Annotated in this window: 58 protein-coding genes and 5 tRNA genes (1 of these 63 running past the window's edge); 14 read left to right on the forward strand and 49 right to left on the reverse strand. The window is 28.8% G+C overall.

The features are described from left to right. The 5 genes from tmk to rarD all read right to left on the reverse strand — a co-directional run. The coding region (gene tmk / locus ACTTBM_RS03975; protein WP_440634816.1) for a dTMP kinase at positions 1-391 on the reverse strand (391 nt) is incomplete at its 3' end. After that, positions 384-1535 (reverse strand): D-alanyl-D-alanine carboxypeptidase family protein, encoded by a 1152-nt coding sequence (locus ACTTBM_RS03980; RefSeq protein ID WP_440634817.1) that lies wholly within the window; start codon positions 1533-1535, stop codon positions 384-386. The genes ACTTBM_RS03980 and tmk, both read right to left, overlap by 8 nt. Next, a complete protein-coding gene (locus tag ACTTBM_RS03985; RefSeq protein WP_440634818.1) occupies positions 1528-2367 on the reverse strand; it encodes an SPOR domain-containing protein in 840 nt (279 codons plus the stop codon). Before ACTTBM_RS03985 ends, ACTTBM_RS03980 begins: the two co-directional genes overlap by 8 nt. Further along, positions 2357-3358 carry a lytic murein transglycosylase gene (locus tag ACTTBM_RS03990; protein WP_440634819.1) on the reverse strand — a complete coding sequence of 334 codons (1002 nt, stop codon included), beginning with the start codon at positions 3356-3358 and terminating at the stop codon, positions 2357-2359. The genes ACTTBM_RS03985 and ACTTBM_RS03990 overlap by 11 nt, the downstream gene beginning before the upstream one ends. Further along, positions 3345-4223, reverse strand: coding sequence for an EamA family transporter RarD (gene rarD / locus ACTTBM_RS03995; protein ID WP_440634820.1), 879 nt, complete (start codon positions 4221-4223; stop codon positions 3345-3347). Before rarD ends, ACTTBM_RS03990 begins: the two co-directional genes overlap by 14 nt. A gap of 85 nt (positions 4224-4308) precedes the next feature. On the opposite strand from rarD, the gene ACTTBM_RS04000 reads away from it, so the two are divergent. Next, positions 4309-4398, forward strand: a tRNA-Ser gene (locus ACTTBM_RS04000). Positions 4399-4403: 5 nt separating this feature from the next. Here ACTTBM_RS04000 and ACTTBM_RS04005 read toward each other — a convergent pair. Next, complete coding sequence (locus tag ACTTBM_RS04005) at positions 4404-4661, reverse strand: succinate dehydrogenase assembly factor 2 (protein ID WP_440614375.1); 258 nt, start codon at positions 4659-4661, stop codon at positions 4404-4406. Between the two features lie 23 nt (positions 4662-4684). On the opposite strand from ACTTBM_RS04005, the gene recG reads away from it, so the two are divergent. Continuing rightward, entirely contained in the window at positions 4685-6736 is a 2052-nt protein-coding gene (gene recG / locus ACTTBM_RS04010) for an ATP-dependent DNA helicase RecG (protein ID WP_440634821.1), read from the forward strand. On the opposite strand, the gene ACTTBM_RS04015 is transcribed toward recG, so the two are convergent. After that, positions 6733-7389, reverse strand: coding sequence for a DUF502 domain-containing protein (locus ACTTBM_RS04015; protein ID WP_440634822.1), 657 nt, complete (start codon positions 7387-7389; stop codon positions 6733-6735). The two genes, recG and ACTTBM_RS04015, sit on opposite strands and share 4 nt — an antisense overlap. Before the next feature lie 112 nt (positions 7390-7501). Between ACTTBM_RS04015 and ACTTBM_RS04020 the strand changes: the two genes are divergently transcribed. Further along, the gene (locus ACTTBM_RS04020) at positions 7502-8329 is read left to right on the forward strand and encodes a M48 family metallopeptidase (protein WP_440634823.1); all 828 of its coding nucleotides are present in this window, start codon (positions 7502-7504) and stop codon (positions 8327-8329) included. A gap of 10 nt (positions 8330-8339) precedes the next feature. Here the strand turns inward: ACTTBM_RS04020 and ACTTBM_RS04025 are convergent. From ACTTBM_RS04025 to ssb, 6 genes are all read right to left on the reverse strand, one after another. Further along, positions 8340-8415: transfer RNA gene (locus ACTTBM_RS04025), tRNA-Lys, on the reverse strand. A gap of 152 nt (positions 8416-8567) precedes the next feature. Then, complete coding sequence (gene tgt / locus ACTTBM_RS04030; protein ID WP_440634824.1) at positions 8568-9680, reverse strand: tRNA guanosine(34) transglycosylase Tgt; 1113 nt, start codon at positions 9678-9680, stop codon at positions 8568-8570. 8 nt (positions 9681-9688) lie between these two features. Beyond that, the gene (locus ACTTBM_RS04035; protein WP_440634825.1) at positions 9689-10249 is read right to left on the reverse strand and encodes a peptidylprolyl isomerase; all 561 of its coding nucleotides are present in this window, start codon (positions 10247-10249) and stop codon (positions 9689-9691) included. After that, entirely contained in the window at positions 10242-10736 is a 495-nt protein-coding gene (gene coaD, locus ACTTBM_RS04040) for a pantetheine-phosphate adenylyltransferase (RefSeq protein ID WP_440634826.1), read from the reverse strand. The genes ACTTBM_RS04035 and coaD overlap by 8 nt, the downstream gene beginning before the upstream one ends. Next, positions 10736-13315 (reverse strand): DNA gyrase subunit A, encoded by a 2580-nt coding sequence (gyrA, locus tag ACTTBM_RS04045; RefSeq protein WP_440634141.1) that lies wholly within the window; start codon positions 13313-13315, stop codon positions 10736-10738. The genes coaD and gyrA overlap by 1 nt, the downstream gene beginning before the upstream one ends. Positions 13316-13320: 5 nt before the next feature. Next, positions 13321-13773: a single-stranded DNA-binding protein gene (gene ssb, locus ACTTBM_RS04050; RefSeq protein ID WP_440634827.1), complete on the reverse strand. Its 453-nt coding sequence runs from the start codon at positions 13771-13773 to the stop codon at positions 13321-13323. A gap of 89 nt (positions 13774-13862) precedes the next feature. Between ssb and uvrA the strand changes: the two genes are divergently transcribed. Together uvrA and ACTTBM_RS04060 are read left to right on the forward strand one after the other, a co-directional pair. After that, positions 13863-16715 carry an excinuclease ABC subunit UvrA gene (gene uvrA, locus ACTTBM_RS04055; RefSeq protein ID WP_262589215.1) on the forward strand — a complete coding sequence of 951 codons (2853 nt, stop codon included), beginning with the start codon at positions 13863-13865 and terminating at the stop codon, positions 16713-16715. Positions 16716-16765: 50 nt separating this feature from the next. Beyond that, positions 16766-17368, forward strand: coding sequence for a urate hydroxylase PuuD (locus ACTTBM_RS04060; protein ID WP_262589216.1), 603 nt, complete (start codon positions 16766-16768; stop codon positions 17366-17368). Here ACTTBM_RS04060 and secF read toward each other — a convergent pair. From secF to ACTTBM_RS04125, 13 genes are read right to left on the reverse strand one after another with little or no spacing between them, the layout of a single operon-like run. After that, positions 17365-18261 carry a protein translocase subunit SecF gene (gene secF, locus ACTTBM_RS04065; protein WP_262589217.1) on the reverse strand — a complete coding sequence of 299 codons (897 nt, stop codon included), beginning with the start codon at positions 18259-18261 and terminating at the stop codon, positions 17365-17367. The genes ACTTBM_RS04060 and secF overlap by 4 nt on opposite strands. Next, entirely contained in the window at positions 18261-19814 is a 1554-nt protein-coding gene (secD, locus tag ACTTBM_RS04070) for a protein translocase subunit SecD (protein ID WP_262589218.1), read from the reverse strand. Before secD ends, secF begins: the two co-directional genes overlap by 1 nt. A 13-nt stretch (positions 19815-19827) precedes the next feature. Next, positions 19828-20118 carry a preprotein translocase subunit YajC gene (gene yajC / locus ACTTBM_RS04075; protein WP_262589219.1) on the reverse strand — a complete coding sequence of 97 codons (291 nt, stop codon included), beginning with the start codon at positions 20116-20118 and terminating at the stop codon, positions 19828-19830. Positions 20119-20171: 53 nt separating this feature from the next. Then, positions 20172-21431 (reverse strand): serine--tRNA ligase, encoded by a 1260-nt coding sequence (gene serS, locus ACTTBM_RS04080; RefSeq protein ID WP_440634828.1) that lies wholly within the window; start codon positions 21429-21431, stop codon positions 20172-20174. After that, positions 21424-22194 carry a twin-arginine translocase subunit TatC gene (gene tatC / locus ACTTBM_RS04085; RefSeq protein WP_440614387.1) on the reverse strand — a complete coding sequence of 257 codons (771 nt, stop codon included), beginning with the start codon at positions 22192-22194 and terminating at the stop codon, positions 21424-21426. The genes serS and tatC overlap by 8 nt, the downstream gene beginning before the upstream one ends. Further along, positions 22187-22405: a Sec-independent protein translocase protein TatB gene (tatB, locus tag ACTTBM_RS04090; protein ID WP_262589222.1), complete on the reverse strand. Its 219-nt coding sequence runs from the start codon at positions 22403-22405 to the stop codon at positions 22187-22189. Before tatB ends, tatC begins: the two co-directional genes overlap by 8 nt. A 5-nt stretch (positions 22406-22410) precedes the next feature. Continuing rightward, positions 22411-22611 carry a twin-arginine translocase TatA/TatE family subunit gene (tatA, locus tag ACTTBM_RS04095; protein WP_262589223.1) on the reverse strand — a complete coding sequence of 67 codons (201 nt, stop codon included), beginning with the start codon at positions 22609-22611 and terminating at the stop codon, positions 22411-22413. A gap of 47 nt (positions 22612-22658) precedes the next feature. Continuing rightward, positions 22659-23360: an SMC-Scp complex subunit ScpB gene (gene scpB / locus ACTTBM_RS04100; protein WP_440634829.1), complete on the reverse strand. Its 702-nt coding sequence runs from the start codon at positions 23358-23360 to the stop codon at positions 22659-22661. Further along, a complete protein-coding gene (locus ACTTBM_RS04105) occupies positions 23353-24096 on the reverse strand; it encodes a segregation and condensation protein A (protein WP_440634830.1) in 744 nt (247 codons plus the stop codon). Before ACTTBM_RS04105 ends, scpB begins: the two co-directional genes overlap by 8 nt. Before the next feature lie 9 nt (positions 24097-24105). Continuing rightward, positions 24106-25056: a glycoside hydrolase family 3 N-terminal domain-containing protein gene (locus ACTTBM_RS04110; RefSeq protein WP_440634831.1), complete on the reverse strand. Its 951-nt coding sequence runs from the start codon at positions 25054-25056 to the stop codon at positions 24106-24108. Continuing rightward, complete coding sequence (locus tag ACTTBM_RS04115; RefSeq protein WP_440634832.1) at positions 25046-25309, reverse strand: hypothetical protein; 264 nt, start codon at positions 25307-25309, stop codon at positions 25046-25048. Before ACTTBM_RS04115 ends, ACTTBM_RS04110 begins: the two co-directional genes overlap by 11 nt. Further along, the gene (argS, locus tag ACTTBM_RS04120; RefSeq protein WP_440634833.1) at positions 25309-27042 is read right to left on the reverse strand and encodes an arginine--tRNA ligase; all 1734 of its coding nucleotides are present in this window, start codon (positions 27040-27042) and stop codon (positions 25309-25311) included. The genes ACTTBM_RS04115 and argS overlap by 1 nt, the downstream gene beginning before the upstream one ends. Continuing rightward, entirely contained in the window at positions 27039-28157 is a 1119-nt protein-coding gene (locus tag ACTTBM_RS04125; protein ID WP_440634834.1) for a deoxyguanosinetriphosphate triphosphohydrolase, read from the reverse strand. Before ACTTBM_RS04125 ends, argS begins: the two co-directional genes overlap by 4 nt. 50 nt (positions 28158-28207) lie before the next feature. On the opposite strand from ACTTBM_RS04125, the gene ACTTBM_RS04130 reads away from it, so the two are divergent. Together ACTTBM_RS04130 and xth are read left to right on the forward strand one after the other, a co-directional pair. Continuing rightward, on the forward strand, positions 28208-28525 hold the full coding sequence (locus ACTTBM_RS04130; protein WP_440614393.1) for a HesB/IscA family protein: 318 nt from the start codon (positions 28208-28210) through the stop codon (positions 28523-28525). Then, a complete protein-coding gene (gene xth, locus ACTTBM_RS04135) occupies positions 28525-29301 on the forward strand; it encodes an exodeoxyribonuclease III (RefSeq protein ID WP_440634835.1) in 777 nt (258 codons plus the stop codon). The genes ACTTBM_RS04130 and xth overlap by 1 nt, the downstream gene beginning before the upstream one ends. On the opposite strand, the gene ACTTBM_RS04140 is transcribed toward xth, so the two are convergent. From ACTTBM_RS04140 to ACTTBM_RS04155, 4 genes are read right to left on the reverse strand one after another with little or no spacing between them, the layout of a single operon-like run. After that, positions 29293-30291: an Ldh family oxidoreductase gene (locus ACTTBM_RS04140; RefSeq protein WP_440634836.1), complete on the reverse strand. Its 999-nt coding sequence runs from the start codon at positions 30289-30291 to the stop codon at positions 29293-29295. The genes xth and ACTTBM_RS04140 overlap by 9 nt on opposite strands. Further along, complete coding sequence (locus ACTTBM_RS04145) at positions 30291-30689, reverse strand: Fur family transcriptional regulator (RefSeq protein ID WP_440634837.1); 399 nt, start codon at positions 30687-30689, stop codon at positions 30291-30293. The genes ACTTBM_RS04140 and ACTTBM_RS04145 overlap by 1 nt, the downstream gene beginning before the upstream one ends. A gap of 24 nt (positions 30690-30713) precedes the next feature. Continuing rightward, on the reverse strand, positions 30714-31517 hold the full coding sequence (locus tag ACTTBM_RS04150) for a metal ABC transporter permease (RefSeq protein WP_440634838.1): 804 nt from the start codon (positions 31515-31517) through the stop codon (positions 30714-30716). A 1-nt stretch (position 31518) separates the two neighbouring features. Further along, positions 31519-32265, reverse strand: a complete 747-nt coding sequence (locus ACTTBM_RS04155) for an ATP-binding cassette domain-containing protein (RefSeq protein WP_440634839.1) — start codon at positions 32263-32265, stop codon at positions 31519-31521. A 71-nt stretch (positions 32266-32336) separates the two neighbouring features. Between ACTTBM_RS04155 and ACTTBM_RS04160 the strand changes: the two genes are divergently transcribed. From ACTTBM_RS04160 to ACTTBM_RS04180, 5 genes are all read left to right on the forward strand, one after another. Next, positions 32337-33443 carry a zinc ABC transporter substrate-binding protein gene (locus tag ACTTBM_RS04160; RefSeq protein ID WP_440634840.1) on the forward strand — a complete coding sequence of 369 codons (1107 nt, stop codon included), beginning with the start codon at positions 32337-32339 and terminating at the stop codon, positions 33441-33443. 132 nt (positions 33444-33575) lie between these two features. Further along, entirely contained in the window at positions 33576-34457 is an 882-nt protein-coding gene (locus tag ACTTBM_RS04165) for a phytanoyl-CoA dioxygenase family protein (protein ID WP_262589237.1), read from the forward strand. A 56-nt stretch (positions 34458-34513) separates the two neighbouring features. Next, a complete protein-coding gene (locus ACTTBM_RS04170) occupies positions 34514-34738 on the forward strand; it encodes a DUF6552 family protein (protein ID WP_440634841.1) in 225 nt (74 codons plus the stop codon). After that, positions 34738-35169: an arsenate reductase ArsC gene (locus ACTTBM_RS04175; protein WP_440634842.1), complete on the forward strand. Its 432-nt coding sequence runs from the start codon at positions 34738-34740 to the stop codon at positions 35167-35169. Before ACTTBM_RS04170 ends, ACTTBM_RS04175 begins: the two co-directional genes overlap by 1 nt. After that, positions 35159-35815, forward strand: coding sequence for an MIP/aquaporin family protein (locus tag ACTTBM_RS04180; RefSeq protein ID WP_440634843.1), 657 nt, complete (start codon positions 35159-35161; stop codon positions 35813-35815). Before ACTTBM_RS04175 ends, ACTTBM_RS04180 begins: the two co-directional genes overlap by 11 nt. Here ACTTBM_RS04180 and phoB read toward each other — a convergent pair. The 10 genes from phoB to ACTTBM_RS04230 all read right to left on the reverse strand — a co-directional run bounded on the left by phoB (position 35804) and on the right by ACTTBM_RS04230 (position 48546). Continuing rightward, positions 35804-36484: a phosphate regulon transcriptional regulator PhoB gene (gene phoB / locus ACTTBM_RS04185; protein WP_440634844.1), complete on the reverse strand. Its 681-nt coding sequence runs from the start codon at positions 36482-36484 to the stop codon at positions 35804-35806. The two genes, ACTTBM_RS04180 and phoB, sit on opposite strands and share 12 nt — an antisense overlap. 2 nt (positions 36485-36486) lie before the next feature. Further along, positions 36487-37179 carry a phosphate signaling complex protein PhoU gene (gene phoU / locus ACTTBM_RS04190; RefSeq protein WP_262589241.1) on the reverse strand — a complete coding sequence of 231 codons (693 nt, stop codon included), beginning with the start codon at positions 37177-37179 and terminating at the stop codon, positions 36487-36489. Positions 37180-37182: 3 nt separating this feature from the next. Then, positions 37183-37944 (reverse strand): phosphate ABC transporter ATP-binding protein PstB, encoded by a 762-nt coding sequence (gene pstB, locus ACTTBM_RS04195; protein WP_316963572.1) that lies wholly within the window; start codon positions 37942-37944, stop codon positions 37183-37185. Next, on the reverse strand, positions 37944-39206 hold the full coding sequence (gene pstA / locus ACTTBM_RS04200) for a phosphate ABC transporter permease PstA (RefSeq protein ID WP_262589243.1): 1263 nt from the start codon (positions 39204-39206) through the stop codon (positions 37944-37946). Before pstA ends, pstB begins: the two co-directional genes overlap by 1 nt. Next, entirely contained in the window at positions 39199-40602 is a 1404-nt protein-coding gene (gene pstC / locus ACTTBM_RS04205; RefSeq protein WP_440634845.1) for a phosphate ABC transporter permease subunit PstC, read from the reverse strand. The genes pstA and pstC overlap by 8 nt, the downstream gene beginning before the upstream one ends. 110 nt (positions 40603-40712) lie before the next feature. Beyond that, positions 40713-41732: a substrate-binding domain-containing protein gene (locus ACTTBM_RS04210; protein WP_440634846.1), complete on the reverse strand. Its 1020-nt coding sequence runs from the start codon at positions 41730-41732 to the stop codon at positions 40713-40715. Positions 41733-41838: 106 nt separating this feature from the next. Then, on the reverse strand, positions 41839-42996 hold the full coding sequence (locus ACTTBM_RS04215) for an ATP-binding protein (RefSeq protein WP_440634847.1): 1158 nt from the start codon (positions 42994-42996) through the stop codon (positions 41839-41841). Next, positions 42996-44201: a sugar phosphate nucleotidyltransferase gene (locus tag ACTTBM_RS04220; protein ID WP_440634848.1), complete on the reverse strand. Its 1206-nt coding sequence runs from the start codon at positions 44199-44201 to the stop codon at positions 42996-42998. The genes ACTTBM_RS04215 and ACTTBM_RS04220 overlap by 1 nt, the downstream gene beginning before the upstream one ends. Then, on the reverse strand, positions 44201-45919 hold the full coding sequence (ilvD, locus tag ACTTBM_RS04225; RefSeq protein ID WP_440618459.1) for a dihydroxy-acid dehydratase: 1719 nt from the start codon (positions 45917-45919) through the stop codon (positions 44201-44203). The genes ACTTBM_RS04220 and ilvD overlap by 1 nt, the downstream gene beginning before the upstream one ends. Then, a complete protein-coding gene (locus tag ACTTBM_RS04230; protein ID WP_440634849.1) occupies positions 45919-48546 on the reverse strand; it encodes a valine--tRNA ligase in 2628 nt (875 codons plus the stop codon). Before ACTTBM_RS04230 ends, ilvD begins: the two co-directional genes overlap by 1 nt. Before the next feature lie 122 nt (positions 48547-48668). Here ACTTBM_RS04230 and ACTTBM_RS04235 point away from each other — a divergent pair. Continuing rightward, positions 48669-48742: transfer RNA gene (locus ACTTBM_RS04235), tRNA-Cys, on the forward strand. Positions 48743-48792: 50 nt separating this feature from the next. Further along, positions 48793-48868: transfer RNA gene (locus tag ACTTBM_RS04240), tRNA-Asn, on the forward strand. A 65-nt stretch (positions 48869-48933) separates the two neighbouring features. On the opposite strand, the gene ACTTBM_RS04245 is transcribed toward ACTTBM_RS04240, so the two are convergent. The 9 genes from ACTTBM_RS04245 to ACTTBM_RS04285 all read right to left on the reverse strand — a co-directional run. After that, a complete protein-coding gene (locus ACTTBM_RS04245) occupies positions 48934-49305 on the reverse strand; it encodes a helix-turn-helix domain-containing protein (RefSeq protein ID WP_440634850.1) in 372 nt (123 codons plus the stop codon). A 146-nt stretch (positions 49306-49451) separates the two neighbouring features. Then, positions 49452-50186 (reverse strand): amino acid ABC transporter ATP-binding protein, encoded by a 735-nt coding sequence (locus ACTTBM_RS04250; protein WP_316963573.1) that lies wholly within the window; start codon positions 50184-50186, stop codon positions 49452-49454. 2 nt (positions 50187-50188) lie between these two features. Beyond that, a complete protein-coding gene (locus ACTTBM_RS04255; RefSeq protein WP_440634851.1) occupies positions 50189-51631 on the reverse strand; it encodes an amino acid ABC transporter permease in 1443 nt (480 codons plus the stop codon). After that, positions 51632-52783 (reverse strand): amino acid ABC transporter permease, encoded by a 1152-nt coding sequence (locus ACTTBM_RS04260; RefSeq protein ID WP_440634852.1) that lies wholly within the window; start codon positions 52781-52783, stop codon positions 51632-51634. A gap of 63 nt (positions 52784-52846) precedes the next feature. Continuing rightward, positions 52847-53887, reverse strand: a complete 1041-nt coding sequence (locus ACTTBM_RS04265; protein WP_440634109.1) for an amino acid ABC transporter substrate-binding protein — start codon at positions 53885-53887, stop codon at positions 52847-52849. 124 nt (positions 53888-54011) lie between these two features. Then, positions 54012-54088: transfer RNA gene (locus ACTTBM_RS04270), tRNA-Arg, on the reverse strand. Between the two features lie 29 nt (positions 54089-54117). Next, the gene (locus ACTTBM_RS04275; protein ID WP_440634853.1) at positions 54118-55368 is read right to left on the reverse strand and encodes a TrkH family potassium uptake protein; all 1251 of its coding nucleotides are present in this window, start codon (positions 55366-55368) and stop codon (positions 54118-54120) included. Between the two features lie 157 nt (positions 55369-55525). Further along, positions 55526-56917 carry a Trk system potassium transporter TrkA gene (trkA, locus tag ACTTBM_RS04280; protein ID WP_440634854.1) on the reverse strand — a complete coding sequence of 464 codons (1392 nt, stop codon included), beginning with the start codon at positions 56915-56917 and terminating at the stop codon, positions 55526-55528. After that, on the reverse strand, positions 56918-57671 hold the 3' portion of the coding sequence (locus tag ACTTBM_RS04285; protein WP_440634855.1) for a sigma-54-dependent transcriptional regulator. 602 nt of this gene lie beyond the right edge of the window; only the last 754 of its 1356 coding nucleotides appear in the window; its start codon lies beyond the right edge, outside the window; it ends in the stop codon at positions 56918-56920. It abuts the gene before it with no gap.

Below are 57671 nucleotides of genomic sequence, written 5' to 3' on the forward strand. Positions count from 1 at the left end.
ATGTAAAATTAACCTTAATATTTTTTAATAAATATTTATTAATTAAATTTATAATTTTAATATCAACACCCATGCCATAATGCTGATAAGCGATTGTAGAGTCTATAAATCTATCAATTAAAATAACTCTTTTTTTATAATATTTTTTAATAAGATTAATATTTTCACTTCTGGCAGCTAGATATAAAAGTAAATCAGTTTTTACATTAAAATTGGATTTCTTATTTAATATTAATTTTCTAATTTTTTCAGAATTTAAACTCCCTCCAGGTTCTCTAATTTTTAAATATTTAACTTTATTTTTGTCGAAATATCTTGAAACAATTTTAATATGATGACTCTTGCCACTGCCTTCTATACCTTCAAAAACAATTATTGGCTTCTTAGACATCGCCCCAAATTAAGTAGTTCAATGATTTAAGCAATCTAGAAAAGAAATTTACTTTTTTAATTTCTTTTAAAGCAAGCAAATCATACTCACCTACTAATTCTTGGTCATAAACTACTTTTAATGTTGCAACTTTTTGATCTCTGTTTATTGGTGCTTCTACAGGACCATCATAATTTACAGAAACCTTTAATAATTTTTTTTTGGCCTTTTTAATAGTTTTGTAAATATCTTCATTTGTATAAACATCAACTGTATCTTCTTTTCCCAACCATACGTCAATTTTTTGAAAAGGTTTATTAGCTTCAGTAATTTTAACTAAATCAAAATTTGTAAGTCCATAAGTTAACATTTTAGTACTTTCTTTTGATCTGGCGTTTTTTGAATTAAAACCACTGCCAACAGCAATTAATCTTCTTCCATTTCTCTCTATAGACGAAGCTAATGAATATTTTTCTACAGCTAAATAACCAGTTTTGATACCATCTGCTCCAAGATTTTTATACAACAAAGGATTTCTATTACCTTGTGTTATTGGATCTCCTCCTGTTCTATCCCAAGTAAATTCTTTTTCAGCAAACATTTTATAAAATTCTGGATGTTCTTTAATTAAGTATCTAGACATGATCATTATGTCTCTAACTGTTGAATTATTATCAGGGTGATTAATTCCTGATGAATTAGAAAAGTTTGTATTGTCCATTCCTAACTCTTTAGCTTTTGCTGTCATTAAGATTGCAAACTCTTCTTCAGTACCCGCTATACCTTCTGCTAATGCAATACAAGCATCATTACCAGATGCTATGATTATACCTTTTAGTAAATTTTCGACAGAAACCTCATCACCTACCATAACAAACATTGAGGAATAACCTGATGTAGATAATCGCCAAGCTTTTTCTGAAATGATAAATTTTTCATCCATACTTAAATCTCCTGACTTAATTAAGTCAAAGGCAATGATTGAGGTCATGATTTTCGTCATGGATGCAGGATAAATTGATAAGTCCGCTTCTTTTTCAAAAAGAATTTCACCAGAATGATAATCTTGAATTATTGCAGTTTTTGCTTTCACATCAAAATTAGCAAATGATTTAGATGCAAATAAAATGAATATTAAAATAATTAAATTTAATTTTTTAAACATCTTTAATAATTTTTAGGTTTTCAAAATTTAGTTTTTCTATTTCGTCAAATGACTCTTGAATTTTTTTTATATCATTAAATGGACCTAATAATACCCTATATTTTGTTTGAGATAATTTTTTTATAACAGGATTTGTTATCTTTGTTTCATCCTTAATTCTTTGGATCATATTTTCAGCTGAATCTTTATAATAAAAATCTGCAATTTTAATTGAATATAGAAAATTACTTTGAGAAGTCTTAGGCAATTCCTTTTTCTCTAAAGTTCCTAAATTATCTATGGTTATTCCATCCACAGGAGCCTTTTGAGCTACTTTTTTTTCCTCATCAAACGTTTTAGCTTTTTTTGCTACAAAAGTTGATTCATTAGAAATTAGAGATAATTCAACATAGGGTTCATTTTCATCAAGCAATAATTCATCAACAATTCTTTTGGTGATTACTGAATTATAAAAATTTGAAAAAATTGCTTTATTAGATATCACTTGCGCAATAACAGTTTTTGTATTTTCAGGGTTAGTAATTTTCACAAAAGAATTTTTTCTAATTTTGGTATGAAAAATAAACAAACCTCTGTTATCGAGTTTTTTTGAAATACTTTTTTTATTAAAAAGATTTTCGTCGTAAATTAATGCAAAGCCTTGGTTGGTATACTCTCTATCAAAAATATATTTAGAACTATCTTCTTCATCTTCATCTGAAGATTTTAAAGTTGTTTCTGCTGTAGATGTATCTGGTTCTGTCTTAATAGTTTTTTTTTGAGTTGTTTCTAATTGTTTGCATCCAATAAAAATAATAAACAACAATAATTGCAATATTATTTTAAAGTTCATCTTTGAATTTATCCTTCAATGTGCAGACGGCTAAAGCAAATCTTAAAGATCTATTCCATTGTAATATTATTTCATAATTATTAAATACCACATAAGCTGGATTTAATGTTTCCGCATCAGGAATTATATCTTTATCTGGTGTTATTATTGCAACTTCTAATTCATCATAATTATTTGAAATAATTGAATTGTTCTGAATGTATTGTCTAAAAAACTTTAATTGTTTCTTATCATGTAATTTTTTTGCAGAAATATTTAAATATTTTTTTGGAATATCATTGTTTAAATCAATTCTATAAAAACATGGTTCATTAGATTTCCAACCTATTTTCTTTAAATAATTACTCGCTGAAGCATACGCATCAGGGTTACTTTTTAAATTTATTGAACCATTGCCATCATAATCTGTTGCATAATTTTTCATAGTAGAAGGCATAAATTGGAAGTAACCAAAAGCACCCGCCCAAGATCCATATAATGTTTTATAATCAATTTGATTTTTCTCAATTAAATTTAAAAGTATTAAAAGTTCTTTGGTAAAAAATTCTGATCTTCTTTTGTCAAAACTTAATGTAGCTAGTGAAGAAAGAATGTCCATTTTACCAACATAAGTTCCAAAATTTGTTTCTATACCCATTAATGATAAGAGAAGTTCTTTTTCTATGTTAAATTCATTTTCAACAGTGGTAATTAAATTTAAATTATCTATATAAAGTTTTTTTCCTTTTTTTACTTTTTGGTCAGAGGTTCTTTTTGATATGTAAGTTTTTGTATCTTCATAAAATTCTGGTTGATATCTATCATATTTAATTACATCGGGTAAAAACTTAGTATTAGACATAACTAGATCAAATGTTGCTTCAGAAATATTATTTTCTAGAGCAATTTTTTTGAAATTATTTTTCCATTTTTCGAATTCTATATTGATATCTGCTAAAGTGTTTGAATGAAAAAAAAGAGATAAAATCAGTATAAGTTTAATTAGTTTCATATAAATCTCTCAAATATATTATTACAGCAATCCAGATTAAAATGAAACTTACTAGTTTATTAAATGAGAAAACTTCATCGTAATAAAAAAAACCTAGTAAAAATTGAAGAGTTGGTGTGATATAGAAAATCATCCCAGTCGGACCTAATCCACATAATTCAACTCCTCTTACATATAAAAATAAAGGTATTACCGTCATTGGACCTGCCAACAATATTATTAACATCATTGAAGGGTTGGATAACGAGAAATCATTGTAACCATTAACTGCAATAAGATAGAATGCAAGAATTGCAATTGGTAATATAAACAAACTTTCTATTAAAAGTCCAATATCTGTATCAACATTAACCTTTTTTCTTACTAAATTATAAAAGCCCCAACTTAGCGCTACAAGTATACCAACCCAAGGAAGTGATTTTAGACTTACAAAAATTAAATATAAAATTGATAAAATAACTAAAGTAATTGAAAAAATTCTTTTATTATTTAATTTTTCTTTAAAAAAAATATAACCAAGAAGAACACTTAATATAGGCATTATAAAATAACCAAAACTCGCATCTATTATTCTGTTGGTAGCGATCGCATAAATCCACACACCCCAATTCATAAAAATCAAAAAACCTGACATAAAAAGATAAACAAGATTTTGTTTACTTTTAATTATCTTAAAAAAAATATCCCACTTTGAAAAAAAGAAAGTTGTTAATATTAAGGTCAAAGTTGTCCATAAACATCTGTGCACTACTAGTTCAATATAACCAATAAAAGTAATATATTTAAAATATAAAACCCCAAAAAAACCCCACCAAAAAGATCCAAATCCAGCAAGCAAAAGACCTTTATTAAATTCTTTGTTCATGTAGCTTTAATATTAGTCGTTAATGAGTTTTTTTCGACTATTTTATGGTTGAATTAAATAATTATAATTATAAAACCTTGCTCACGGAGAGATGGCTGAGCGGTTGAAAGCACCGGTCTTGAAAACCGGCAAAGGGGCAACTCTTTCCTGGGTTCGAATCCCAGTCTCTCCGCCATCAACTTAATATTTAAAATTTTTAAACAATAAGCTTATATTGTTTTTTTCTATTTCAAATTCAGTATCAAAACCATTATAGAAATTATACAAATTTGTGTCATCAATATTAAGAAATTTATCTAGATCAATTAAATCCTCTTTTTGCAAATCATTAATGTATTTTTTTACAAATTTACCTAAGAGCTTATCCATCTCCTTGGTACCTCGATAATTAGAACGGTAAATAATTTTTTTTTTTAATTCATCTATATTGAGGCTCATTATTAGAATATAATTAATTTATCATGGATAATAAAACTAATTTTGAATATTTATTATCTGATCTAACAGCTTTAAATGGCGTTGGTGTAAAAACAACAAATTTACTTAAGAAAAAGAATATAAATAATATTTTTGATTTACTTTGGAAACTTCCAAAGGCTTATACAGATAGAAGTTTGTCAACAAAAGTAAAAGATTTAAAGATCGGTGAAAATCAAACTGTTACTGTTGTAGCAAATAAATATTTGTTTCCAAGAATTAGAAAATTACCAAATAGAGTTAAGTGTTCCGATGAAACAGGTGAGCTAGATTGTGTTTTTTTTAATAGTTATGAGGGATATATTAAAAAAATATTACCTTTAGGAAAAGAAATAACTGTAAGTGGGAAAATTGGCTACTTTAAAAATAAATATCAAATAACCAATCCTAAGTATGTATCTGAGGACTCAAGTTTAATTAAACAAGTTCATAATAAATATTCGTTAACTGAGGGAATATCTGAGAAAATTTATAATAAAATCATAAAACAAATAATAGATAAATTACCTAACTTAAAAGAATGGCACTCAAGTAAAATTTTAAATAAATTCAATAATATCAATTGGAATGATGCAATTAAAGAATTACACAAGCATGAGAATATAGGAAAATACAAAGATCATTTTTATCAAAGACTTGCCTTTGATGAAATATTTGCAACATTTTTAGTTAATTCAGAAATAAGAAAAAAAATTAAGAAAGTTAAGAAAAAAAATAAAATTATTAATTTAAATAAACAAAAACAACTTATTAATAAATTAGATTTTGAATTAACTGATGATCAAATTAAATCAATTAATGAAATTAATGAGGATTTATCATCCTCAACTAAAATGTTTAGATTATTACAAGGAGATGTTGGAAGTGGAAAAACAATTGTTTCATTATTAGCTGCATTTAATACTATCAATTCTGGTTTCCAAGTAGCTGTTATGGCTCCTACCGAAATACTAGCAAGACAACATTATAATTTAGCAAAAAAAATTTTTCCATCAAACATATCAACAGAGTTAATTTCTGGTAAGTCTAGCTACAAAGAAAAAAAATTAATCCTCAATGAACTAATAAATAATAAGATTAATATAATTTTTGGTACACATGCTATTTTTCAAAAAACAGTTAAATTTAAAAAATTAGGATTAATTATTATTGACGAACAACATAAGTTTGGTGTTAATCAAAGAAAAAGATTATCTGACAAAGGTGGGAATGATTGTGATGTGTTATTGATGACTGCCACACCTATTCCACGAACTTTAACAATGACAATTTATGGCGATATGGATTTGTCAATTATTAGAGAAAAACCAAAAAACCGTAAAATGATAAAAACTTACAGTAAATTAGAAAGTAAAATTGATGATGTAATTAAATTTATAAAAAAAGAAATTAATTCAGGAAATCAAATATTTTGGGTCTGTCCATTAATTGAAGAGTCTAAAAAATTAGATCATACTTCTGCAATTCAAAAATTTGAATATTTAAAAAAATTATTCCCAAAACAAGTCTCTATACTTCATGGAAAAACAGATATAAATGAAAAAGATGATATTTTAAAAAAATTTTTAAATAAAGAATTTAAAATATTAGTATCTACAACTATTATTGAGGTTGGAATAGATTTTCCAAATGCCAATGTAATTGTAATTGAAAATGCAAATAAGTTTGGCCTATCTCAGCTCCACCAATTAAGAGGTAGAGTTGGTCGTGGAGAGAAAGAAGCAACTTGTATTCTGATGTTTAAGTCAAATTTGAGTGAAAATGCTAAAAAAAGAATAAACATATTAAAAGAGACCAATGATGGATTTGTTATTTCCGAGGAAGATATGAAGATCAGGGGTTTTGGTGATATATTGGGTTTTAAACAAAGTGGTGTTAAAAATTTCAAGTTAGCAGACCCAATACAGAATAGTGACTTATTTGAATTAGCTGAAAAAGAAATAAAAAGAATTGAACTTGAAAATGAAAATTTAAGTAAGTTTAAACCTTTAATTAAATTGTACGATAGAGCAGATATAATTAACGATATTGCTTAATTTTTTTCTGTTGTTGTTGTTCCAGCTGATACAATAAATTTAGAAGCTTCTTCAAAAGTCATGTTTAAAAATATAACTTCGTCTTTAGGGAACATTAGCAAAAAACCACTTGTTGGATTTGGAGTTGTTGGAACAAATACGTTTATTAATTTTTGATTTGTTTTTTCAGCAATTTCTCCAGAATTTTCTTTAGTAGCAAAACCTACAGCCCATACACCTTTTCTTGGATATTCAACAAGAACAACACTCTTACTTTTACTGCCACTTTCTTTAAATGATTGTGACATTTGTTTAATTGCAGACCAAAAAGTTCCTAGTAGTGGTATTTTTTTGAATAAACTGTCTATTAACTGAAGAAATTTTTTTCCTAAATAAGATAAAGATATGAAACCAATGATTGTTATGAAAATAATTGAAATAATTATCTCTAGGCCAGGTATATTAAATGGCAAATAATAATTTGGATTTATTTGAGACGGTAAAATTTTTGAAGACGTATTTATTAAAAATTTACTTAAATAAATAGTTAGTCCTATTGGTATTAAAACGACAACACCTGTAAAAAAATAATTCCTAATTTTTAAAGATAAAATATAAAACCATAGACCTATAATTTCTCTTTTTTTTATAGGTTTCTTTTTGGTTTCTTTCATTTATTAACTATAACTAGAATATGTAACAAAAATTATTGCAATGATAAATAATACAACTAAAATTTTATTATTAAGATTCATAATTATAAATTATTACCAATTTTAGAATGAAATGAATAGAAGAAAATTTTTAACATATGTTGGATGTGGTTGTGGAAGCTTACTTCTACCTTCGTGCACAAGTGCTCCGATTACTGACAGAAAACAATTAAAATTAATACCTGAAGCTAAATTAAATGCTCAAGCTGCTCAAATTTATGAGAAAGTTAAAGAAAAAGAGAAAATGAGTGATGACACAAAAACTTTAAATGAAATAAAAGAAATTGGAAAAAAAATGGAAGATTCAATTAGTGAATATTTCTATAGATCTAATTTAAATGATCCAACTGCTAACTTTGATTGGGAATATATATTAATTGATAATAAAAAAGTTAGAAATGCTTGGTGTATGCCTGGAGGGAAAATTGCAGTTTATACAGGTATACTTGATGTAACAAAAAATACTAATGGTCTGGCTGCAGTAATGGGACATGAAGTTGCTCATGCTGTTGCCAAACATTCTGTTGAAAGAGCAAGTAGAGGAGTTTTACTTAACACAGGTACCAGAATTATTGATATTGCAAGTGGAGGTATATTATCAGATATCAACAGAACAACTGGAATGGATACAGTTGGCCTACTATCTCAAATTGGATTAATGAATCCATTTAACAGAAAACAAGAAAGCGAAGCTGATTATCTTGGTATGATTTTTTCATCTTTATCAGGATATGATATTAGAGAGACAGTTAAAATTTGGGAAAGAATGAAAGAATTTAATAAAGGAAAAGAACCTCCACAATTTATGAGTACTCACCCTTCATCTGACACTAGAATTAAACAGTTAAATAATTGGATGAATGAGGTAATTCTTGATTATCCACCAATTGAAATAAGTTAAATTCAAAAAGTGGTGAGCCGTGATGGACTCGAACCATCGACCCATTCCTTAAAAGGGAATTGCTCTACCAACTGAGCTAACGGCCCACAAAGATTCATTTTTATGAAAATGAATATGGTTTGTATACAGATAAATTTTAATATTTCAATTCGTTCAATGTAATTTTTACAAAAAGAATTCGTTATAAATGAGGGGTTTTCATTACAAAGTTGTACACATAATAGCACAGTTAATAAAACTACAACTTATCAATGTATTTATCGTGAAATTCATCGAAGGTATTATTCATAATATTTTTTCTGATTTCAGACATTAATTCTTGATAAAAATTTATATTATGAAGTGTTAATAACATTGATGCTAATATTTCATTGGTATTAAACAAATGATTTAAATAATTTTTTGAATATTTATTTAAATTTAAATTTTCACAATTAGGATCTAACGGCGTGTTGTCATTTTGATATTTGTTATTTTTAATATTTACCCTTCCATTCCAAGTAAAAGCAAGACCTGTTCTACCTGATCTAGTTGGAAGAACGCAATCAAACATATCTATACCTCTTTTTACAGCTCCTAAAATATCTGATGGTGTACCAACACCCATTAAATAATGAGGTTTTTCATCTGGTAAATGTTCCTTAATACCATCAAGAGTGGTAAACATTTCATCTTGAGTTTCACCTACAGCTAATCCTCCAACTGCATAACCATCAAATCCAATCTTTATAAGTCCTTCAAGGGATTTTAATCTTAAATCTTTAAATAATCCTCCTTGAATAATTCCAAATAAAGCTTTGTGAGGATTGTTTCCAAATGCCATTTTAGATCTTTCAGCCCAATACAAAGATAGATCCATAGATTTTTTTATTAAATTATAATCTTCAGTTTTTTTTGGACACTCATCCATTATCATTACAATATCTGAGTTTAAACCCAATTGAATCCTAATACTTTCTTCAGGACTTAAATAAAATTTTTTTCCATCGACGTGTGAATTAAATATGGCCCCTTTTTCGCGATCTATTTTATTTAACTTTGATAGAGACATTACTTGAAAACCACCTGAGTCTGTAAGTATTGGCAAATCACAATTCATGAACTCATGTAAACCACCTGCTGACTCAACTCTTTCCACTCCAGGACGGATCATTAAATGATATGTGTTAGATAGTATTATTTCTGATCCAGTTTTCTTTATATCATCGATTGTACAAGCTTTAACTGTTGCTTGTGTACCAACAGGCATAAATGCTGGTGTATTAATCTCACCTCTATGAGTTTCTATAACACCACGTCTAGCAAATTTGTCTTTGTTTAAAACTTTAAAGGCAAAATTTTTTAATGCCATTTAATATTTTACAAAGATTTAAAGCTTATAATTTTATCTGGATCTGTTACAGCGCCATTATTATTTTGGTCACCTCTTTTAATTTTATCTACAAACTCCATTCCTTCAACAACTTTACCAAAAACAGTATACTGTCTGTCTAAAAAAGGAGCTGGTTGAAAGCAAATAAAAAACTGGCTATTTGCGCTATTTGGATCTTGAGCTCTAGCCATAGATAATGTGCCTCTGTCATGAGGTAAACTATTAAACTCTTGCTTTAAATCAGGCATATCAGATCCACCCATACCTGCTCTTCTTAAGTCAAATTCCTTAGACTCTGAATTTCCAAATTTAACATCACCTGTTTGAGCCATGAAACCATCTATCACTCTATGAAATACAACGTTGTCATATTTTCCACTGTTAGCTAATTCTTTAATTCTTTTGACATGGTTTGGTGCCACGTCCTCAAATAATTCAATTTTTACATCACCATCTTTAAGTTTTAAAATCATTATATTCTCCTCAGCTATTAATTGATTTGCACTAATAAAAAATAAAATAAATATGTACGATAAAATTCTATTCATATTTTTCTTTTAAAGATTTTATTGTGCTTTTGGTAGTAAATTTTTTAATATTTCCATTCAATTTTACAATTTCTTTAACAAATCTAGAAGATATAATTTGATTTTCTACATCTGACATTAAAAAAATTGTTTCAATATTTTGGTTAAGCTTTCTATTCATTCCTGCAAGTTGAAATTCATATTCAAAATCAGATACGGCTCTTAAGCCACGCAATATGATATTTGATTTATATTTTTTGCACAAATCTGTAGTTAGTGAACTAAAGGAAACAACGATAATTTTTTTTTTATTTAATTTTAAATCCTTGAATAAAGCTTTATTTACAATTTCTATTCTTTCTTCAGAAGAGAATAAATAATTTTTATTACTTACATCTGAAACACCAACTACTATTTTATCAAAAAGCTTTAGTGCTTTTTTAATAACATCTATATGACCATAAGTAATTGGATCAAAAGTTCCTGGATAAATAGCAATTTTACTCATTAAATTAAATTATCATCAATCTTAATTGCAGAAACAACTTTTTCATCACCAGATAATTTTATTATTCTTACACCTTGGGTATTTCTACTAGCAGTTCTTATTTCTTTAACCGCCACTCTAATAACTCTTCCTTTATTTGTAGATATTAGAATTTCATCACCTTCAAATACAGGAAAAGATGATGTTATATTTCCATTTCTTGGTGAATTTATAATTCCAATAATGCCCTTTCCTCCTCTATTAGTAACTCTGTAGTCAATATGAGAAGTCTTTTTACCATAACCGTTTTCACTTATTGCTAAAACAAATTTTTCTTTTGCTTTTAATTCTGATTTTTCATCTTTTGATTTTTTTCCATTTTTACTCAATTTATCATTATCAATTACTGATAATGAAACAATTTGATCTCCAGAAGCAAGTTCAATACCTTTTATTCCTTTAGAAGACCTTCCCTTAAATACTCTTAATTTTCTAGCTTCAAAACGGATACATTTTCCAAATTTAGTACTTAGAATTATGTCTTGATCATCTTTACAAATTTTAACTCCAACAATTTTATCGTTGTTGTCAAGTTTCATTGCAATTTTTCCTGAAGCATTAATGGATGAAAAATCCTCTAAACTATTCTTTCTAACTTTACCTTGTGATGTTGCAAAAATAATTTGATAATTTTTTGAGTCTGTATCTTCATCAGGCATTGGCATAATTGAACTAATGGATTGATGACTCTTTAGCGGAAGAATATTAAATAAGGATTTACCTTTTGAAGCCGATGATCCCTCAGGTATTTTCCAAGCTTTAATTTTATAAACAAGCCCCTCTGTTGAAAAAAATAAAACTGATGTATGAGTATTTACCGAAAGTGTTTGTATTACAGAGTCTTGATCTCTGGTAGTAATTCCAGATTTACCTTTTCCACCCCTTTTTTGTTGCTTCACATTATTTAATGATCCTCTTTTAATATATCCTTGTAAAGTTACTGTAATAATTACAGATTGTTTTTGGATTGTTTCCTCGATGTCGTAATTTAATACCGCATCAATAATTTTAGTTCTTCTAGGAACAGCAAATTTTTCTTTAATATTTTTTAATTCTTCGCTTATTACTCTCAAAAGCTCTTTTTTAGAGGATATAATTTTTTTATATTTTGCAATCAATTCAGCTAATTTTTTAATCTCAACTTCAATTTCGTTTATACCAAGAGCTGTTAGCTTCTGTAATCTTAATTCTAAGATAGCTAAAACTTGTGGTTCAGATAAAGAATAAATATTTTTACCTTTTTTTCCCTCTACTAAAGAAATTAGCTTTTGTGATTTGTTTATTTTCCATTTAGTTTTAAGAATAGCATTTTTTGCATCCTCAGGTGTTTTGGAAGATCTAATGATTTTTATAATTTTATCTAAGTTTTCTACTGCAACAGATAGACCAATTAAGATATGAGCTCTTTCCTCTGCTTTTTGAAGATCAAATTTTGTTTTTTTGATTACTACATCTTCTCTAAAAGATAAAAAATTAGAAAGAAATTCTTTTAATGTACATGTTTTTGGTTTCCCTTCTACTATTGCTAAAGTGTTAAAACCAAAAGAGCTCTCTATTTGAGTATTTTTATAAAGTTGTCTTTTAATTGTTTCTGGCTCAACACCGTTTCTTAAATCAATAGCAACTCTAATACCTTCTCTGTTAGACTCATCTCTTATGTCTTTAATACCTTCAATTTTCTTTTCTCTAACTAATTGTGCAATTCTTTCATTTAGTACAGCTTTATTTACTTGGTATGGAATTGAAGTAATTACTAATCTATCTCTACCATTCTTTAAGCTTTCAACTGATACTTCACCTCTAATTTTAAATGAGCCTCTACCATTGTTGTAACCTTGTTTAATTATATCTTTGCCGATTATTACTCCTCCAGTCGGAAAATCTGGTCCTGGAATATGTTTCATTAGCTCTTTTATTTTAATATCTTTATTGTCTATTAAAGCTAAAGTGCCATCAATTATCTCACCTAGATTATGAGGAGGAATACTAGTTGCCATTCCAACAGCTATACCTCCAGCCCCATTAACTAACAAATTTGGAAATTGCGCAGGTAATACGCTAGGTTCTTTCTCAGTTTCATCATAATTACTTTTAAAACTAATCGTATTTTTTTCGATATCATCAATCAAATATTGTGAAACTTTTGATAATCTTGTTTCGGTATACCTCATAGCAGCAGCTGGATCACCATCTATGGATCCAAAATTACCTTGTCCTTGAACTAAAGGTAAGCTCATTGAAAAATCTTGCACCATCCTAACTAAAGCATCATATACTGATTGATCACCATGAGGATGATATTTACCAATTACATCCCCTACTATTCTTGCTGATTTTCTGAATTGTTTAGACCAATCATAACCACCTTTGTACATTGCATAAAGAATTCTTCTATGAACTGGTTTTAATCCATCTCTTACATCAGGTAATGCACGACTTACAATAACACTCATAGCATAAGACAAATAAGACGAGCTCATCTCGTCATGCATAGAGATTAGATTAATATTCTTATCTTTTGGTTCTTCAGTTTTTTGCATAGAAATTAAAATGGTATTTCGTCATCCATATCATTTGACACTTGAGAAGAATCCTCAATATTGTTTTGTTGAATTGTGTCATTCTGAATCCCACCACCTGTATTTCCTCCACCTAACATTGTAAGTGAAGAATTGTAACCTTGTATAACAATTTCAGTTGAATACTTATCTTGGCCAGATTGTTCATCTTTCCATTTACGTGTTGTCAGTTGTCCCTCTACATAAACTTGTGCGCCCTTTTTTAAATATTGTTGAACAACATTTACCAACCCTTCATTGAATACAACTATACGGTGCCATTCAGTTTTTTCTTTTCTTTCACCAGTATTTTTATCTTTCCATGTTTGACTGGTTGCAAGACTTAGTCTAGCTACACTCTTTCCGTTTACCATTTGTTTAATTTCAGGGTCTGCGCCCAAACGACCAATTAATAATACTTTATTTAAACTTCCAGCCATAATATTTTAATATTTGTTAAATTAATTAATAAGATTTATATCACAATTCTTCTGAATATTAATTTTATTGACTCAAAGCAACTAAAAATATGATGAAAAAGATAGTTATTAAGGGCGCTAAAGAACACAATTTGAAGAATGTGACTGTAGAAATTCCAAAAGATAAATTTGTAGTGATAACAGGTTTGTCTGGGTCAGGAAAATCTTCATTAGCTTTTGATACCATCTATGCAGAAGGTCAAAGAAGATATGTCGAGAGTTTATCTGCTTATGCTCGTCAATTTTTAGATAAAATGAAAAAGCCTAATGTTGATTTAATTGAAGGCTTAAGTCCAGCCATAGCAATCGAGCAAAAAAATACTTCAAAAAATCCCAGATCAACTGTTGCAACTGTTACAGAAATTTATGATTATATGAGGGTACTTTATGCAAGAGCAGGCATACCTTATTCTCCTTTTACAGGTAAGCCAATAACCTCTCAAACAATTACTCAAATTGTTGATTTAATTAAAAAATTGCCAAAAAAATCTACAATATATATTTATGCTCCAGTAGTTAGAGGTCGTAAGGGTGAATATAAAAAAGATATTTTAAGCTACAAGAGACGTGGATTTAGAAAAATAAAAATTGATAACGTATTATACGACATAGAAAAATCTCCTAACCTTGATAAAAAATTAAAGCACGACATTTCAATTCTAGTTGATAGAATTGTACTTAATTCAAAACTTGGAAACAGATTAGCTGAAAGCGTAGAAACAGCCGTAAATTTAGCTAATGGATTGGTTTTTGTTGAATACGAAGATGAAACTCTTCCTCAAAAATTTAGAAAAATTGAAAAATTAATTTACTCCACAAAGTTTGCTTGTCCAGAAAGTGGTTTTACCATCGAGGAAATAGAACCAAGATTGTTTTCATTTAATAGTCCCTATGGTGCTTGTGAAGAATGTGAAGGTATAGGTATGAAATTAAATGTAGATCCAAATTTAGTAGTTCCAGATGATCGTAAAAGTTTAGCGGATGGAGCAATTGAACCATGGGCCAAATCAACAACTTTATATTATGCCCAAACATTAGCTTCTCTTGCAAAGCATTATGAATTTTCTCTTGATGAAAAATGGAAAAAGCTTCCAAAAAAAATAAAAGATATAATTTTATATGGTTCAGATGAGGACGAAATTAAATTTAATTATGATGATGGATATGAAAAATATTCATATAAAAAAACCTTTGAAGGAGTGATTAATAATCTTGAAAGACGTTTCTTGGAATCTGATAGTGAGTGGAAAAGAGAAGCAATAGCCGAATATCAATCTGATACAGCATGTGAAGCTTGTAATGGTGATAGACTTAAAGAAGAAGCATTATGTGTTAAGATTAATGATTTAAATATTAGTGAGGTTACTAAAAAATCAATTCATGATGCCGCTGAATGGTTTAAAAGCTTAGAAAACAATTTAGATAAAAGGCAATTTAAAATTGCAGAACATGTCCTAAAAGAAATAAATGAAAGATTAAATTTCTTACTTAATGTTGGTTTAGATTACTTAACACTCTCAAGAGAGTCTGGAACTTTATCAGGAGGAGAAGCTCAAAGAATTAGATTAGCATCACAAATTGGATCTGGTTTAACAGGAGTATTATATGTTTTAGATGAACCATCAATTGGTTTGCATCAAAAAGATAATGTTAAATTAATAAATGCATTAAAAAGACTAAGAGATCTTGGGAATACAGTAATTGTTGTTGAACATGATACTGAGACAATGGAAAATGCAGATCACATTATTGACCTTGGACCAGAAGCTGGAACGAATGGTGGTCAAATAACAGCTCAAGGAACTTACGAAGAGCTTAAAAAGGATAAGAAGAGTATAACGGGACAGTATCTTGCGAATAAACAGAAAATTGAAATTCCTAAAACTAGACGATTAGCAAAAAATGGTAGATTTGTAGAAATAAATGGTGCTAGTGGGAATAATTTAAATAATGTTAATCTTAAAATTCCTACAGGCACATTCACTTGTGTAACTGGAGTTTCAGGAAGTGGTAAATCTACATTGGTATTACAAACATTATTTCATGCATTAAACTTAACACTTAATAATAAAGCTAGAAAAACTCCTAAAGCTTTTAAAGGTTACAAAGGTGTCGAATTAATTGATAAAATTATTGATATCGACCAATCCCCTATTGGTAGAACTCCAAGATCTAATCCAGCTACTTATACTGGAGCTTTTGGTCCTATAAGAGATTGGTTTACTAGCTTACCAGAGTCTAAAACTAGAGGGTATAAACCAGGAAGATTTTCGTTTAATGTTAAGGGTGGTAGATGTGAAGCCTGTGAAGGTGATGGTGTTATTACATATGAAATGCACTTTTTACCAGATGTTTATATTCAGTGTGATGAATGTAAAGGAACGAGATACAACAGAGAAACTTTAGAGATTAAGTTTAAAGGAAAAAGTATAGCCGATGTTTTGGATATGTCTGTTGATGAAGGGTGTGAATATTTTGAAAACATTTCAAATATTAAATCTAAATTATTAACCTTAAAAAAAGTTGGACTTGGTTACATAAAAATTGGACAACAGGCTACTACACTATCAGGTGGTGAAGCACAAAGGATTAAACTAGCCAAGGAATTATCCAAAAGATCAACTGGTAGAACCATGTACATATTAGACGAACCAACAACTGGACTGCATCAGCACGATATTAAAAAATTACTAGAAATTCTTCATACCTTCGTGAAATTAGGAAACACCGTAGTTGTAATAGAGCATAACTTAGATGTTATAAAAACAGCTGATCACATTGTCGATATGGGTCCTGAGGGTGGTGTTAAAGGTGGTAAAATTGTTGCAGAAGGTAAACCCGAGGAAGTTTGCAAAGTAAAAGAAAGCTACACAGGCCAGTTTTTAAAACCTCTTTTGTATTAAATATAAAAACTTATAAAAAATCTAAATTTAGTGTATATTAATTAAGAATCATGAGCAGTTTATTATCATCACTATCTAAAACAATTCATGCATCGCTTGCATTAGCAATTATATTGTTTTTAGGTCTTTCCTATTTAAATGATGGTATTGCATTCGATACTCTTTTTTGGAGCTGGTTATTTAGATACATTCATGTTGTTGTTGCAATAATGTGGATAGGATTATTGTGGTATTTTAATTTTGTTCAAATTCCAAATATGGGAAAAATACCTGATGAACAAAAACCTGCTATTGGGAAAGTAATTGCTCCTGCTGCATTATTTTATTTTAGATGGGCGGCTGCGTTTACTGTTCTTTCAGGATTAATTTTAGCTCTGTTAAATGGATATTTACATGATGCTATGACTTTTAGCATTGGATCTGGTGTTCCAAAACATACAGCAATAGGAATTGGTATGTGGTTAGGAATTGTAATGGCTTTTAATGTTTGGTTTGTGATTTGGCCAAACCAAAAAAGAGCTTTAGGAATAGTTGAAGCTGATCCAGAAACAAAAGCTAAGTCAGCTAAAACTGCAATGTTGTTTTCAAGAACAAATACACTTTTATCTCTACCAATGTTACTTTCAATGGTAGCTGCTCAAAACTTATATTAAACTGTTTTATTATCGTCTTCTCTTAAGACTGTTTTTTGTGAAACTCTCAATCTAACTAAAACTGTATTCGCAATATAAATCGAAGAATAAGTTCCAAATACAACACCAAGTATCATTGCTAAAGAAAAACCTTTTAAAATTTCACCACCAAAAAAGAATATCGCTAATAAAGCTAACAATGTTGTAGCTGATGTTATTATTGTTCTGGATAAAGTTTCGTTGATTGAAATGTTTGTTAATTCAAAAATTTTAATGTCTGAATATTTTCTCAAATTTTCTCTAACACGATCAAAAATTACAACAGTATCATTCATAGAATAACCAACAATTGTTAGAACAGCTGCAATAATTGATAAATTAATCTCAAGACTAAATAATGAAAAAATTCCCAATGTTACTATTACATCATGAAATAAAGCCAAAATAGCACCCAAACTAAATTGCCATTCAAAACGTATCCAAATATAAATAAGCATTACAGCCAGAGATAAAGAAATAGCAATGACACCAGCTTTAAGCAATTCAGCGCTAACTTTAGGACCTACATTTTCAACTCTTCTAAAATCATAGTTATTTCCAAAAGAACTGTCTAAATCTTTTTTAATTTCTTCTATAATATTTTTTTTATTATCTTTATTTTCAAATTTAATTAGAAAATCAGTGTCATTTCCAAATTTTTTAACAGAAACATCTCCTAAATCCATTTGATTAAATTTATCTCTCAATGAACTAACGCTAATTTTGCTATCTGATGACCTTAGTTCAATCAATGTTCCACCTTTAAAGTCTATACCGTAATTTAAACCTTTAAAAATTAGTAATAAAAGTGATGCTGTAATTAAGAATATAGATAGTATGTTAAAGTGATTATAGTATTTGTTAAATGCTATCATTAGATTAGTTTTTCCTTATTTTTATTTCTTGTCACATAAAGACTAGTGAACAATCTTGCTATAAAATAAACTGAAAATAGTGTTGTAAAAATTCCAACACCTAGAGTAACAGCAAATCCTTTTACTGGACCAGAACCCATAAAAAATAAAATTATAGCTGCTAATAAAGTAGTAATATTTGCATCAATAATTGCTGTTCTTGATTTTGTGTAACCTCCATCAAAAGCTAAAATATTATTACTTTCATCTTTAAGTTCTTCTTTAATTCTTTCAAAAATTAATACATTTGCATCAACAGCCATACCAACGGTTAAAATTATCCCTGCTATACCTGGAAGAGTTAATGTTGCTTCAAATAAAGTTAAAATACCAAGTAATAAAAATAAATTAATTATTAATGTTACGTTAGTGATTAGTCCAAAAACTTTGTATTTAACAAACATAAAAATAATAACTAATAAAAAGCCTATAGCTAAAGCAATCATTCCTGCATTAATCGAGTCTTGTCCAAGATCAGGTCCTACAGTTCTTTCCTCTATAATCTCTAAAGGAGCTGGTAAAGCTCCAGATCTTAATAATAAAGCTAAATCTGTGGCACTTTGGAAAGTAAATCCCCCACTGATCTGTCCAGATCCACTTGCTATTGTATCTCTCACAACAGGTGCGCTAATTATTTTTCCATCTAAAACAATCGCTAATTGTTTTCCAATACCAGTAGATGTTGCTTTACCAAATCTTTTGGCTCCTACTCTATCTAATGTAAATGACACAATAGTTTGATTGTTTTGAGTGTCCATTTTTGGTTGTGCATCTAATAGATTTTCACCACTGATGATTATTCTTTTGCTTACTGTTGCCTCTTCTAAGCCATCTTCAAATTTTAACTTCTCAACGCCAAATCTGTCACTTTCATCATTGGTTACAAATCTAAATGTAAGATTTGCTGTTTTTCCTAATAGTGATTTAATTCTTTGAGGATCATCTAACCCAGGAAGTTCAACAAGGATTCTATCATTACCTCTTTTTAAAATATTTGGTTCATTAGTACCGACTTCATCTACCCTTCTTCTTACAATTTCTATAGCTTGATCTTGCGATGAAGTTTTAAGATTGATTATGCCTTGTCTTGAAAAACTTACTTTTAAATTGATACCATTATCTTCTATGTCAAGTTGGTGTGATTTAAATCTTGGGTAATAAGGATTTAGATCACTATTTTCATCTTGAAAAACATCTAGTACTGCTTGTTTGTCTAAATCAGCAACATTGAAAAAAATATTTTGATTATCAATTTTAATATTATTAATTTTGATGTTTTTCTCTTTGAAATAATTTCTAATAGTGGTTGTTAAATTTTGTAATTTTTGTTCAATTACTGGCTCATTATCAATTTCAAGTAAAAGGTAAGAACCACCTTGTAAATCTAAACCAAGGTTTATTTTCTTATTAAAAAAACTATCATCGAACTTAAATAAATTTGATGACGCAATTAAAATAAATAATAAAGAAAATAAAGTTACAAATAAGATTCTTAGTTTAGAAAAATAAAGCACTTATCTTAATTGATTATTTTTTAACTTCTGGAGTATTGTTTAAGAGACTTTGAATACCTGTAGCTTTAACAATTTCTACTTTAACATTTTCAGCTATTTCAACTTCTACTTTGTCGTTATCGATTAATCTTTCTACTCTTCCTGTTATACCACCTGAAGTGACTACTTTATCTCCTCTCTTTAAACCTTCAACCATTGCTTTATGCTCTTTAACTTTTTTTTGCTGTGGTCTGATTAAGAAAAAATAAAAAATAACAAAAATTAAAATTAGTGGTATAAATTGACCTATTCCTGAACCTTCCATAAATCTCCTTTAAATTATGGCATTCTTATACCATCTAACTCATTAAAACAACTTTAATTGTTAGAAATCAATTCCATATTGTTCATATAAGGTCTTAGAACTTTAGGAATTATAATAGAACCATCTTTTTGTTGATAGTTTTCCATAATTGCAATCAGAGTTCTTCCAACAGCTAAACCACTTCCATTCAACGTACCTGCAAAAACATTTTCCTTATTATTGTTTTTATATCTTGCCTTCATACGCTGTGCTTGAAACGTTGAACAAGACGAACATGATGATATTTCTCTATATTTATTTTCTGATGGCAACCATACCTCAATATCATAGGTCTTCTCTGCGCTAAAACCCATATCACCTGAACATAAAATTACTTTTCGATATGGTAACTCTAATTTATCTAGTATGTCGGTAGCACAATTTGTCATTCTCTCTAATTCTTCTAAACATTTTTCATTCTCTACAATGCTTACCATTTCAACTTTGTAAAATTGATGCTGCCTAATCATGCCCCTTGTATCCTTTCCATAACTTCCAGCTTCTTTTCTAAAACAAGGTGTTGAAGCAACAAATCTCATTGGTAAATTATTAAGATCAATCATTTTATCTTTAACAATATTGGTTAAAATCACCTCTGCTGTTGGTATCAAAAATTTTCTATCTGAACCTTCGTCAAATTTAATTTCAAACTGATCATTTTCAAACTTTGGCAACTGTCCAGTGCCGTACATAGTGCTTTCTGATGCCATTAATGGAGGTGATATTTCCTGATAACCATTTTGATGAATATGCGTATCAAGCATAAAATTTGATATTGCCCTTTCTAAAAGAGCCAATTTATCTTTTACAAATACAAATCTTGAACCAGTAGTTTTTGTAGCTAAATCAAAATCAAGCATATTTAGTTTTTCACCTAATTCGTAATGTGTTTTAGGTTTAAATTCTAAATTGGGTATCTCTCCTGATTTTAATATTTCTTTGTTATCATTTTCGTCTTTACCATTTGGAACATCTTCATGTGGTATATTGGGTATGCTAGACAGTATACTATCTAAATCAAACTTAATTTGTTTTTGATCCTCTACAATTTTTTCTAGTTCCTTGCTAATTTCTTTAGATTTCTTAAATAAGCTCTCATCTTTTGATTTAGAAATATCTTTTTTTTCTTTTTCTAAACTTTCTTTTTTTTGAATTAAATGTCTATTTTGTTCATCTAATTTTTGAATTTTTTCAAAATCTACTTCTAAGTTTCTTTTTTCAAGAGATTTTTGAAATTTGGAAAAATCTTTTCGTATTTCTTTAATGTTATGCATCTTCTTTTTGTAAATTTTTATTTTCTATAAATTTTACTGAAAATATTGATAATTCATACAGAATTAATAATGGTATTGCTAAACCTATTTGAGTTATTGGATCTGGTGGTGTTAACAATGCAGCTGCTGCAAATATAATAACAACTACATATTTTCTTCTCTCTTTTAAAAATTGACTATCAACTATTCCGATTCTTGCCAATAAACTTAAAACAACTGGTAACTGAAAACTGATACCAAAAGCAAAAATTAATTTCATAACTAGTGACAAATATTCATTAACTTTAGCCTCTAATTGGATTGGTAAATTTGTAGAAAGACCTGTGCTTTCAAATGAAAGAAAAAATTTAATCGCAAGTGGCATTATCAAATAATAAACCAGCATACCTCCTAAAAAAAATAATATTGGTGTTAATATAAGGTAAGGCAGAATTGCTATTTTTTCATGTTTGTACAATCCAGGTGCAATAAATTTCCAAATTTGCATCAAGATAAATGGACATGTAACAAAAAAAGCAGTGAAGAATGATACTTTAAGATATGTTAAAAAGGTCTCTTGCAAAGCTGTAAATATCAATCTTCTATCAGAGCCGTCTTCTTTTACAGCTCTTGCAAATGGATCAACAAGAAAACCATAGATATGTTCTGCGAATAAGTAACAAATTACAAAAAAGATAAATAAAAAGATAAAGCTATTTATTAACCTTTTTCTTAATTCTGTTAGGTGACTTACAAATCCACCTTCCTGATCTTCATTACTCATCTTTTTTAATTTCTTTTTTTATTTCGTTATCAATTTTTTCTTCGTCTATCTCTAGATTTGAAACTTCATTTTGAATATTATTAACGTACCTTTTTGCTGATCCAATCCAGGAGCCTGCTTTCTTTAACATCACTGGAAAATCCTTTGGTCCAAGAACTATTATTGCAATAGCAACAACAATTAAAATTTCAAACCAACCGATAGTAGGCATTTAAATTAATTTTTGTTATCCGAGTCTTTGTTATCGTCAGATATATTTTTTGGCTCTGTATCGTCAGTTACGTCTGACGCCATTCCTTTTTTGAAACTTTTAATACCTTTAGCTACATCACCCATTAAGCTTGAAATTTTTCCTCTTCCAAACAATAAAACAACTAATATAACTACAATAGCTATTTGCCAAATTCCTATACTCATAAAAAACTTATAACCTTTTTAAGGTTATTTTGAAAGTTACTTTTTTATTAATCTTTCTCTTCGGGTTCTAGAGTGCTGTTTAACATTTCATCTATATTGGAATAAATATCCTCTTTTTTCTCTTCTTGCTTTTCTTTGTAAAATTTTCCAGTTCCAAAAATAGCATTATCAACACTTGAACTATCAATTAAACCAGCAGCTCCTAATTCATCAATTGTTGGAAGATCAGATAATTTTTGTATGTTAAAATGACTTAAAAAATCATCAGTGGTTATGTACTGAATTGGTCTACCTGGAACATCTTTTCGACCACCTGGTTTTACCCAATTTAATTCCATTAATATCTCTAAAGTATTGGTACCAAAAGCAACTCCTCTTATCTCCTCTATCTCAGCTCTCGTAACTGGTTGATGATAAACAATTATAGCTAATGTTTCTACTGCAGCTCTAGATAGTTTCTTTTCAACAGTTTTTTCTTGGGACATCAAACTTGATAAATTTGGTGATGTTCTAAAAGACCACTTATCTTTTATGCAAATTAAATTAATTCCCCTGTTTGAATATTCTTGTTTTAATTTTTCTAAAGACTCTGGAACATTACCTTTTTTAGAAACTTTACTTTCTATTGTATCTACATCTAAAGGCTCAGCTGCAGCAAAAATAATTGCTTCTATTTCTTTATCTAAATCAGATAATTTTGATGGAAACTTTAAAACATTATCTTTTGAAGCTTTTGCTTTTTTAATCATTTATTTCCTTTATATATATTTCATCAAACAATTTATCTTGTTTGATTGATAAATTTCCTTCTTTAACTAATTCTAATGATCCAGCAAATATTCCAGCTTTGCCAGTTTTTTTGTATTTTGAACCACTTTTAAAATTACTTGGAATTAATTCATCCAATTTTTTCCACTCAAATAGTTTGCCAAAAAATTCTCTAATTGTTTTGATGCCATCTTCTGTTGTGAACACAGGTAGTTTTGGAATGTTCATTTTTTGAAAATCTTTAGTCATTATTATTGTTGAGTAAGCTTTCATTAGTTCAAATAAACTTAAGTTATATTCCGTGCTATAAATTGATCTAATATTTCCTTTCATACCTCTTGTTCTTATTTCTCTGCCTAATCTTTTTCTCTTAAGCATTTGTTCGGATAATAATCTAATTAATTCTAATTTTTTTAGTTGTAATTTTAACTTTTCTGCAACTTCTTGTACTTTAAATTCTTCTTCAGGAGTACCAGGTAAAAGTAATTTTGATTTTAAATAAGCTAACCACGTAGCCATTAAAAGATATTCAGAAGCAATTTCTAAATTTAAGTTTTTTTCATTAGTAATATACTCATGAAATTGATCTGCTAACTTAGTTATAGATATTTCTTCTAGATCAACTTTTTGAGCTTTTGCTAAATCTAAAAGTACATCTAATGGTCCATTATAATTATTTATATTTACATTAAATAATTCAGAATCAGTGGCAGACATGAAAAGATATTAACTTAAAATTTTATAAAATTGAGATGTTTTTTTAACAATAAAACTATTCACTTGAGGTGAATTTTCGGCAACTATCTTCATTTCTTTCATATTTCCATTACAATGAAGTGCTATATTGCAACCTGCGCTGAATAAATTAGTAGTATTAAGTTTTAAATCATCACTTAAACTTTTCATTGATAAATCATCTGAAATTAAAATATTCTTAAATCCTATATTTTTTCTAATAATATTAATTATTTTTTTAGAATGAGTAGCAGTGTTATTTTTATCAATTTTTGAATAAACAACATGACCTGTCATTGCAAACAAACATTTCTTCTTTTTGAATGTCCAAAAATCGTTTTTAAGAAGATATCCATATTTTTTATTAATAATCGGTGTTGAATAATGACTGTCGACTTTTGCTAAACCATGACCAGGTATATGCTTAATTACAGTTCCTATTGAGTTATTTTGAAATAATTCAATACAAATATCACCTAATTTAGAGACAATTTTTTTATTTTTTGAATAAGATCGATCACCAATTACTTTGCTTGCACCATTAACTCTAAGGTCTAAAACTGGAACAGTATTGATATTCACACCAATTAAATTCAATAAATAAGAGGTCTTATCTACAAATAACTTATAAACGATTTCAAATTTTTTTTTATCTTTACTAAACAAATCTCCAAAATATTCAGATGTCATATTATCAAAGGAAATTAAATTTTTTAGTCTGTTTACTCTTCCTCCTTCTTGATCAATCATAATTGGATATTTCTTATCCTTAAAAATTTTTCTAATGCTAGAGGTTAATTTTTTAACTTGATCAAAAGATGTAATATTTCTGGTAAATAGGATAATTCCCCAAGGTTTATATTTTTTTAGAAATAAAATTTCATTTTTAGATAACTTTGTTGATTTTAAACCAACTATAAAAGATTTTCTTTTACTTATCATTATCTAATAATTTCCAAAAATTAAATTTTTTCTTTTTCTTTTTGTTTGTTTGCTTAACATACTCAATTACATTTTGAGTATCATTCTCTAAAACTGGTAAATTTTTTGAGTATAATTTTATTTTCTCATCAATATTTTGATAAGATCTATATGATTTTTTTTTGTGTTCATCAGAAAAATAATATTTGCCTGTAAAAAAAATAAATAAAAGTATTACTAAAACAAATATTAAGTACTTTATTTCTTTAAGCATTACATTTGATTGGGTGTATCAACACCAACAATATCCATACCTGTTTTAATGACATTAGAAATAGCTTTCAAAAATATCAATTTATCTGGTGAGACTGTTTTTTGATCATTAATGAACCTTTTTTCTGGAAATTGTTTTCCTAAATTCCAATACGAGTGAAATTCCGATGCAAGATCGTATAAGTAAACAGGTATTCTATGTGGTTCTAATTTTGTGCTTGCAGAATCTATACATTTTGGCCACTCAGATAATTTTTTTAAAATTTTAATTTCATCATTAGAATATTCAAAATTGAAATCATTTAATTCAATTTTTGAATTTAAGTCTTTATCTATATGTCTAAATACAGATGAAATTCTAGCATAACAATATTGAACATAATATAATGGATTGTCTTTAGATTTTTCTTTGACTGCATCGAAATCAAAATCTAATTCAACATCACTACTTCTGTTAAGCATGATAAATCTTGTTGCATCTTTTCCAACTTCTTCAATCAAGTCATCAACCGTAATGTAATCCCCTTTTCTTTTAGACATTTTGAAAGGCTTGTTATCTTTAATTAATTTTACCAACTGACTAATTTTACAAATTAATGTATCTTTTTTTCCTGAGAGCGCTTCAACTGAGGAGGTAATCCGTTTTATATAACCTGCATGATCTGCTCCAAGAATATTGATTAAGTAATCAAAATTTCGATCAACTTTATTTTTATGGTAAGCAACGTCACTTGCAAAATAAGTCCATGTGCCATCAGATTTTTGAAGTGCACGATCTTTATCGTCACCAAATTCTGTTGATTTAAATAATAATTGCTCTCTTTCAACCCAATCTTTGTTATCTTCACCAGCTGGGGCTTTGATTTTTCCTTTATAAATAAAGTTATTTTTTTCTAAAAAATCTATTACACTTTCAACTTCATTGTTTAATACGATATTTTTTTCACTAACAAAATTATCATGTTTAATACCCAAGCTTTTAAGATTGTTTTTGATAAGCAGAAGTGCTTGCTCTATTGATAAGACTGTTAATTTATCTCTAATTTCATCAAAATTATCAAATTTAAGATCTGAATTATTTGAAATTATATTTTTTGCAAAATCAATTAGATAATCCCCAGGATACAAATCAGGATTATCCTCAGGAAATATTTCTTTAAAATGAACTTCTCTAATTCTAAAATATACTGATTTAGTAAAATTTATAATTTGGTTACCATAATCATTCACATAATATTCTTTTGTAACTTTGTGTTTATTAAAAATTAAAACATTAGAGATAACATCACCTAGAATAGCACCTCTACAATGTCCTACATGTAAAGGCCCTGTCGGGTTTGCTGAAACAAACTCTACTAAATAATTATTTTTTTTCTCTTTGTCATTTATTCCAAAACTATCTGCATTATCTGTAATATTTTTAATAAAATTTGACCAATAAGATGGTTTAAATTTAATATTAATAAATCCTGGTTTGGCTACAGATATTGATTCAATTTCGCTGTCATTATTTTTAATCTCGGGAGCAAGTTTTTCTGCGAGCTGTAATGGTGAAGTTTTATTGATTTTTGATAAAACCATCGCAACATTTGTTGAAATATCACAATCAAATTTTGGTGGAGGTATTTCTGCATTAATACCATTAAAATTCTCTGGAATTTCTAGTTTATTATTTTTATTCAAATCAACGATAACAGATTTAATTTTATCTAAATATAATTCAAAAATATTCATTTATTATCGTTATAAAGGTTAATAGCATATCTATCAGTCATACCAGATATAAAATCTGAAATAGCTCTATATTTGTCTTTAGTCAATTGATCTTTGGACAAAAATTTTCTTGGATTTGATTTAATTATTTTAAACAATTTCTTAATTATTAATTTACCTTTATGATTTTTTTTCAATACTGACTTGTTGTCGTACATTTTGTCTCTTAAGAAAGATTTAATTTCTTTTTCTGCATTCTTAATTTGGTTAGAAAAACAAACGATTAACTCATTAGATTTAGTTACATCTCTTGAGGATTTTATCTTAAGTTTTTGAATATTTTTTTGGGTATTGCTCAATAAATCTCTAACCATGAGATCAATTGAGTCTCTTATAATTTGATAAATTGCAATTTTATAATTTTTATTAGTAATTTTATTTTTATATTTTTTATGAATATTTTTAAAAAAATCTATTTCGATCAATTCCTCCATTTTAAAAAGATTAGCTTTTATTCCGTCTTGAATATCGTGATTGTTATATGCGATATCATCTGAAATTGCTGAAATTTGAGCTTCAAGAGAGGGAAATGAATTATATTTAATTTTACCTTTAAAGTTTTTCAGCCCTATTAGCTTGTTAACTAAACCAATATCCTCAACTGGTCCGTTATGTTTAAGAAGACCTTCTAACGTTTCTATAGTTAAATTTAATCCCTTAAATTTAAAATACTTATTTTCTAAAAACATAACTATTCTTAAAGTTTGAAGGTTGTGATCAAAACCACCATAATTCTCCATGCATTCATGTAAGGCATCTTCTCCAGCATGACCGAACGGCGTGTGGCCTAAATCATGTGCTAAACTTAAAGTTTCGGCTAAATCCTCATTTAATTTTAAATATTTAGCTATTGATCTTGCAATTTGAGCAACTTCTATTGAGTGAGTAATCCTTGTTCTAAAATGATCTCCCTCAGTATTAACAAATACTTGGGTTTTATGTTTTAACCTTCTAAATGATGCACTATGAATAATACGATCTCTATCTCTTTGAAAAGGAGATCGATATTTTGAGTTAGCTTCCTTAATTAGTCTGCCTTTACTTTTGTATACCCCTAACAAAGCGTCTTTTTTCATCCTTTAATTAAAATAATTAAGTATTATATTAGTAATATCAGTGTTGAGACATGATTAAAGAAATTAAATTTACAGATAATGCGTTAAAACAAATAGAAACTTTGTTAGCAAAAAAAGACAAAGGTTCATTTTTTAGAATCGCTATTAAAGGTGGTGGTTGTTCAGGATTTCAATACGAATTCACTTTTGATAAATCAAAACAAGACGACGATTTAAATTATCAAAATATTTTAATTGATAAAACTTCTGCAGATTTACTTAAAGGATCTGAGGTTGATTATGTTTCTGAGTTAATAGGTGAACAATTTAAAATATCTAATCCACAAACAAAATCCTCTTGTGGTTGTGGTGTTTCTTTCTCACTTTAATGCTGATTTCATCCTGGAATGTCAATTCTGTAAGAGCACGAATTGAAAATATTAAAAGTTATTTATTTAAATATAAACCAGATATTTTAATGATGCAGGAAATCAAAACTGAGGATATCAATTTTCCTTACGATGATTTTTCTTCAATGGATTATGAAAGCCACGTATTTGGTCAAAAAAGTTACAATGGTGTAGCAATTATTTCTAAAAATAAATTAAAAAATATTAAAACTGATTTAATTAAAGATAAATTAAAACAATCAAGAATAATTTCTGCTGAATTTGAACATAAGAAAAAAACTATTCAATTAATTAATATATACACTCCAAATGGAAATCCTGTTGATACCGAAAAATATGACTACAAAAAAAATTGGCTTGATCAATTAATCAAACAACTAAAAACTTTATCTAAAAAAAATTCAAATTTAATTTTAGCTGGTGATTTTAATATAATTCCATCAGCAGAAGATGTTTATAATGTAAAAAGTTTTGAGGATGACGCTTTATACAGGTTGGAAGTCAGAAAAAAATTTAGAGAGATGATAAATCTAGGTTTTAACGATGTTTATAGATATTTTTATGAAGAAAAAGAAGGATATACGTTTTGGGATTATATGAGAGGTGCCTGGCAAAAAAATAATGGCATGAGAATTGATCATTTTTTAGTTTCAAATTCATTAATTGATCAAATTAAGGATATAAACATCAACAAAGATCCTCGTGGGAGAGAAAAACCTTCTGACCACACTCCTATTGAAATTACTTTAGCTTAAAGATTTAATTTTATTGACTAACTCTTCGTTTATATTTCTTGGACCAGTGTCCAATCTATTTTTATGACGTCTTTCACCAGGTAATCTTACTTCGCCCATTGATTTCATCTTCTCAAAAAATTCTTCTGCATGTTTTTGCCAGTTAGTTCCTGAAGTTTTATTTGGACTTATTGCTAATATAAATTCACCACCACTTGGAGGACCACCATCATTATTATCTTTAGCAGCTGTTTCATAACTAAAATTATCACCAACTAAAGCACCCGCTAATAATTCAACCATCATTGCAATTGCAGAACCTTTGTAACCACCGAACGGTAATAATACTCCACCATCAGCAATTTCACCTGGATCAGTTGTTTCTTTTCCATCTTTAGTCAAACCAGTTCCAAGTGGAACTTTATGCCCTTCTCTTTTAGCAACTTGAACTTCCCCCATTGCCATCGATGCAGTTGCCATATCATAAACAACTGGAGTTTTTCCAGTTCTTGGCCAAGCAAATGAAATTGGGTTCGTTCCAAATAATGGTTTTATTGCTCCTGCTGGTGCAACAGCAGGCTTGTAAGACGTACATGCAAAAGCAACTAAACCATCTTCAGCTAACTTTTCTGTTTCAGGCCACATAGCAGCCATATGATGTGAATTGTTTATTGCTAATACGGCAACACCATTTTCTTTTGCAGCTTTAGCTAATTCAGGTAAACCTTTGTTTAAAACAACTGGTGCTAAACAATTATTTCCTTCAACTTTAATTACTGATGGAGATATTTTTTTTACTTGAGGTTTCCCTTTGCCATTTATCTTTCCACTTTTAAGACCGGTGACGTATGCTGGTAATCTAAATAGGCCGTGTGATACAGAACCATCTCTTTCAGCATTTCTGATTAAATCTGATAAAATTGAAGCTGTCTCATCATCACAACCATTTGCCAAAAGCGTTTTTTTGGCTAATTCAAATATTTCATCTAATGTTAATGGAACAGTGCTCATTATTTTGATTTACATTTTTTGCACAAACCAAAAAATTCTAAATTATATTTACTATATTTCATACCGGACTCATCTGAAAAATTAGATAAATATTTTGAAAGTTTTGAATTACTTATTTCAGATACATTTTCACAACTTTCACAAATTGAAAAAGCTGTCGCTTTGGAGATCTGACAGCTAGAATTTTGACAGGCTATAAAAGCATTTCTGCTTTCGATCTTATGAATTTTTCCAATTTCAACTAGTTTATCTAAAGCTCTATAAACTTGTAGTGGTGCTTTAATTCCTTTTTTTTGAACGTTAAAAAGAATTGAATAAGCTTTCATGGGCTCACCTGATTTATCAATTAAGTCAAAAATAATTTTTTGATTTTTTGAAAGATTATGTTCTTTTTGCATCTTCAAATTCTTATCAATAAGTTTTTAGTTTTTCAATTTAATCGATTGTTTAATATTAAGTAAAGACAATATAAATAATACTAAAGCGGCCATGATTATTGATGGCCCAGAAGACGTATTAAATTCTAGCGATGAAAATAGGCCTAACAATACCGACAACAATCCTCCAATTATTGAAAAAAACACCATCTTCTGAGGACTATCAGAAATATTTCTTGCCATAGCAGCTGGTATAATCAACATCCCTGTAATTAGTAATAACCCTACCATCTTAATTGATATAGCTATTACAGCAGCCATAAGGATTGTAAAAATAGCTTTTGCTCTATCAGGGTTTAGCCCCTCTGCTTCTGCTAACTCATAATTTACTGTAGATGCAAACAACGGTTTCCAAATCAGTTTAAGAACTAATAAAATAACTGCTCCACCAGTCCATATAATTAACAAATCATCAGTTGTTACTGCTAATATATCGCCAAATAAAAGTCCCATAATATCAAAACGGATAAAGGTTAAAAAACCAATTACTACTAGTCCTACTGCTAACGATGAGTGAGCTAATAGACCAAGCAAAGCATCACCTGGTAAATTAGTTTTCTTTTGTAACTGAATTAAAATCAATGCAATTAAAGATGATATAATAAATACTGAAAGAGCAATGTTTAATTCAAATGAATAAGCTAAAGTTACACCTAATAGAGCTGAGTGAGCTAATGTATCACCGAAATATGACAATCTTCTCCAAACAACAAAACAACCAAGAGGTCCAGTTACTAAAGCTATACCTAGACCTGCAATTAAAGCTCTTATAAAAAAATCATCAAACATATTAGTTTTTCTTTATTTCACCTTTATCTGAATGAACATGATCATGTTTATGTTCATATACAGAAAGAATTTGTGACGCTTGTTCACCAAATAAGGTTTTATATTCATTGTTTTTAGCAACATCCATTGGTGTACCTGAACAACAAACGTGACCATTTAAACAAACTACATGATCAGTTGCAGTCATGACTGTATGTAAATCGTGAGAAATTAATAAAATTCCACAGTTTAGAGAATCAGAAATTCTTTTTATTAATTCATACAAAGCAATCTCACCAGTGTAATCAACTCCTTGGACTGGTTCATCAAGAACCAATAGTTCTGGTTTTTTTGAAATAGCTCTTGCGATTAAAACTCTTTGAAATTCACCACCAGACAAATTTCCTAAATTTTTATTCTTAAGATGAATAACACCTGTTAACGTAAGCGCCTCATCAATTGCCTCCTCTTTAATATTTTCTGTTAGAAGCATAAAATCGTAAACTCTTAACGGTAAAGTCCAATCAATAGATATTTTTTGAGGAACATATCCGACTTTATTTGTATATTTCTCAACACTTCCTTCTATATTTTTGTAAATTCCTAATGCAATTTTTGCGGTAGTACTTTTTCCTGAGCCATTAGGACCAATGAGGGTAACGATTTTACCTTTTTCAACAGTTAATGAAACACCTTCCACTAACCATTTATCATTTTGTTTAAAACCAGCATTATTTAATTTTACTAATGTACTATTTTCTGAGCTCATATATTGCTTGACTTGTATATGTTATATTATTACATAACGTTATATTATAACAACCAATTAAATTACTTATTATGAAAAATATTAAAAAAATACCACTAATATTCTCAATATTATCAATTCTAACATTCTTTACACCAGCAAACGCTGAAATAAAAGTAGTTGCTTCTATTAAACCAATTCATTCATTAGCCAGTTACTTAATGGATGGTATTGCTAAACCTGATTTAATAGTTGATGGATATGCATCTCCACACGGATTTGCAATGAAACCTTCACATGCAAAAATGCTTCAAAATGCTGACCTAATATTCTGGGTAGGTGAAGATTTAGAGAGTTTTTTAGAAAAACCATTGAGTTCAATTGCAAAGAAAGCAGAAAAAATTGAATTAATGGAAGCTAAAGGTTTGCAAGTATTAAAATTTAGAGAAAGAAATATTTTTGACGAACATGATCATGACAATCACGGACATGATGATGACCACGGTAAAAAAGAAGATGATCATGACCACGATCACGACGATCATGGTAAAAAGGAAGACGATCATGACGATCACGGACATGATGATGACCACGGTAAAAAAGAAGATGATCATGACCACGATCACGACGATCATGGTAAAAAGGAAGACGATCATGAAGACCACGGACATAATGATCATGATGGACATGCTCATGGTGAATTTGATCCACACATTTGGTTGGATCCAATTAATGCAAAAGCTATGTTAAATGAAATGGCAGAACATTTAATTGAAAATGATTCAAAAAATGAAGCTAAATACAAAAGTAATTTAGCTAAAGCTTTACAAGAAATCGATAAACTTACAATTGACGTAATGACAGACTTAAGTAACAGTGTTTCTTCAATTGTATTTCATGATGCTTATCAATATTTTGAGGAAAGATTTAACATTAAAGTATTAGGTGCATTTACTGTTAATACAGATGTAATGCCTGGAGCAGAACAATTAGCTGAAATTAGAGAAATTATCGAGCATGATAAAGTAGCTTGTGTGTTCTCAGAGCCTCAATTTAATCCTGATATTATCAATGCAGTTGCAAAAGATATGAAGATTAAAACTGGTGTTCTGGATCCTCTAGGTGCAACATTAGATCCAGGTAAAGATCTATATTTCAATTTAATTAGAAATATGTCTGCATCTTTCAAAGGTTGTTAATTAAAAATTAGGTTTAATCTGGGAATTTTTTTAAATTCTCGGATTAAAATATAACATTCACTGATATTTTTATAATACAATAAGCATTGTAATTTTTTCTAAGAGGATTTATTTTCTTTATAATTTGATTTTATGAAGGATTTAAATTTATTTAAAAAAAATGGCTTTCTTGTTAAAGAAAATTTAATTTCTCAAACAAAGATAAACAAAATAAATAAAATTGTTAATGAAGTAATTTCAAAAGAGAAAAAGAAAAAAAATGGTAATGGTGCAAATGGAACTCAATCCTATAATAATTACCATTTTGTTTACAATTCAGACTCATCAAGGAATAAAGAAATATTAAGACTAAATAACCCTCAGAATAGGCATAAAATCTTCTATGAATTATCTAGAGATAAAAAGATTATATCCATAGCTAAAAAATTGTTAGGTGGAACAGTTAGATTTCATCTTGGTAAATTAAACTTTAAACTTCCAAATAAGAAAAAAGGAAGTGAAATTGGATGGCACCAAGATTGGGCTTTTTACCCTCATACTAACGATGATTTAATCACAGTTGGTATATATTTAGATGATTGCTATGAGAAAAATGGGCCTCTTAAAATAATAAAAAATTCACACAAAAAGAAATTATACAGCCACCACAGCAAAGATAATTATTTTGTTGGAAAAATAGATACTAAAAAAAATAAAATAGGAACTAAAGATAGTGTTTCTATAACTGGAGCTGCTGGAACAGTTGTTTTTTTTCATTGTAGATCAGTTCATGGGTCTGGACATAATCTTATGAATAACTCAAGACCCTTAATTTTATTTGGTTATAGAGCTTGTGATGCTTGGCCATTAATCAATGATGGAAACCCTCATCCTGAAGTCAATTTAGAAAATTATGATAAAAATATTATTGTAGGGAATAAATCAATAAAACCAAGATTAACTAAAGTTCCAACAATAATCCCACTACCTAAAAAGAAACACTACGTTTCAATCTATGAACTCCAAAAAAATTAAATTACATTAAAGTTCTTTGTAATAAATCTTTAACATAACATTCATATAAATTTTGAATGTTATTTTTAAAAAAATATCTTAAATGGATAAGTACATTTTTAGTATTAACTGGTATTTTACTTACAAATCTTAATATTTATCCACTGAATATATATTTTCATGGAATTGGTGTTGTTGGATGGACAATTTCAGGGTTTTTATTAAAGGATAAGGCTATCTTAACTAATTTTGGATTACAAATTCCACTATTTGTAATTGGTATTTATAAAATTATTTTTTAATGAAAAATATATTATTTGTATGCACTGGTAATTCTGCAAGAAGTATTATAGCTGAGAGTATTGTAAATTACGAATACTCAAACAAATTTAAAGCTTTTAGTGCTGGAAGTAATCCTTCTGGAAAAATCAATGAAGATGTAAAAAATTTTTTAGAGAAAAACAAAAATTACGATCTAAGCAATTATAGTTCTAAAAACTTTGAAGAATTTATAAATAATGAAATAAAAATGGACCACGTATTTACCGTATGCAATAACGCAAATAATGAGATGTGCCCTATCTGGCCTCAAAAGGAACAAATAACACATTGGGATATAGAAGATCCTGTATCTAAACTTCAAAATGCAAATAATGAAGAAAAACAAATAATTATTAGAAGCACATTTAATATTATTAGTAGTAAAATTAAAGATTGGGTAAATGGAAAATAAAAATAGATATTTTCTTTCAGAATTTATTGGAAGTTGTTTTCTAGTAATGATCATAGTTGGATCAGGCTTAATGGCAGAAAATCTGACTAACGATATAGCTGTAATGCTAATAGCCAATACTATAGCAACAGGTGCCGGTTTATTTGTATTAATTACAGTATTTGCTGATGTATCTGGTGCTCATTTTAATCCATTTGTTAGTATTGCAATGACATTTACTGGAAAATTAAAAAAAAGATTACTTCCCTTTTATATTTCTGCTCAAATCTTAGGGTGTATGTTGGGGGTTGCTTTAGCTAACTTCTTTTTTGAACATCAAATATTTGAGCTATCGACAAAATCAAGAGATGGCGTTTATATATTTGTATCAGAAATAGTAGCTACTTTAGGTCTTATAATGATAATTTTTGGTTCAATGAAATCAGGTAAAATTTCTGTAGCTGCTTCAGTTGGTTTATATATTACAGCTGGTTACTGGTTTACTTCATCAACATCATTTGCAAATCCTGCAGTTGCAATAGCTAGAACTTTTACAGAATCATTTACCGGTATAAATTATTTAAATACACCATTTTATATAATGGCTGAATTGATTGGAATGATAATAGCTGTTTATCTAGTAAAAAAAGTTTTTTTAAATAAGTGAATAACCAGAAGATCTTACAGTTCTAATTAATTCTTTTTTATTTTTTAAATTAACAGATTGTCTTAATCTTCTGATATGGACATCAATAGTTCTGCTTTCAACATTCACATTATTTGGCCAAACATTTTCTAAAATTTGATCTCTTGAATAAACTCTCTTAGGATTAGTTAAAAAAAATTCCAACAATCTAAATTCTGTTGGTCCAAGCTTAATTTCTTGTTGATCTCTAAACACTCTTTTTTCAATTCTATCTAAGGTTAGATCTTCATACTCTAAACTGTCAGATACTATATTTGGATTAGATCGTCTTAACACAGCCTTCATTCTTGCCATTAATTCATTAAAGCTGAATGGTTTGGTTAAATAGTCGTCTACACCACTATCTAGACCTTTTATTTTGTCTTCCTCTTCACCTTTAGCGGTTAGCATAATCACTGGTAAACTTTTAAAAATATTATCTTTTCTTATACTTTTACAGATTTCTACCCCTGAAAGATCAGGTAACATCCAATCTAATAATAGTAGATCAGGTTGAAATTTTTTTAATTCTTTTAAACCATCATTGCCATTTAATGATGATGATACAATAAAACCGTTTTTTTCTAGATTATGTTGAACTAATTGAATTATTGAAGGTTCGTCTTCAATAATAAATATCTTACCATTCATTTTTATTGTTGAATAACTTTTCCTTTAGGTCTGCTACCTTTTAAGTATTCACCTTTAATTAAAAAACAAATTGTTTCTGCTATATTAGTTATATGATCTCCAGCTCTTTCAAGATTTTTTGTTGCAAAAATCAAATGAGTTGAAAAATCTAAATTCTTTTTATCTTTTGAGAGAAAATCAATAACACTTTCCATTGCTATATAGGTCAAATCATCAACTTGTTCATCTTTTTCCCATACCTCTTTAGCTTTGTCATAATTTTTATTTACATAACTATCTAGTACATCATTTAATTGTTTAATTACTAAATCTCCTAATCTCTTTAAATTTCCCAATAACTCCTCAGGTAAATCTAATGGTAATGGTTTGACTTTTTTTGCGTTACTTTTAGATAGATCACCTATTCTTTCCAAGTCTTGAGATATTTTTAAAGAACTGATTGTTTCTCTTAAATCAATAGCCATAGGTGCTCTTTTGACTAGTAATGTCATAATCTGAGTATCTATTTTGGATCTGAATTTATTTATTTCTTCATCACTTTTAATAATTTTATCAATTGAGTCTTTATCAACTTTGATTACAGCATCCATAGAGTCAACCATTTGAGACTCGGTTAAACTTCCCATTTTAATTACTGAATCAATTAAGTATCTTAATTCTTCTTCGTATGATTTTACTGTGTGCTCATTACTCATAATTTATCCAAATCTACCTGTAATATAGTCTTGTGTCATTTTATTGTCAGGATTTTTAAAAATTTTCTCTGTTTTACCTACCTCAATTAACTTACCTAGATGGAAAAAGCCTGTTTTTTGTGAAACTCTAACTGCTTGGGCCATTGAGTGTGTTACAATCACAATTGTATATGTTTTTTTAAGTTCATCGATTAATTCTTCAATTTTTGCTGTTGCTATAGGATCTAATGCTGAACAAGGTTCGTCCATTAATATAACTTCAGGATTTACAGAGATTGCTCTTGCTATACAAAGTCGTTGTTGTTGACCCCCAGAAAGTCCTGTACCTGGTTCGTCAAGTCTATCCTTTACTTCTTCCCACAAAGCAGCTTTTTTTAAGCTACTCTCAACAATTTCATCTAACTCACTTTTGGTTTCACCCTTGCCATGAATTTTTGGACCATATGAAATGTTGTCATAAATACTTTTAGGAAATGGATTTGGTTTTTGAAAGACCATTCCTACTCTCTCCCTTAAAGATACTACATCTAAATTTTTGTCATTAATTTCAATACCATCAATTTCAATATTTCCAGTAACTTTACAGATATCAATTACATCGTTCATTCTATTCAGACATCGAATAAAAGTAGATTTTCCACAACCAGATGGACCAATTAAAGCTGTAACCTCTTTTTCATTTAAATCTAAATTAACATCAAACAACGCTTGCTTCTCACCGTAATAAACATTTAAGTTAGTTGATTTAATTTTTACTTCGTTCATTAATTCCATCTTTTCTCGAATTTCTGTCTTAAATATACCGCTAAGAAATTCATTACAATTAAAAAACTTAATAACATCATGATAGTAGCAGATGTTTTCTCTACAAATCCCCTTTCAGCAGACTCAGACCACAAATAAACTTGGACAGGCAGAGAGGCTGAAGGATCTATTGGTGTAGAGGGGATATCAACTACAAATGCAACCATACCAATTAAAATTAATGGAGCTGTTTCTCCTAAAGCTTGTGCTAATCCTATAATTGTTCCTGACAAAGTTCCTGGCAACGCTAAAGGAACAACATGATGAAATACGGATTGAAATTTAGAAGCACCTACGGCTAAAGCTCCTTCTCTAATAGATGGTGGAACAGCTTTTAAGGATGCTCTGCATGGAATAATAATTCTAGGCAATGTCATTAAAGCTAAAGTTATTCCAGCAACTAATGGTGTGGATCTTGGCAATTGGATTGTGGCTAATAATATTTGTAAAGCTAATAAACCATAAACTATTGAGGGAACAGCAGCTAAATTATTGATATTAATTTCTATAAAATCAGTAATCTTATTTTTGGGAGCAAATTCCTCTAAATAAATTGAAGCTAACACTGCAACAGGAAAAGCTAATAATAAACAGATAATTATACTGTAAAAAGATCCAACTAAAGCACCACCAATACCAGCAAGTTCAGGATCACGAGAATCTCCATTTTTAAAAAAATAATTATTAAAATTCTTAATAATTTTTTTATTTTCAACTAACGTATCATAAATAACTAATTGGAAATCAGATATTCTTCTTCTGTCTTCTGGTAAATCTCTTGGATAATTTCCTTTATGTAACTGATCAATATCATCTGATGCTGTAATCTCTACATTGAATGTTTTTCCAATTAAATTATTATTTTCTAAAAAAGCTCTTTTAATTTCAATCTCAGCATCTGTTGTGAATAAGTCAATCAATTGATTTTCTTGATCTAAATCCTTAGCAGGATAAACTTTTAACAAACTCTCAATAGTAACATCATAAAAATCAGCATCTAAAATCTCATTCTCTGTAGCTCCATTTTGAATTTCTAAAAGTTCTTGATCAAAAAAAACTTCAACATTTATTGCAGTTTTCATGAATGCAGAACTTCCTTTTGAAAAAATATTGTGAACCAAAATAATAACAAACAACAATGCTACAAAAATTGATGCTAGACCATAAAATCTAAATCTTTTTTCAGCATTATGTCTTTTTTTTAATCTTTGTTCTTTAGTCATATTTCTCTCGATATTTTTTAACAGCTCTTTGTGCTATATAATTAAGAACAAGGGTTGCTATGAACAAAGTTAATCCTAAAGCAAAAGCAGATTGAGTTTTTGGACTATCAAACTCTTGGTCACCAACTAAAATCATTACAATCTGAGTGGTTATAGTTGTTGTGGATTCTAATGGATTAATAGTTAGATTTGCTGCAAGACCAGCTGCCATAACAACAATCATTGTTTCACCAATTGCTCTTGATACTGCAAGTAAAACTGAGCCAATGATACCTGGCAATGCAGCGGGTATAACAACTTTTTTTATCGTTTCTGACTTTGTTGCACCTATTGCATAAGAACCATCTCTTAAAGATTGTGGCACCGAATTAATAACATCATCAGACAACGATGAAACGTAAGGAATAATCATAATACCCATTATTAATCCCGCTGCGAGAGCACTTTCAGATGATACGGTTAATCCTAAATTTTCACCAATTTGTCTAAAAAAAGGACCAACTGTTAGGGCTGCAAAAAATCCATAAACAACTGTTGGAATACCAGCTAAGATTTCAATTATAGGTTTTGATATTCTCCTTATTTTTAGTGAAGCGTATTCTGCCATATAAATTCCAGAAAATAACCCAATTGGAACTGCAACTAACATGGCAATTAAAGCAATAAATGAGGTTCCTGCAATCAATGGAATAAATCCAAATGCATCTTTAAGCTCTTCGTATTCAGCTGCTGTGATTGCAGAGGCATCACTAACAAAAGCTCTCTGAGGACTCCAATTAGTCCCAAATAAATAATCGAAAATGTTTATCACTGAGAAAAACTTTATACTTTCAAATAAAAGTGAAAAAATTATTCCTAAAGTGGTTAAAATTGCAATTAGAGATGAAGCAAATAATAATCCTTTTAAAATTTTTTCAACATCATCTCTTGCTTTATTGTTATTTTTAATTTTTTTTAACGAATAAATTACTGAAGCAATGACAATAGTAAAAATTAATACTATTTTTGAATTAGTAAAAATATTAATAAATTTTGCATATGAAATTGCACTTTCTTTTAAAATAATATCTATATCTCCAAAAAAAGTACCAGCATAAATAGCTTTAATTTTTTCATAAACTAAATTTGCTTCATTCTTATCATTAAAAATAGCTCCCTTATTTGCAGCAGTTTCAATAATTATTGATTTAATAATTACTGGTTCGAATAATGTCCAGATAACCAAGAACACTAAAGAAGGTATCGAACACCATAATACCAGGTAGTATCCATAAAATTTTGGAAGTGCGTTTAATTTAATATTTTTGTTTATTGAGATACTTTTAGTTTTTGATTTACCGTAAAAAAATAAAGATAATGAAAATATTAATATTAAGAATATTAAGACGAAGTTCATTCGAAATGATGTTTATCTTCTAAATGTTACAGTTTTGTTACAAATTAAATTCTAGATTGAATAAAAAAAAGGCCAGATAAACTGGCCTTTTTTTGAAAATAAGATTTTAATTAATTAATACTTATTGTGTTTAAATCTAATGCTGCAGTTCGAGTAACTTTGTACTTGTCAGATGCTAAAGGAACTAATCCAATTTTTCCCAAGTATCCTCTGTTACCCATAGCTTTTTTAGAAGTAAACTCTTTTAAGTATTCCTCAATACCAGGAACAACACCAATATGTGCTTTTTTAACGTAAAAGAATAATGGTCTTGCAATTGGGTATGAGTAATCTTGAATACCTTCCAGAGATGGTTGTACACCTTCAATAGAAGCTGCTTTTACCTTATCTTTATTTGCCACAAGGTAACTGTAACCAAAGAAACCATAAGCATCAGGGTTTGATGTTAATTTTTGTACAATAAGAGTGTCATTTTCACCAGCCTCAACTGCATAACCATCTTCTCTCATTTTTGCACATTCTTTTTTAGCTTTATCACCAAATAAAGATTTTGCTGTTTTAGAGCAACCTTTACCCATCACTAATGAATTCCAAGCATCTCTCGTTCCTGAAGTTGGGGGTGCAATTAAAATTTCAATTTTTTTGTTAGGAAGACTTGCATCAATATCACTCCATTTTTTATAAGGATTTTCAACAAGTTTACCATCAACATCAACTTTAGCTGCTAATGCTCTCCATAATTGTTCTTTTGAAAAATTAGCATCTGGTGCACTTACTGCATGAGCGAAAGAAATACCATCATTACCTACTACAATTTCAATAATTTCAGATACACCATTTTTTTCACATAATGCTTTTTCTTTTGGTTTAATTGCTCTTGATGCATTTGTTACATCTGGGTGGTTAACACCTACACCAGCACAGAACAATTTCATTCCACCACCAGTACCTGTACTTTCGATTACAGGGGTTTTAAACTTCCCACTTTTACCGAATTTTTCTGCAACCACTGTTGCGTAAGGATATACAGTCGAAGATCCTACAATTTTGATTTGATCTCTTGAGTAACTAGTTGTTGTAAAACTAAGTACTAAAAGAAATCCAAATATTACACTTATTACTTTTTTCATAATTCTCCTTTTTAGATTCATAATGAGAACTAAATAGATTTGATTCTTAAATAATTTATTAAAGGAAGGTTAAACTTTTGTTACAACCACTAACTTTTTAGTTGTATTATAGTGATTTGAATTTGATATCTATTGTTGTTCCTTGATTTTCTACACTATTAATATCCATTTCAGCTCTATGTTGTGAAACTAAATGTTTAACAATAGCTAAACCAAGCCCAGTTCCTCCAACACTACGACTTTTGCTAGGATCAACTGTAAAAAATCTCTCTGTGATTCTATGCAAAGATTCTTTTGGTATACCTATTCCCTGATCTGCTATTGAAACAATATTAAGTTCACCATCTTTTTTTGCTGAAATTGTAATTTCTTTATTTTTGTCACTATATTTAATTGAGTTATCAATAAGGTTTGTAAAAATTTCAATTAATTTATCTCTGTCACCAATTATTTTAAAATTTTCAATTTTATTAAATTTAATTTTAATATTATTTTTACTAATTATTTTTTCGTATGTTTTAATTACATAATCTAACAATTCTATTAAATCTATCTCATGAGTTGGCCTTATGTGCTCTTGCAGTTCAATTTTTGATAATGACAATAAATCTCTAATCAAATTTTCCATTCTTTCTGATTGAGATATCATTACTGGTAGCAAATTATTTATTTCTGAATTTTTTTTTAATTCTGAATTGTCATCAAAGGTCTCAAGGCCCATTTTAATTGACTGTAATGGTGTTCTAAGTTCATGAGAAACATTAGCAACAAAATCAGATTTCAATTGTTGAAATTTGTGAAACTCAGTTAAATCTCTCATTAGCAGCACGCATGATTGTTCATCAAAAAAAATGTTATTGTGATCTAAATAAGCAGTTATATTTAATCTTTGAGTTGCTTGATTTCTGATTTCAATTTCTAAATCTGTAACATTTGTGCCTTGAAAAGCTTTATCAATAGAATTTAGAAGATCTGGATTACGTAAAAAGCCACTAATATTTTCATTTAGCTTTATTTGAAAAAGTTTATTTGAGGAATTGTTGCTAAAAATAATTTTTTTACTTTTATCTAATATGATTACTGCTTCTGGAATATAATTTAGTAAATCATACAAATTATTTCTGTAATCTTTGCTTTCAACAATTTTAACTGTTTCTTTTTCAGAGTTTTCTTCAGTATTAATTCCAAACACTCTTTCTTTTTTTAAGAGAAAGAAAGTTAATAATCCAATTATTATTAATAAAATTATTGTTAACAAGTCCACTACTTTACTCTGCCATAAACATCTTGATATCTAACAATATCAGTTTCTTTTAATATTGATCCTACTTGGGCTTCCATAATTTTAACTGGTTTTTTCCCAGAGTTTTGAACTCTGTGAATAGCCTCTAAAGGTATAAATATATGTTCACCAGGTTTTTTAATAATTGTCTCTTTATTTAAAGTTATTTTAGCATTTCCTTGTGTTACTAACCAATGTTCAGCTCTATGATGATGTTTTTGTAAACTTAAAATGCCTTTTGGTTTTACATAAAGTTCTTTAATTAAAAATTCTTTGCCTTCGAATAGGTTTGTGTATCTACCCCATGGTCTGTAATAAACATTTTTCTTCTTAATATATTTGTTTTTATTTTTGTCATACATTTTTAAAATCTCTTTCCAACTTCCAAGATCTGACCAAGGTATATCTAATTTAATTGCATTAATTTGCTTTGTTTTTTCAAGGATTGCATAATCAAAAGATTTAGCGGTTGCTTTTATAAATGAGGCTTTAAATAAATGATAAGTATTTGATTTATATTTTGCCTTATTAACTGCTGTTACACAATTTCTATATATAGTTGGGTTATATTTTTTAAAGTTATTGATGATTGAATCTTTTCTAAGATAAAACATTCCTGAGTTCCAATATCCACTTTTTCGAATGATTTCTTTTGCTTTTGCTTCTTTAGGTTTTTCAATAAATCTAGTTACTTTATTAATGTTACCTTTAATTTTTTTAGTTAAGAAATAACCATAATCACTTGTTGGAGATTTTGGTTTAATACCAAATACAAAAATATTATTTTCATTAAGATTAGATTTATTTTTATTGATGGCCTTATTAAATATATTCATTTTCTCAATCAAATGATCAGCTGTAAAAAACATTAATGGCTGATTATCAGGAATATCTTTTATTAAAGCTGTGCTTAAGATAGCTGGAGCCGTATTTCTTTTAGCTGGCTCAACAACAATTTTGTATTTATTGATTTTATTTTTTCTTAAATGTTGTTTAACTTTACTTAGATATTTTTTGTTTGTACTTATAATTGGTGCATCATAAATGGATGCTTTTGTTCTCTCTAAGGTTTTTCCAAGTAAAGTCCAATCACCAAAATCAATAAATTGTTTTGCTTGATGATTTTTAGAATTTGGCCAAAGACGAGTACCAGCACCACCACATAAAATAACTGGTCTTATTTTCATTAAATCTCTGAGTAGTCTTTAACTTCCTTTTTCTTACCTGGATGAGTTGGAGCACCTAAGTATGCTGGTCCAACTGTTTGAGCATATTTCCATAAAGTTCCCGATCCAAAGTCAGATTTTTTAGCTTTCCATTTTCTTCTTCTTGAGGCTAATTCTTTTTTAGAAAGTCTTACATTGATAGTTCCTTTTTTGGCATCAATATCAATGATATCTCCGTTCTTTAATAGTCCTATAGGACCCCCTAGAGCGGCCTCAGGGCCCACGTGACCAACACAAAAGCCTCTTGTAGCACCAGAGAACCTTCCATCAGTAATAAGGGCTACTTTCTCCCCTTTTCCCTGACCGTAAATTGCACCAGTTGTAGATAACATTTCTCTCATACCTGGACCTCCAACTGGTCCTTCGTATCTAATAATAATTACATCCCCATCATTATACTTTCTGCTTTGAACGGCTTTCATAGCGCTTTCTTCATTATCAAAGCATCTTGCTTTTCCTGTAAATTGTAATTTTTTAAGTCCTGCAACTTTAACAATTGCTCCTTCTGGAGCTAAGTTTCCTTTTAAGCCAACTACACCACCTGTTGGTGATAATGGATCTTTGTAAGATCTCATTACTTTTTGTTTAGGATTGAATTTAATATTTTTTAAATTTTCTTTCATGGTTTTGCCTGTAACAGTCATACAGTCTCCATGAATATATCCACCTTCGTATAATGTTTTTAGTAACATTGGTACACCACCTGCTAACCACATATCTTTTGCAACGTATTTCCCCCCAGGTTTTAAATCAGCAAGATAAGGTGTTCTTTTAAATATTTTAGCAACATCCATTAAATCAAATTTAATTCCTGCTTCATTAGCGATAGCTGGTAAATGAAGACCTGCATTTGTAGATCCACCAGTTGCAGCAACAATTGTTGCAGCATTTTCTAAGGCTTTTCTTGTCACAATATCTCTTGGTTTAATTTTTTTCTGTAAAAGGTTCATAACCATTTTACCACTTTCTTTTGCATATTTATCTCTTTCCTCATAAGGAGCAGGCGTTCCTGCTGAATAAGGTAATGCTAAACCAATTGCTTCTGATACACATGCCATTGTGTTAGCGGTAAACTGACCACCACAAGCACCTGCACTTGGACAAGCAACTAATTCTAATTTTCTAAGTTCTGCTGCAGACATTTGACCTGATGAGTGTTTTCCAACTGCTTCAAATACATCTACTACTGTTACATCTTTTCCTTTGTAAGTTCCTGGAAGAATAGATCCACCATAAATAAATACACTTGGCACATTAAGTCTAACCATTGACATCATTAAACCTGGTAAAGATTTATCACAACCAGCAATACCAACTAATGCATCATAACAATGTCCTCTAACAGTAAGTTCAGCAGAGTCTGCGATAACTTCTCTTGAAATTAAGGAAGATTTCATTCCTTCATGACCCATAGCAATTCCATCTGTAACAGTGATTGTACAAAATTCTCTTGGTGTTCCACCATTTGCTCTAACACCTTTTTTTACAGATTGTGCTTGTCTCATTAAAGCAATGTTGCAAGGTGCTGCTTCATTCCAAGTTGAAACTACTCCAACAAAGGGCTTTGCTACATCTTTTTCAGTTTCACCCATTGCATAGTAAAAAGATCTATGCGGTGCTCTATCTGGCCCTAATGATGTATGTCTACTTGGAAGTTTCTTTTTATTAAATTTTGCCATTATATACCCTTTATTGTTACTGATATTTTTTCAATATCATTCTTTAAATTATTATAATTAGTTTTTTCTTGTTCAACAATCTCTTTTGGAGCACGGTCTACAAAACTTTTATTCTCTAATCTTTGAGATATTTTATTCATTTCTTGTTCTAATCTACTTTGTTTATTTGTTAAGTTTTCTTTGATTAATTTTAAATCTACATCTTTATCAAAATAAATTTTGAATAAGTCACCTGAAACAACCATTGTTGCAGCAGGTTTTTCTAAATCATCATCAAGTATACTGTTTATTCTTCCAAGTTTTTTTAAGATAACTTCATTCTTATTAATAAATTCTTTTTGATTGTCATTAATACCTTTAACTGAAACATCAATAAATGAACCTGGGCTAACATTTAGCTCATTTTTAAAGGATCTAAGCTCTGAAATTATATTGATGATGTTTTCTACCTGCTCAGTGCTATTATCTTTATTAACTTCTCCTGTTATCCAATTTTTATGCATTAAATAATCGCTACCATTTTTATCAAATTGGTCTTTGAGCCATATTTCCTCTGTTACAAACGGAATAAATGGATGAAGTAAGATTAATATTTGTTTGAATACATAAGATGATACTTTTTTAACCTCTGCTTTTGCATCATTATCATCTGAAAACAGAATAGTTTTGGATAACTCCAGATACCAATCACAATATGAGTGCCAAGCAAACTGATAAGCGTTTTTTGCAGCTTCATCAAATCTATAATCCTCAAGATTTTTTTGAATTTTATTCTTTGCCTCTATTAGCTCTGAATATATCCACTTATTAATATTTACGTTTAAATTAGGTAAATCATCAATATCTTTAAAATCACATTCGTTTGTTATTAAAAAGTTATTAGCATTCCACAATTTATTTAGAAAATTTCTATAACCTTTAACTCTATCTTCTGACAATTTTACATCTGTTCCTGGTGAAGCCATTGAAAGTAAGGTAAATCTCAATGCATCAGCACTGTATTTTTCTATTAAATCTAAAGGGTCAATTACGTTTCCTTTTGATTTAGACATTTTCTGTCCTTTTTCATCCCTTACAAGTGCGTGAACATATATATCTTTAAACGGTTCTTTATCTAAAAACTCTGTTCCAAACATTATCATTCTAGCAACCCAGAAAAAGATAATATCAAAACCAGTTACTAATACTGAAGTTGGATAAAATTTCTTTAAATAATCATCATCTTCTGGCCACCCTAAAGTTGCAAAAGGCCATAAACCAGAAGAAAACCAAGTATCCAGCACATCAGGATCTCTATTTAGTTCTACTTCTTTTTTATAAAATTCTTTTGCTTGTGATTTTGCTTCTTCCTCATTTATAGCAACAAAAATTTTATTATCGGGTCCGTACCATGCTGGTATTTGGTGTCCCCACCATAACTGTCTAGAAATACACCAAGGCTCAATATTATTCATCCATTGAAAATATGTTTTTGACCAATTTTCAGGAAAGAAATTTGTTTTTTTTGAATTCACAACTTCTTTTGCTTTTACAGATAATTTGCCAGCATCAGCAAACCATTGCTCTGTAAGAAAAGGTTCAATTATAGAATTAGATCTATCTCCATATGGAACTTTATTTTTAATATTTTCCTCTTTTACAAAAAATTCTTTTTCTTTAAGTTCTTTTAAAATTCTTTTTCTAGCTTCAAATCTATCAAGACCTATATAACTCTCAGGAGCATTTTCATTTATCTTACCTTCTTCAGTAAAAATATTTATGATTTCAAGATTATTTCTTTGGCCAACATCATAATCATTAAAGTCATGTGCAGGAGTTATTTTTAATGCACCTGTACCCTGTTCAGGATCAGCATAATCATCTTCTATAATTTTTATTTTTCTAAGAACAATTGGAATAGTTACTGTTTTACCAACGAATGATTTAAACTTCTCATCTCTTGGATTAACAGCTATAGCAGTGTCACCTAGCATTGTTTCAGGTCTTGTGGTTGCTATAGTTATAAATTCACTGGTTCCATCTATAGGATATTTAATGTAGTAAATTTTTGAATTTACTTCTCTTTGATCTACCTCTAAATCTGAAATAGCTGTCTTAAGAACAGTGTCCCAGTTTACTAATTTCTTATCCTTGTAAATTAAACCTTTATTATAAAGTTCTACAAAAACCTTAATAACTGATTTAGATAAGTTTTCATCCATTGTGAATGCATTTCTTGACCAGTCACAAGAACAACCAAGTTTTTTTAATTGATTAATTATTATGTCACCATATTGCTCTTTCCATTCCCAAACCTTTTCAATAAACTTATCTCTACCTATATCATTCTTATCTATCTTTTCAGAAGTGAGTTTTTTCTCTACTAAAGCTTGTGTTGCAATACCAGCATGGTCAGTTCCTGGTTGCCATAAAGTTTCATAATTATTCATTCGGTGATAACGAACTAATAAATCCTGAATAGAATTATTTAAAGCATGTCCCATATGAAGACTTCCAGTTACATTTGGTGGAGGAATTACTATTGAAAATTTTTTAGAATTTTCTTTTGGTTTAAATAATTCGTTTTTTTCCCAATATGAATAAATCTTATTTTCAACTTCAGAATGGATATATTTATCGTTACTCATTGATTTTAAAGTTTATAATTTAATAATCTTATTTAACAATAATCAATTTGGATCGTTATTTAATAGACTAATATAAAAAATTTAATATAAAAAGGCCTGATGCTATTCGTCTAAAACAAGAAGGCAACGTGGCGGAATGGTTACGCAGAGGATTGCAAATCCTTGTATCCCGGTTCGATTCCGGGCGTTGCCTCCAAAAAAAATCTTGTTTTAGTTTTAAAAAAAAGTAAGTTGTGATTTTTACATTCCTCGGTAGCTCAGTTGGTAGAGCAGTTGACTGTTAATCAATTGGTCGCAGGTTCGAGTCCTGCCCGAGGAGCCAAAAAAAACAATCTAGAAATATTTAATAATACACAAATAACCAAAGGGGTCTCATTTTGGTTATTACTAAACTGCTTTAGAAATATTTGATCCTGAAATTAGAAGTGTTTTGTTAAATTTTAATTTTTGATCAGCATTAAGTTCTGAATAAACTTTTGCTAAAAAATTATAATTAACATTCATATGTCCTTCTTGAGATTTTTCTAAATTAACTAAATATTCTGAAAAATCTTCAAAGAAATAATTTATCGGCACTTTTAAATAATTTGAAAGTTGAAGTAATCTAATTGAACTTACTCCATTAGTTCCTTTTTCGTATTTTTGAATTTGTTGAAATGTTACGTTAATTGCTTTTGCTACTTTTGTTTGAGTTAACCCTAAAGCCAATCTTCTTAACTTAAGTTTGTTCCCTAAGTGTTTGTTGAAATTATCTTCCATTAAGACCCCTCTTAATTAAATTTTAAAAACCTATTGAACAAATTTATTTCAACTACTGCAATAGAAAAATTTATTTATTTTTTTAAAAAAACCTTAAAAACTAAAAACCTGTCAAGCAATTGTTAAGATTAGAATGTATATAAATTTTACAAGATTTGGCTTAAGAAAAGCTTAGTACGATCACTCTTTGGATTAGCAAAAAACTCTTTTGTGTCTGCTTTTTCTACTATCATACCTTCATCCATAAAGATCATTTTATCTGCAACTTCCTTAGCAAAGCCCATCTCATGTGTAACAACGATCATCGTCATACCTTGGTTAGCTAAATCAACCATTACATCAAGAACTTCCTTAATCATCTCAGGGTCAAGGGCTGATGTTGGTTCATCAAACAACATAATCTTTGGTTCCATACATAAAGCTCTCGCAATTGCGACCCGTTGTTGCTGTCCACCAGATAACTGACCTGGAAATTTTTGAGCTTGATCAAGAATTTGAACTCTTTCTAAATGTTTTAGTGCCAATTCTTCAGCTTCTTTTTTTGGCATTTTCTTTACCCAAATAGGAGCAAGTGTGCAGTTATCTACAATTGATAAATGTGGAAATAAATTAAATTGTTGGAAAACCATTCCAACTTCAGCTCTAATTTGTTCAATATTTTTTGTATCCTCTGTTAAAGTATTGCCATCAACAATGATATCTCCTTGCTGGTGCTCTTCTAATCTGTTTATGCATCTAATTAATGTAGATTTACCAGATCCAGATGGACCACAAACTACAATTTTTTCTTTTGGTTTAACTTCTAAATTTATGTCTTTTAATACTTGAAAATCTCCAAACCATTTATTTACATTTTTAATTTGAATAATACTGTCAGACATAATTATCGTTCTGTTTTATATTTTTGTTCTAAATTATAGCTATACTTACTCATTGCATAACAAATAATCCAGAAAATTATTGCTGCAAATACATAGCCTTCCATTGCAAATCCTAACCATTCTGGATTAGTTTTTGCTAAATTTAACATTCCAACTATTTCTAATAAACCAACTACAAATATCAAAGGTGTATCTTTAACTAACGCTAAGAAAGTATTAGCAATACCTGGGATTACTAATTTAAGTGCTTGAGGTAAAATTACAAATATATGCATCTTCCAATACCCCATACCTAATGATTTTGCAGCTTCGTATTGACCTCGTGGTAACGCTTGCAAGCCCCCTCTTATTACTTCTGCAACATATGCAGCTTCAAATAATGAAATTGCAATAATTGCTCTAACTAATTTATCTATGAAAAAATCTTCCGGTAAAAACATTGGAAACATTACAGCTGACATAAATAGAACTGTAATTAATGGTACCCCTCTCCAGAACTCAATAAATCCTACAGATATATATCTAATCAAAGGTAAATCAGATCTTCTACCAAGAGCGAAAGCCATCCCTATAGGAAAGCAGAAAATCAAACAGAAGAAAGAAATAATGAATGTTAGAGACAATCCGCCCCAAGCTCCAGTTTCAACCCAGTTTAAACCATCAAGTTTACCAAGCTCGATTATCTCTTCATAAAAAACAAAGTACTTAAGAACTATATAGATTGTTAATGGTACAATTAAAAAATAATAGAATTTAAATCTACTTGGAATTAAAAATCCAAGAATAATTGAAATAACTGCAGCAATTATACCGTAAGAGAAATCAAAAAATACTGGACCACCTGATATAAAAAAGAAAATAAATAAGAATGCGATAAAAGGATAAATAACTACATAGTACAAAGTTAAATACTTTTTAAATTTCTCTTTAGCAAAATATCCAACTGATCCAAGTAACGCTAAGGAAATAAAAGATAAATTTATTCTCCATTGTTCAGCATTTGGATACATTCCATACATAAATCTATTAAACCAAACTTTGATATATGTCCAACATGCACCGGTTCCAGTACAAACATCTTTACTATCTCCTGCAAAGCTAGCATCAACAAAGAACCAACTTAGAATTGGCGGTGTTGCTTTAATGATTACAAAAATAATTAATAATGAAAGAACAGAATTAAAACTATTGGTATTAATATGTTTGTTTAAACTATCTAAAAATTTATAACCGCTATGTTCAATCCTAATAAAATGAAGACCTATAAATCCAATCACTAAAGGGATCACAAAACTTAACAAGGTTGGTAGGAAACCCGTGATGTTAACATTAAAAAAAGAATTCAAAAATACATCTAAAACACTAATAAAAAACAACAAAGAACCTAAATACAAAAATGTATTTAAATTTTCTTTATCAGGTCTTAAAAAATTAATTTTTGACATTTATTTTTCCTTAATAGCAATTTTTTTATTATACCAATTCATCAATATAGAAATTGATATACTCAAACTTAAGTAAGTAAGCATTGTAATAGAAACGATCTCAATTGCCTTACCAGTTTGCATTAATGCAGTACCTGCAAATACTAAAACTAAATCAGGGTAAGCAATTGCAGCTGCTAATGATGAATTTTTAGTTAAATTTAAATATTGGTTAGTAGTTGGTGGGATAATAATTCTTAAAGCTTGAGGCATCACTACTAATTTTAAAACTTGATTTGGATTTAAACCTATAGATGCAGCAGCTTCTTTTTGTCCTTTTCCAACACCTTGAATTCCAGCTCTTACACACTCTGCAATAAAAGTTGCTGTGTATAGTGCTAAAGATAGAGTTAATGCTATTAATTCAGGAGGTAAGCTTACACCTCCTTCATAAATAAATGATGTGGTTGCAAGTTGTTTTAATTTTGGAATTTCAAACGATAGACTTACCCCACCAATAACAAAACTTAATAAAGGTAATATAAAAATTAATCCTATAGATATCCATAAAACTGGTAACTGTTTACCTTGAGTTTCTTGAACTTTTCTTGCATGAATTCTTATAACTACAATAGCAATTATAGCTGCAACTATTGAGTAAAAGAAAACATTAAAGTTTTCCCAAACAAAAGCAGGAACATACAGGCCTTTAATAGTTAAAAAGAAAACACCAAACATTGCATCAGCATCTTGAGGTAGTGGCAATGCTCTTAAAGCTGCAAAATACCAAAAAAATATTTGTAAAAGTAATGGAATATTTCTAAAAAATTCTACATAAAAAGCTGCAAATTTATTAATAAGGTAGTTTGGAGAAAGTCTAGCAACACCAACAATTACTCCAAGTATTGTTGCAAATATAATCCCAATTACAGAAACTAAAATAGTATTTAATAATCCAACTAAGTAAGCTCTAAAATAAGAATGTGATCCGTCATATTCAATTAAAGAAAATTGAACATCAAATGAAGACTCTTGAGATAAAAAACCATATCCAAAATCAATACCTCTATTTTCCATATTGACTTGAGCGTTATAACTAAAGAAACCAAAAACTAGTATGACTGCTAAAACTGTAACTAACTGGGGAACTATTTTTTGTAATTTGAAGTTCATTTAAGAGCTTATAAAAAAAAGGGCTAGAAAAATCTAGCCCTTTTTAATTAGTTAAATATGCAATTATCTTGCAGGTGGTACGTAAAGAATTCCACCTTTAGTCCATAATTCATTTGGACCTCTGTCTGGTAAAATTCCAGTGTCAGCTATATTTCTTTTGTAGCTTTCACCATAGTTACCAACTTGCTTGATAATTCTTAAGCTCCACTCATTGTCTAAACCAAAAGCAGCACCTAATTCACCTTCAGCACCAACTAATCTTTTTACAGCTGGGTTGTCTGAAGTTTTCATAGAATCTGCATTAGCTGAAGTAATTCCATACTCCTCAGCTTCGATCATAGCATTTAAAGACCATCTAACGATATCTTCCCATACTGAGTCACCTTGTCTAACAACTGGTCCTAAAGGCTCTTTAGAAACAGTTTCAGGTAATACAATGTGATCATCTGGGTTAGTCATTTTAGTTCTTTGTGCAGCAAGACCTGATTTATCAGTAGTGTAAGTATCACATCTACCAGCATCATAAGCAGCTACAACTTCGTCAGCTTTTTCAAAAGCAACTGGCTCATAAGAAATTCCTTTAGAGTTAAAGAAGTCTCTCATATTTAACTCAGTTGTTGTACCAATGTTTGTACAAGCTGAGATACCATTTTTGAATTGGCTTGTTGAAGTAATACCAGAACTTTTTCTAACCATGAAACCTTGACCATCGTAGAAGTTTACTCCAACGAAAGTTAGTCCGATATCAGCATCTCTAGAAAGAGTCCAAGTTGTGTTTCTTGATAAGATATCAATCTCACCAGAAGTTAAAGCTGTAAATCTTTCTTTCGCACTTAATGGTGTAAACTTAACTTTGTTTGCATCACCTAGTACTGCAGCAGCTACCGCTCTACATACATCAACGTCAATACCAGTCCAATTTCCTGCTGCATCAGCATTAGAAAATCCTGGAAGACCTTGAGATACTCCACATCTTACAAAACCCTTCTTCTGAGTGTTTTTAAGTGTTTTAGATTTTTTAGCAGCCATAGTTTCTGTTGTAAAAGTAAACAACACTGCAACCATTGCTACTAAAGAAGTTAATTGTTTTAAGTATTTAAACATTATTCTTCCTTTTAGTTATTATTATTTGTTAACAAATAATTCAAAACTAAGTTTTGAATTCGCAGGATTAAAACATTTTAGAAAAACTACTTCAAGAAGAAATTATGGTCAAAAGACCAAGAAATGGCGCGCCCTGAAGGATTCGAACCTACGACCCTCGGTTTAGAAAACCGATGCTCTATCCAGCTGAGCTAAGGGCGCAATATTTGAAATACATATATATTACAAATTTAATATTTAAACAGAAATTTTTTAGCTATCAATAATAAAGATAATAATTCAATACGGCCGATAATCATAAAGAAAATAAGAATATATTTAGTAATAAAATGTAAATTTTGAAAATCAAAATCACCCATTCCATAAGCTGAAGAATTAACAGTATTCATTAATGTTAATACTGCCAGTTTAAATGAATATTCAAAATTGATTTCACTCAAAGATAAAAAAATTGTTAATGAAAAAAGTGAGATTATAAAAATAACAATTGTAAGAAAATATTTGTTTATATCTTGAGTTGCAAAGTTAATTTTAGAAAATACTAGCTTATTCATAAATACATTTTTTGGTCTACTAAAAGAAAGTATTTGATTTAAAGAATATTTTGTTAATGAGTAAATTTTTAAAAATCTTAATCCTGAACTTGTAGAAATAAATGAACCTCCAATTATAACCAAAAGTAAATACAAAAATTGAAGATTAGTTTGTTCAACATTCAATGAAATTCCTATATTTGAAATACTACTTACTAAAGATAAAAAACTATAAGAAAAGGTGTTATCGTAACTAAAAAATATAAAAAAAATCCCAACTGTTATTACAAAGTATAAAAATAGATGAATATCCTCATGAAAAAAATTAATATTTTTTCTTAAAAAGATTAAATTATATATAAAGAAAATACTGAAGAAAGAAACTAGCATTAATAATGAAAAAATTATTATCTGTGAATTTTGAGTTAGTATTGTTGAGAGATCATTTACTGGTAAAAAACCACCTGATGAAATAATAGTCATTGATAAATTTAATGAATTAAAAGATCTAATTCCAAATAAATTAAAAATTATAAAAATAGATAATGTTAAGCTTGAATATAAAATAAATATTTTAATTGTTTGTTTTAAAATTTCGGTTGTATTAAATGATAAAAAATTTGTAAGAGATTTTTTTAAGTTTTCATCATAAATATCAATCAAAAAAATTATAGAAAATAAAAAGTATAATCCACCTATCCATTGAATAGATGATCTCCATATTATTAAACCCTGATCAATATGCTTTATATTTTCAAATATTGTAAAACCGGTTGATGTAAAGCCAGACACTGCTTCAAATAAAGCGTTTAAAAAAGTTAAATTATAAATACTAAAATAAAATGGAATAGATAATACCATTGGCATAATAAAATATCCCAAAAGCACTGTTAATATTTTTTCAAATATTGTGGGTTTTTTTTCTGAAGTGTCTATTTTGTAGAACAAAAAACTAATTAAACCAGAGATTACTAAACTAAAGTAATATGTATTTAAGTTTAAGTATAAATTGAAATAATAAGAGTAAATAATATTTAAAAATGAAAAAACTGAAATCAATAGAAAGAAAAAACTTAAATATTTTACCCGAAGTATTGGCATTTAATTAAATTGAGCTAATTCTAAAAATATTTTCAACAACTGAGATTGAGTCTTTTTTTGCTAAAAAAACAACTTTATCATCTTTTTGAAATACAAAGTCTGATCTAGGTATAATTACTTTATCGTCTCTAAGAATAGCGCCAATTCGAATTTCTTCAGGAAGATTAGAATTTTTTAACTCTTTATTAATTAATTCAGATGTCTCAATTATCTCAGCCTCTATCACCTCATATTCGCCATTCATAATTGTATAAGCTGTTTCAATTGTTCCTTTATGTATATGTTTTAAAATACTCGAAACAGTATTCATTCTAGGGTCAATCAAGTCATCAATTTTTAATGAATTCTGCAATAAAGAATAGTTTGGTTTATTGATTAAAGCCATCGTTCGTTTGTCATCAATTTCTTTTTCATCCTTTGCAAATTTTTCAACCAAAACACTTACCATTAAGTTATCCTCATCATCGTTTGTAAGAGCTAAAACAGTCTCTGCTTCCTCTAGATTTGCCTCAGCTAAAACTTCTTCATCTAACGCATCTCCATTAATTACTATTGTATTGTTTAGTTCACTTGCAAGAAATTCAGCTCTATCTTTATTTTTTTCAATAATTTTTACTCTTGCAGCGTCTAAATTTTCTTCAATATTTTTAGCTAAATTAAAACCAATATTACCTCCACCAACTATAAGAATTTTTTTAGAAACTTTTTCTGTGTGTCCAAATGCTTCCAGTGTTTCAGACATTTGAGTTGAATTTATAATAACATAAATTTTATCATTGGTTTTTATTTCATCAGTTTTTTTTGGAATAAAAAACCTATCCTCTCTTATGACGCCAATCACATTTGCTTTAAGATTAGGGTATTTTTTTGTAAGATCACTTAATTTAATATTGATTAAACTACAATTTTCATTAATCAATATTTCAAGTAACCTAATTTTATTTTCTGCAAAAGGTACACTATCTAGGGCACCTGGTGCTTCGAGTTTTCTTTGAATTGATTTAGCAATTTCAATTTCTGGTGAAATAATAACATCTATTGGTAAGTTTTCTTTATTATAAACTGTTGTAAACTTTGGATTTAAATAATCCTGAGATCTTATTCTGGCAATCTTCTTTGGTATTTTAAAAATAGAAAACGCAATTTGGCATATAACCATATTAATTTCATCATTTCGAGTTACTGCTATAATCATATCAGCCTCTTGCGCATTAGCCTTTTCAAGAATTGATGGATAACTTCCTTTTCCAACAATAGCTTTAACATCAAGTGCGTCATCAATTTTTTGAATATCTTCGCTTGATGGATCTATTACGGTAATAGAATGACCTTGATCACTAAGCTGTTTAGCAATAGTAAAGCCTACTCTACCTGCGCCACAAATGATTATGTTCATTTAATTAAATTCTTTAATTCCTAAGCCTTTTAACTTTCGATGTAAGGCACTTCTTTCCATTCCAACAAAATTAGCTGTTTTTGAAATATTTCCATTAAATTTTTTTAATTGAATAGTTAAATACTCTTTTTCAAATTTTTCTCTAGCTTCTTTTAATGGCACAGAAAGACTGTTTTCGGCTAATTGTTCGTTGAAATTAATGTTTTTTAAGGATTCTTTTATTATATTTGATATTTTTTCCTTAGTGTCTGGTTGTAAAATTGCAATTCGTTCAATTAGATTTCTTAATTCTCTTACATTGCCATGCCAATCATGATTTAAAATATAAGTGTCATCTTCATCTATTTCTAATTCGTTAATATTGTAGTTTTCAGATATTTTTTTTGAAAAATATTTAATCAAAAGTGGAATATCTGAAATACGTTGACTCAATGGTTCAACATTTATTTCAAAAACATTAAGTCTATGAAATAAATCTTCTCTAAAATTTCCTATTTCAATTTCTTTCTTCAAATCCTTACTTGAGGAGCATATTAATCTAACATTTACACTTACGTCATTTGAACCATTAACTCTTTTAAACTTTTGATCAGTTAAAACTCTTAAAATTTTTGATTGTATATCCAAAGGTATTTCAGAAACTTGATCTATCAATAAAGTTCCTTTGTTAGCTTTTTCTAATGCTCCGTAAGATATAGAGCCGTTATCTTTTTCTTCTCCAAATAATTCCAATTCATATTTATTTGAGTCTAGC

The organism is Candidatus Pelagibacter sp. HIMB1746, assembly GCF_052047555.1.
GTDB lineage: Bacteria > Pseudomonadota > Alphaproteobacteria > Pelagibacterales > Pelagibacteraceae > Pelagibacter.

Bases quoted from the DNA above. Each gene is read 5' to 3' on its own strand.
- pstA (WP_262589243.1), bottom strand. From the start codon at position 39,206: ATGACTAAAGAACAAAGATTAAAAAAAAGACATAATGCTGAAAAAAGA.
- ACTTBM_RS04020 (WP_440634823.1), top strand. From the start codon at position 7,502: ATGAATAGAAGAAAATTTTTAACATATGTTGGATGTGGTTGTGGAAGC.
- pstC (WP_440634845.1), bottom strand. From the start codon at position 40,602: ATGAACTTCGTCTTAATATTCTTAATATTAATATTTTCATTATCTTTA.
- ACTTBM_RS04220 (WP_440634848.1), bottom strand. From the start codon at position 44,201: ATGAAAATAAGACCAGTTATTTTATGTGGTGGTGCTGGTACTCGTCTT.
- argS (WP_440634833.1), bottom strand. From the start codon at position 27,042: ATGAATATTTTTGAATTATATTTAGATAAAATTAAATCTGTTATCGTT.
- phoB (WP_440634844.1), bottom strand. From the start codon at position 36,484: ATGAATGGTAAGATATTTATTATTGAAGACGAACCTTCAATAATTCAA.
- scpB (WP_440634829.1), bottom strand. From the start codon at position 23,360: ATGATTAAAAAAGCAAAAGCTTCAAAAGATAATGTTTTAAAGTTTCCA.
- ACTTBM_RS04175 (WP_440634842.1), top strand. From the start codon at position 34,738: ATGAAAAATATATTATTTGTATGCACTGGTAATTCTGCAAGAAGTATT.
- ACTTBM_RS04260 (WP_440634852.1), bottom strand. From the start codon at position 52,783: ATGAACTTCAAATTACAAAAAATAGTTCCCCAGTTAGTTACAGTTTTA.
- ACTTBM_RS04210 (WP_440634846.1), bottom strand. From the start codon at position 41,732: ATGAAAAAAGTAATAAGTGTAATATTTGGATTTCTTTTAGTACTTAGT.
- ACTTBM_RS04105 (WP_440634830.1), bottom strand. From the start codon at position 24,096: ATGTCTGCCACTGATTCTGAATTATTTAATGTAAATATAAATAATTAT.
- ACTTBM_RS04140 (WP_440634836.1), bottom strand. From the start codon at position 30,291: ATGAGCACTGTTCCATTAACATTAGATGAAATATTTGAATTAGCCAAA.
- ACTTBM_RS04110 (WP_440634831.1), bottom strand. From the start codon at position 25,056: ATGATAAGTAAAAGAAAATCTTTTATAGTTGGTTTAAAATCAACAAAG.
- secF (WP_262589217.1), bottom strand. From the start codon at position 18,261: ATGATAGCATTTAACAAATACTATAATCACTTTAACATACTATCTATA.
- tgt (WP_440634824.1), bottom strand. From the start codon at position 9,680: ATGGCATTAAAAAATTTTGCCTTTAAAGTTTTAAACAAAGACAAATTT.
- ACTTBM_RS04015 (WP_440634822.1), bottom strand. From the start codon at position 7,389: ATGAAAGAAACCAAAAAGAAACCTATAAAAAAAAGAGAAATTATAGGT.
- ACTTBM_RS04250 (WP_316963573.1), bottom strand. From the start codon at position 50,186: ATGTCTGACAGTATTATTCAAATTAAAAATGTAAATAAATGGTTTGGA.
- serS (WP_440634828.1), bottom strand. From the start codon at position 21,431: ATGCATAACATTAAAGAAATACGAAAAGATTTTTCCAAATTTCAAAAA.
- ACTTBM_RS04170 (WP_440634841.1), top strand. From the start codon at position 34,514: ATGTTATTTTTAAAAAAATATCTTAAATGGATAAGTACATTTTTAGTA.
- ACTTBM_RS04265 (WP_440634109.1), bottom strand. From the start codon at position 53,887: ATGTTTAAATACTTAAAACAATTAACTTCTTTAGTAGCAATGGTTGCA.
- ACTTBM_RS04130 (WP_440614393.1), top strand. From the start codon at position 28,208: ATGATTAAAGAAATTAAATTTACAGATAATGCGTTAAAACAAATAGAA.
- yajC (WP_262589219.1), bottom strand. From the start codon at position 20,118: ATGGAAGGTTCAGGAATAGGTCAATTTATACCACTAATTTTAATTTTT.
- ACTTBM_RS04115 (WP_440634832.1), bottom strand. From the start codon at position 25,309: ATGCTTAAAGAAATAAAGTACTTAATATTTGTTTTAGTAATACTTTTA.
- ACTTBM_RS04035 (WP_440634825.1), bottom strand. From the start codon at position 10,249: ATGAATAGAATTTTATCGTACATATTTATTTTATTTTTTATTAGTGCA.
- ACTTBM_RS04160 (WP_440634840.1), top strand. From the start codon at position 32,337: ATGAAAAATATTAAAAAAATACCACTAATATTCTCAATATTATCAATT.
- xth (WP_440634835.1), top strand. From the start codon at position 28,525: ATGCTGATTTCATCCTGGAATGTCAATTCTGTAAGAGCACGAATTGAA.
- gyrA (WP_440634141.1), bottom strand. From the start codon at position 13,315: ATGCAAAAAACTGAAGAACCAAAAGATAAGAATATTAATCTAATCTCT.
- ACTTBM_RS04150 (WP_440634838.1), bottom strand. From the start codon at position 31,517: ATGTTTGATGATTTTTTTATAAGAGCTTTAATTGCAGGTCTAGGTATA.
- ssb (WP_440634827.1), bottom strand. From the start codon at position 13,773: ATGGCTGGAAGTTTAAATAAAGTATTATTAATTGGTCGTTTGGGCGCA.
- trkA (WP_440634854.1), bottom strand. From the start codon at position 56,917: ATGAACATAATCATTTGTGGCGCAGGTAGAGTAGGCTTTACTATTGCT.
- ACTTBM_RS03990 (WP_440634819.1), bottom strand. From the start codon at position 3,358: ATGAAACTAATTAAACTTATACTGATTTTATCTCTTTTTTTTCATTCA.
- tatB (WP_262589222.1), bottom strand. From the start codon at position 22,405: ATGCCTACTATCGGTTGGTTTGAAATTTTAATTGTTGTTGCTATTGCA.
- ACTTBM_RS04255 (WP_440634851.1), bottom strand. From the start codon at position 51,631: ATGTCAAAAATTAATTTTTTAAGACCTGATAAAGAAAATTTAAATACA.
- ACTTBM_RS04145 (WP_440634837.1), bottom strand. From the start codon at position 30,689: ATGCAAAAAGAACATAATCTTTCAAAAAATCAAAAAATTATTTTTGAC.
- ACTTBM_RS03985 (WP_440634818.1), bottom strand. From the start codon at position 2,367: ATGAACTTTAAAATAATATTGCAATTATTGTTGTTTATTATTTTTATT.
- uvrA (WP_262589215.1), top strand. From the start codon at position 13,863: ATGATGAAAAAGATAGTTATTAAGGGCGCTAAAGAACACAATTTGAAG.
- ACTTBM_RS04125 (WP_440634834.1), bottom strand. From the start codon at position 28,157: ATGAAAAAAGACGCTTTGTTAGGGGTATACAAAAGTAAAGGCAGACTA.
- ACTTBM_RS04180 (WP_440634843.1), top strand. From the start codon at position 35,159: ATGGAAAATAAAAATAGATATTTTCTTTCAGAATTTATTGGAAGTTGT.
- rarD (WP_440634820.1), bottom strand. From the start codon at position 4,223: ATGAACAAAGAATTTAATAAAGGTCTTTTGCTTGCTGGATTTGGATCT.
- recG (WP_440634821.1), top strand. From the start codon at position 4,685: ATGGATAATAAAACTAATTTTGAATATTTATTATCTGATCTAACAGCT.
- tatC (WP_440614387.1), bottom strand. From the start codon at position 22,194: ATGAGTAATGAAGATCAGGAAGGTGGATTTGTAAGTCACCTAACAGAA.
- ACTTBM_RS03980 (WP_440634817.1), bottom strand. From the start codon at position 1,535: ATGTTTAAAAAATTAAATTTAATTATTTTAATATTCATTTTATTTGCA.
- ilvD (WP_440618459.1), bottom strand. From the start codon at position 45,919: ATGGCAAAATTTAATAAAAAGAAACTTCCAAGTAGACATACATCATTA.
- tatA (WP_262589223.1), bottom strand. From the start codon at position 22,611: ATGAGTATAGGAATTTGGCAAATAGCTATTGTAGTTATATTAGTTGTT.
- coaD (WP_440634826.1), bottom strand. From the start codon at position 10,736: ATGAGTAAAATTGCTATTTATCCAGGAACTTTTGATCCAATTACTTAT.
- ACTTBM_RS04005 (WP_440614375.1), bottom strand. From the start codon at position 4,661: ATGAGCCTCAATATAGATGAATTAAAAAAAAAAATTATTTACCGTTCT.
- ACTTBM_RS04245 (WP_440634850.1), bottom strand. From the start codon at position 49,305: ATGGAAGATAATTTCAACAAACACTTAGGGAACAAACTTAAGTTAAGA.
- ACTTBM_RS04165 (WP_262589237.1), top strand. From the start codon at position 33,576: ATGAAGGATTTAAATTTATTTAAAAAAAATGGCTTTCTTGTTAAAGAA.
- pstB (WP_316963572.1), bottom strand. From the start codon at position 37,944: ATGAACGAAGTAAAAATTAAATCAACTAACTTAAATGTTTATTACGGT.
- phoU (WP_262589241.1), bottom strand. From the start codon at position 37,179: ATGAGTAATGAGCACACAGTAAAATCATACGAAGAAGAATTAAGATAC.
- ACTTBM_RS04230 (WP_440634849.1), bottom strand. From the start codon at position 48,546: ATGAGTAACGATAAATATATCCATTCTGAAGTTGAAAATAAGATTTAT.
- ACTTBM_RS04060 (WP_262589216.1), top strand. From the start codon at position 16,766: ATGAGCAGTTTATTATCATCACTATCTAAAACAATTCATGCATCGCTT.
- ACTTBM_RS04155 (WP_440634839.1), bottom strand. From the start codon at position 32,265: ATGAGCTCAGAAAATAGTACATTAGTAAAATTAAATAATGCTGGTTTT.